The 55,922-nt window shown below is 46.4% G+C and carries 61 protein-coding genes, 2 pseudogenes, 2 riboswitches and 1 other annotated feature (2 of these 66 only partly in view); of the genes and pseudogenes, 14 read left to right on the top strand and 49 right to left on the bottom strand.

Features of this window, described 5'->3' with window-relative positions:
• Positions 1-545, top strand: partial view of a S8 family peptidase gene (locus KY305_RS14095; protein WP_223063070.1) — the 3' portion only. The gene continues 415 nt to the left of window position 1, outside the view; only the last 545 of its 960 coding nucleotides appear in the window; its start codon lies off the left edge, out of view; it ends in the stop codon at positions 543-545.
• Positions 546-684: 139 nt separating this feature from the next.
• A riboswitch (SAM riboswitch) is annotated at positions 685-839 on the top strand.
• A gap of 81 nt (positions 840-920) precedes the next feature.
• Positions 921-3,209: a 5-methyltetrahydropteroyltriglutamate--homocysteine S-methyltransferase gene (gene metE / locus KY305_RS14090; protein ID WP_223063069.1), complete on the top strand. Its 2,289-nt coding sequence runs from the start codon at positions 921-923 to the stop codon at positions 3,207-3,209.
• 40 nt (positions 3,210-3,249) lie between these two features.
• On the opposite strand, the gene KY305_RS14085 is transcribed toward metE, so the two are convergent.
• On the bottom strand, positions 3,250-3,876 hold the full coding sequence (locus KY305_RS14085) for a histidine phosphatase family protein (RefSeq protein ID WP_223063068.1): 627 nt from the start codon (positions 3,874-3,876) through the stop codon (positions 3,250-3,252).
• A 114-nt stretch (positions 3,877-3,990) separates the two neighbouring features.
• Here KY305_RS14085 and KY305_RS20075 point away from each other — a divergent pair.
• Positions 3,991-4,350 (top strand): annotated as a pseudogene (locus KY305_RS20075) (tRNA-specific adenosine deaminase); the annotation flags it as partial.
• A gap of 180 nt (positions 4,351-4,530) precedes the next feature.
• Positions 4,531-5,547: a BclA C-terminal domain-containing protein gene (locus KY305_RS14075; protein ID WP_223063066.1), complete on the top strand. Its 1,017-nt coding sequence runs from the start codon at positions 4,531-4,533 to the stop codon at positions 5,545-5,547.
• Positions 5,548-5,566: 19 nt separating this feature from the next.
• On the opposite strand, the gene KY305_RS14070 is transcribed toward KY305_RS14075, so the two are convergent.
• The 4 genes from KY305_RS14070 to ohrB all read right to left on the bottom strand — a co-directional run bounded on the left by KY305_RS14070 (position 5,567) and on the right by ohrB (position 8,315).
• On the bottom strand, positions 5,567-6,694 hold the full coding sequence (locus tag KY305_RS14070) for a glycosyltransferase family 2 protein (RefSeq protein WP_223063065.1): 1,128 nt from the start codon (positions 6,692-6,694) through the stop codon (positions 5,567-5,569).
• Between the two features lie 4 nt (positions 6,695-6,698).
• A complete protein-coding gene (locus KY305_RS14065; RefSeq protein ID WP_223063064.1) occupies positions 6,699-7,172 on the bottom strand; it encodes a hypothetical protein in 474 nt (157 codons plus the stop codon).
• A gap of 21 nt (positions 7,173-7,193) precedes the next feature.
• Positions 7,194-7,772 carry an alpha-helical endospore appendage domain-containing protein gene (locus tag KY305_RS14060; RefSeq protein WP_223063063.1) on the bottom strand — a complete coding sequence of 193 codons (579 nt, stop codon included), beginning with the start codon at positions 7,770-7,772 and terminating at the stop codon, positions 7,194-7,196.
• A 132-nt stretch (positions 7,773-7,904) separates the two neighbouring features.
• Entirely contained in the window at positions 7,905-8,315 is a 411-nt protein-coding gene (ohrB, locus tag KY305_RS14055) for an organic hydroperoxide resistance protein OhrB (RefSeq protein ID WP_214799793.1), read from the bottom strand.
• A gap of 131 nt (positions 8,316-8,446) precedes the next feature.
• Between ohrB and KY305_RS14050 the strand changes: the two genes are divergently transcribed.
• A complete protein-coding gene (locus tag KY305_RS14050) occupies positions 8,447-8,893 on the top strand; it encodes a MarR family winged helix-turn-helix transcriptional regulator (protein WP_223063062.1) in 447 nt (148 codons plus the stop codon).
• A 30-nt stretch (positions 8,894-8,923) separates the two neighbouring features.
• On the opposite strand, the gene KY305_RS14045 is transcribed toward KY305_RS14050, so the two are convergent.
• The 8 genes from KY305_RS14045 to KY305_RS14010 all read right to left on the bottom strand — a co-directional run bounded on the left by KY305_RS14045 (position 8,924) and on the right by KY305_RS14010 (position 15,173).
• Positions 8,924-9,349, bottom strand: a complete 426-nt coding sequence (locus KY305_RS14045; RefSeq protein WP_214799798.1) for an organic hydroperoxide resistance protein — start codon at positions 9,347-9,349, stop codon at positions 8,924-8,926.
• A 116-nt stretch (positions 9,350-9,465) separates the two neighbouring features.
• A complete protein-coding gene (locus KY305_RS14040; RefSeq protein WP_223063061.1) occupies positions 9,466-10,713 on the bottom strand; it encodes a glutamate-5-semialdehyde dehydrogenase in 1,248 nt (415 codons plus the stop codon).
• Complete coding sequence (gene proB, locus KY305_RS14035; protein WP_214799801.1) at positions 10,710-11,822, bottom strand: glutamate 5-kinase; 1,113 nt, start codon at positions 11,820-11,822, stop codon at positions 10,710-10,712. The genes KY305_RS14040 and proB overlap by 4 nt, the downstream gene beginning before the upstream one ends.
• A gap of 67 nt (positions 11,823-11,889) precedes the next feature.
• Positions 11,890-12,103: a binding site (T-box leader), on the bottom strand.
• 87 nt (positions 12,104-12,190) lie between these two features.
• A complete protein-coding gene (purU, locus tag KY305_RS14030; protein ID WP_223063060.1) occupies positions 12,191-13,093 on the bottom strand; it encodes a formyltetrahydrofolate deformylase in 903 nt (300 codons plus the stop codon).
• 74 nt (positions 13,094-13,167) lie between these two features.
• The gene (locus KY305_RS14025; protein ID WP_223063059.1) at positions 13,168-13,485 is read right to left on the bottom strand and encodes a DMT family transporter; all 318 of its coding nucleotides are present in this window, start codon (positions 13,483-13,485) and stop codon (positions 13,168-13,170) included.
• A complete protein-coding gene (locus tag KY305_RS14020; RefSeq protein WP_214799808.1) occupies positions 13,482-13,820 on the bottom strand; it encodes a DMT family transporter in 339 nt (112 codons plus the stop codon). The genes KY305_RS14025 and KY305_RS14020 overlap by 4 nt, the downstream gene beginning before the upstream one ends.
• 67 nt (positions 13,821-13,887) lie before the next feature.
• Positions 13,888-13,996, bottom strand: a riboswitch (guanidine-I (ykkC/yxkD leader).
• A gap of 31 nt (positions 13,997-14,027) precedes the next feature.
• On the bottom strand, positions 14,028-14,555 hold the full coding sequence (locus KY305_RS14015) for a GNAT family N-acetyltransferase (RefSeq protein ID WP_223063058.1): 528 nt from the start codon (positions 14,553-14,555) through the stop codon (positions 14,028-14,030).
• Between the two features lie 99 nt (positions 14,556-14,654).
• Positions 14,655-15,173 (bottom strand): acyl-CoA thioesterase, encoded by a 519-nt coding sequence (locus KY305_RS14010; RefSeq protein WP_214799811.1) that lies wholly within the window; start codon positions 15,171-15,173, stop codon positions 14,655-14,657.
• A 191-nt stretch (positions 15,174-15,364) separates the two neighbouring features.
• On the opposite strand from KY305_RS14010, the gene KY305_RS14005 reads away from it, so the two are divergent.
• Together KY305_RS14005 and KY305_RS14000 are read left to right on the top strand one after the other, a co-directional pair.
• Positions 15,365-16,225, top strand: a complete 861-nt coding sequence (locus KY305_RS14005; protein WP_223063057.1) for a dimethylarginine dimethylaminohydrolase family protein — start codon at positions 15,365-15,367, stop codon at positions 16,223-16,225.
• A 71-nt stretch (positions 16,226-16,296) separates the two neighbouring features.
• Positions 16,297-17,346: a lactonase family protein gene (locus KY305_RS14000; RefSeq protein ID WP_223063056.1), complete on the top strand. Its 1,050-nt coding sequence runs from the start codon at positions 16,297-16,299 to the stop codon at positions 17,344-17,346.
• Between the two features lie 216 nt (positions 17,347-17,562).
• Here KY305_RS14000 and KY305_RS13995 read toward each other — a convergent pair whose 3' ends face one another.
• The 10 genes from KY305_RS13995 to proG all read right to left on the bottom strand — a co-directional run bounded on the left by KY305_RS13995 (position 17,563) and on the right by proG (position 27,893).
• On the bottom strand, positions 17,563-18,534 hold the full coding sequence (locus tag KY305_RS13995; protein ID WP_223063055.1) for an ABC transporter ATP-binding protein: 972 nt from the start codon (positions 18,532-18,534) through the stop codon (positions 17,563-17,565).
• On the bottom strand, positions 18,531-19,436 hold the full coding sequence (locus KY305_RS13990) for a C40 family peptidase (protein ID WP_223063054.1): 906 nt from the start codon (positions 19,434-19,436) through the stop codon (positions 18,531-18,533). The genes KY305_RS13995 and KY305_RS13990 overlap by 4 nt, the downstream gene beginning before the upstream one ends.
• Positions 19,433-20,530 (bottom strand): mandelate racemase/muconate lactonizing enzyme family protein, encoded by a 1,098-nt coding sequence (locus KY305_RS13985; protein ID WP_223063053.1) that lies wholly within the window; start codon positions 20,528-20,530, stop codon positions 19,433-19,435. The genes KY305_RS13990 and KY305_RS13985 overlap by 4 nt, the downstream gene beginning before the upstream one ends.
• A gap of 14 nt (positions 20,531-20,544) precedes the next feature.
• Entirely contained in the window at positions 20,545-21,471 is a 927-nt protein-coding gene (locus tag KY305_RS13980) for a S66 peptidase family protein (RefSeq protein WP_223063052.1), read from the bottom strand.
• Positions 21,472-21,561: 90 nt separating this feature from the next.
• A complete protein-coding gene (locus KY305_RS13975) occupies positions 21,562-23,187 on the bottom strand; it encodes a peptide ABC transporter substrate-binding protein (RefSeq protein WP_223063051.1) in 1,626 nt (541 codons plus the stop codon).
• Positions 23,184-24,215: an ABC transporter ATP-binding protein gene (locus tag KY305_RS13970; protein ID WP_223063050.1), complete on the bottom strand. Its 1,032-nt coding sequence runs from the start codon at positions 24,213-24,215 to the stop codon at positions 23,184-23,186. The genes KY305_RS13975 and KY305_RS13970 overlap by 4 nt, the downstream gene beginning before the upstream one ends.
• A 4-nt stretch (positions 24,216-24,219) precedes the next feature.
• Positions 24,220-25,167, bottom strand: a complete 948-nt coding sequence (locus KY305_RS13965) for an ABC transporter permease (protein WP_223063049.1) — start codon at positions 25,165-25,167, stop codon at positions 24,220-24,222.
• A gap of 5 nt (positions 25,168-25,172) precedes the next feature.
• Positions 25,173-26,099, bottom strand: coding sequence for an ABC transporter permease (locus KY305_RS13960; RefSeq protein ID WP_223063048.1), 927 nt, complete (start codon positions 26,097-26,099; stop codon positions 25,173-25,175).
• 14 nt (positions 26,100-26,113) lie between these two features.
• Positions 26,114-26,938, bottom strand: a complete 825-nt coding sequence (locus tag KY305_RS13955) for a M55 family metallopeptidase (protein ID WP_223063047.1) — start codon at positions 26,936-26,938, stop codon at positions 26,114-26,116.
• 136 nt (positions 26,939-27,074) lie between these two features.
• Complete coding sequence (gene proG, locus KY305_RS13950; RefSeq protein ID WP_223063046.1) at positions 27,075-27,893, bottom strand: pyrroline-5-carboxylate reductase ProG; 819 nt, start codon at positions 27,891-27,893, stop codon at positions 27,075-27,077.
• 179 nt (positions 27,894-28,072) lie between these two features.
• Between proG and htrA the strand changes: the two genes are divergently transcribed.
• On the top strand, positions 28,073-29,440 hold the full coding sequence (htrA, locus tag KY305_RS13945; RefSeq protein WP_223063115.1) for a serine protease HtrA: 1,368 nt from the start codon (positions 28,073-28,075) through the stop codon (positions 29,438-29,440).
• Between the two features lie 405 nt (positions 29,441-29,845).
• Here htrA and KY305_RS13940 read toward each other — a convergent pair whose 3' ends face one another.
• From KY305_RS13940 to KY305_RS13930, 3 genes are all read right to left on the bottom strand, one after another.
• Positions 29,846-30,817: a glycosyltransferase family 2 protein gene (locus tag KY305_RS13940; RefSeq protein WP_223063045.1), complete on the bottom strand. Its 972-nt coding sequence runs from the start codon at positions 30,815-30,817 to the stop codon at positions 29,846-29,848.
• Positions 30,818-30,828: 11 nt separating this feature from the next.
• On the bottom strand, positions 30,829-33,009 hold the full coding sequence (locus tag KY305_RS13935; RefSeq protein ID WP_223063044.1) for an ArnT family glycosyltransferase: 2,181 nt from the start codon (positions 33,007-33,009) through the stop codon (positions 30,829-30,831).
• Between the two features lie 217 nt (positions 33,010-33,226).
• Entirely contained in the window at positions 33,227-34,177 is a 951-nt protein-coding gene (locus KY305_RS13930) for a ring-cleaving dioxygenase (protein WP_223063043.1), read from the bottom strand.
• Between the two features lie 324 nt (positions 34,178-34,501).
• Between KY305_RS13930 and KY305_RS13925 the strand changes: the two genes are divergently transcribed.
• The 6 genes from KY305_RS13925 (at position 34,502) to KY305_RS20070 (ending at position 38,977) form a co-directional block, all read left to right on the top strand.
• Positions 34,502-35,812 (top strand): APC family permease, encoded by a 1,311-nt coding sequence (locus tag KY305_RS13925; protein ID WP_223063042.1) that lies wholly within the window; start codon positions 34,502-34,504, stop codon positions 35,810-35,812.
• Between the two features lie 292 nt (positions 35,813-36,104).
• Positions 36,105-36,722, top strand: coding sequence for a DUF47 domain-containing protein (locus KY305_RS13920; RefSeq protein ID WP_214799868.1), 618 nt, complete (start codon positions 36,105-36,107; stop codon positions 36,720-36,722).
• Between the two features lie 12 nt (positions 36,723-36,734).
• Positions 36,735-37,733, top strand: coding sequence for an inorganic phosphate transporter (locus KY305_RS13915; protein WP_223063041.1), 999 nt, complete (start codon positions 36,735-36,737; stop codon positions 37,731-37,733).
• 105 nt (positions 37,734-37,838) lie between these two features.
• On the top strand, positions 37,839-38,585 hold the full coding sequence (locus tag KY305_RS13910) for a type II toxin-antitoxin system SpoIISA family toxin (protein WP_223063040.1): 747 nt from the start codon (positions 37,839-37,841) through the stop codon (positions 38,583-38,585).
• Positions 38,585-38,755 carry a type II toxin-antitoxin system SpoIISB family antitoxin gene (locus KY305_RS13905; protein WP_223063039.1) on the top strand — a complete coding sequence of 57 codons (171 nt, stop codon included), beginning with the start codon at positions 38,585-38,587 and terminating at the stop codon, positions 38,753-38,755. Before KY305_RS13910 ends, KY305_RS13905 begins: the two co-directional genes overlap by 1 nt.
• Positions 38,756-38,854: 99 nt before the next feature.
• Positions 38,855-38,977 carry a hypothetical protein gene (locus KY305_RS20070; protein ID WP_316252452.1) on the top strand — a complete coding sequence of 41 codons (123 nt, stop codon included), beginning with the start codon at positions 38,855-38,857 and terminating at the stop codon, positions 38,975-38,977.
• A gap of 30 nt (positions 38,978-39,007) precedes the next feature.
• Here the strand turns inward: KY305_RS20070 and KY305_RS13900 are convergent, their stop codons facing one another.
• The 23 genes and pseudogenes from KY305_RS13900 to KY305_RS13785 all read right to left on the bottom strand — a co-directional run.
• Entirely contained in the window at positions 39,008-39,889 is an 882-nt protein-coding gene (locus tag KY305_RS13900) for an N-acetylmuramoyl-L-alanine amidase (protein WP_223063038.1), read from the bottom strand.
• 12 nt (positions 39,890-39,901) lie between these two features.
• Complete coding sequence (locus tag KY305_RS13895; protein WP_214799878.1) at positions 39,902-40,165, bottom strand: phage holin; 264 nt, start codon at positions 40,163-40,165, stop codon at positions 39,902-39,904.
• 14 nt (positions 40,166-40,179) lie between these two features.
• Positions 40,180-40,443 carry a hemolysin XhlA family protein gene (locus KY305_RS13890; protein WP_223063037.1) on the bottom strand — a complete coding sequence of 88 codons (264 nt, stop codon included), beginning with the start codon at positions 40,441-40,443 and terminating at the stop codon, positions 40,180-40,182.
• A gap of 53 nt (positions 40,444-40,496) precedes the next feature.
• Positions 40,497-41,267, bottom strand: coding sequence for a phage portal protein (locus KY305_RS13885; protein WP_223063036.1), 771 nt, complete (start codon positions 41,265-41,267; stop codon positions 40,497-40,499).
• Positions 41,268-41,337: 70 nt separating this feature from the next.
• Positions 41,338-41,532 (bottom strand): XkdX family protein, encoded by a 195-nt coding sequence (locus KY305_RS13880; RefSeq protein ID WP_223063035.1) that lies wholly within the window; start codon positions 41,530-41,532, stop codon positions 41,338-41,340.
• Positions 41,519-41,980, bottom strand: coding sequence for a hypothetical protein (locus KY305_RS13875; protein ID WP_396021527.1), 462 nt, complete (start codon positions 41,978-41,980; stop codon positions 41,519-41,521). The genes KY305_RS13880 and KY305_RS13875 overlap by 14 nt, the downstream gene beginning before the upstream one ends.
• A gap of 1,367 nt (positions 41,981-43,347) precedes the next feature.
• Positions 43,348-43,611 (bottom strand): annotated as a pseudogene (locus tag KY305_RS20365) (hypothetical protein); the annotation flags it as partial.
• A 2-nt stretch (positions 43,612-43,613) separates the two neighbouring features.
• The gene (locus KY305_RS13865; protein ID WP_223063032.1) at positions 43,614-43,886 is read right to left on the bottom strand and encodes a hypothetical protein; all 273 of its coding nucleotides are present in this window, start codon (positions 43,884-43,886) and stop codon (positions 43,614-43,616) included.
• A complete protein-coding gene (locus KY305_RS13860; RefSeq protein WP_214799893.1) occupies positions 43,883-44,461 on the bottom strand; it encodes a YmfQ family protein in 579 nt (192 codons plus the stop codon). The genes KY305_RS13865 and KY305_RS13860 overlap by 4 nt, the downstream gene beginning before the upstream one ends.
• Positions 44,445-45,491, bottom strand: a complete 1,047-nt coding sequence (locus KY305_RS13855) for a baseplate J/gp47 family protein (RefSeq protein WP_223063031.1) — start codon at positions 45,489-45,491, stop codon at positions 44,445-44,447. The genes KY305_RS13860 and KY305_RS13855 overlap by 17 nt, the downstream gene beginning before the upstream one ends.
• Positions 45,484-45,909, bottom strand: coding sequence for a DUF2634 domain-containing protein (locus KY305_RS13850; RefSeq protein ID WP_223063030.1), 426 nt, complete (start codon positions 45,907-45,909; stop codon positions 45,484-45,486). Before KY305_RS13850 ends, KY305_RS13855 begins: the two co-directional genes overlap by 8 nt.
• Positions 45,910-46,387: 478 nt before the next feature.
• Positions 46,388-46,654 carry a DUF2577 family protein gene (locus KY305_RS13840; RefSeq protein ID WP_223063029.1) on the bottom strand — a complete coding sequence of 89 codons (267 nt, stop codon included), beginning with the start codon at positions 46,652-46,654 and terminating at the stop codon, positions 46,388-46,390.
• Positions 46,654-47,631, bottom strand: a complete 978-nt coding sequence (locus KY305_RS13835) for an XkdQ/YqbQ family protein (RefSeq protein ID WP_223063114.1) — start codon at positions 47,629-47,631, stop codon at positions 46,654-46,656. Before KY305_RS13835 ends, KY305_RS13840 begins: the two co-directional genes overlap by 1 nt.
• A 14-nt stretch (positions 47,632-47,645) precedes the next feature.
• The gene (locus KY305_RS13830; RefSeq protein WP_223063028.1) at positions 47,646-48,305 is read right to left on the bottom strand and encodes a LysM peptidoglycan-binding domain-containing protein; all 660 of its coding nucleotides are present in this window, start codon (positions 48,303-48,305) and stop codon (positions 47,646-47,648) included.
• Positions 48,298-52,113: a transglycosylase SLT domain-containing protein gene (locus KY305_RS13825; RefSeq protein WP_223063027.1), complete on the bottom strand. Its 3,816-nt coding sequence runs from the start codon at positions 52,111-52,113 to the stop codon at positions 48,298-48,300. The genes KY305_RS13830 and KY305_RS13825 overlap by 8 nt, the downstream gene beginning before the upstream one ends.
• Before the next feature lies 1 nt (position 52,114).
• A complete protein-coding gene (locus tag KY305_RS13820) occupies positions 52,115-52,252 on the bottom strand; it encodes a hypothetical protein (protein WP_223063113.1) in 138 nt (45 codons plus the stop codon).
• A 41-nt stretch (positions 52,253-52,293) separates the two neighbouring features.
• Positions 52,294-52,740, bottom strand: a complete 447-nt coding sequence (locus tag KY305_RS13815) for a phage tail assembly chaperone (protein WP_223063026.1) — start codon at positions 52,738-52,740, stop codon at positions 52,294-52,296.
• A gap of 66 nt (positions 52,741-52,806) precedes the next feature.
• Positions 52,807-53,250: a phage tail tube protein gene (locus tag KY305_RS13810; RefSeq protein ID WP_061523160.1), complete on the bottom strand. Its 444-nt coding sequence runs from the start codon at positions 53,248-53,250 to the stop codon at positions 52,807-52,809.
• A gap of 1 nt (position 53,251) precedes the next feature.
• Positions 53,252-54,649: a phage tail sheath family protein gene (locus KY305_RS13805; protein ID WP_223063025.1), complete on the bottom strand. Its 1,398-nt coding sequence runs from the start codon at positions 54,647-54,649 to the stop codon at positions 53,252-53,254.
• The gene (locus KY305_RS13800; protein WP_223063024.1) at positions 54,649-54,858 is read right to left on the bottom strand and encodes a YqzN/YkzM domain-containing protein; all 210 of its coding nucleotides are present in this window, start codon (positions 54,856-54,858) and stop codon (positions 54,649-54,651) included. Before KY305_RS13800 ends, KY305_RS13805 begins: the two co-directional genes overlap by 1 nt.
• Positions 54,855-55,301 carry a phage portal protein gene (locus KY305_RS13795; RefSeq protein ID WP_223063023.1) on the bottom strand — a complete coding sequence of 149 codons (447 nt, stop codon included), beginning with the start codon at positions 55,299-55,301 and terminating at the stop codon, positions 54,855-54,857. Before KY305_RS13795 ends, KY305_RS13800 begins: the two co-directional genes overlap by 4 nt.
• A complete protein-coding gene (locus KY305_RS13790; protein ID WP_223063022.1) occupies positions 55,298-55,801 on the bottom strand; it encodes an HK97 gp10 family phage protein in 504 nt (167 codons plus the stop codon). The genes KY305_RS13795 and KY305_RS13790 overlap by 4 nt, the downstream gene beginning before the upstream one ends.
• Positions 55,798-55,922, bottom strand: partial view of a DUF3599 family protein gene (locus tag KY305_RS13785; protein WP_223063021.1) — the end only. The gene runs 232 nt beyond the window's last position; only the last 125 of its 357 coding nucleotides appear in the window; its start codon lies beyond the right edge, outside the window — the gene reads right to left on this strand; its stop codon occupies positions 55,798-55,800. Before KY305_RS13785 ends, KY305_RS13790 begins: the two co-directional genes overlap by 4 nt.

Below are 55,922 nucleotides of genomic sequence, written 5' to 3'. Positions count from 1 at the left end.
TTGAACAAAAGGCTGATATTATTTCCATGTCACTCGGCGGACCGAGCGATGTGCCGGAGCTGAAAGAAGCCGTCACAAATGCCGTGAAAAACGGCGTACTGGTCGTCTGCGCAGCAGGAAATGAAGGTGACGGAGACGAGCGGACAGAAGAGCTTTCTTATCCCGCTGCTTACAACGAAGTCATTGCAGTCGGATCGGTTTCCGTAGCTCGAGAATCGTCTGAATTTTCAAACGCAAATAAAGAAATTGACCTTGTCGCTCCAGGAGAAAATATTCTCTCCACCCTCCCTAATCATAAATACGGAAAGCTGACGGGCACTTCAATGGCAGCCCCGCATGTGAGCGGAGCGCTCGCCTTGATTAAAGGGCTTGAACAAGATGCTTTTCAGCGAACGCTGTCTGAGGCTGAAGTTTATGCCCAGCTTGTACGCCGGACGCTTCCGCTTAATATTGCCAAAACATTAGCGGGGAACGGATTTATTTATTTAGACGCGCCTGACGTGCTGATGGAAAAAGCCGAACAGTCACAGCTGCTGTCTCTATAATATTTTTTTCATATAATGTTATCTTCATTTGTCAGATATTCAGTTTTTAAAATATGAGATTTTCTATTGACAGCGATCTTCATAAGCTGTTAAGATAACCAACAAATGATGTAACTTTTCAAAAAAATTAAAATAATTTCTCTTATCGAGAGTTGGGCGAGGGATTGGCCTTTTGACCCCAACAGCAACCGACCGTAATACCATTGTGAAATGGGGCGCGTGATTTTTGCGCCGAGACGATTGTCTCTTAAGGCACGGTGCTAATTCCATCAGACGTGATCTGAGAGATAAGAGAGGCTGACTTTTGATGTTAAAGCCTCTTTCTCTCATGAGAAAGAGGCTTTTTTGTTACATCTCACTAAAGGAGGAGACATAATGACAACAATTAAAACTTCGAATCTGGGCTTTCCGAGAATCGGCTTGAACAGAGAATGGAAAAAAGCGCTTGAGGCGTATTGGAAAGGAAATACCGACAAAGAAACATTCCTTAAGGAACTTGACGGATTATTTTTATCCGCGGTCAAAACACAGCTTGATCAGCATATCGATATTGTGCCGGTGTCTGATTTCACCCATTATGACCACGTACTTGATACAGCCGTCAGCTTTAACTGGATTCCGAAAAGGTTCCGCAGCATTACCGATCCCGTTGATACATATTTCGCCATTGCCCGCGGCGCAAAAGATGCCGTTTCTAGTGAAATGACAAAATGGTTTAATACCAACTACCATTACATCGTTCCTGAATATGACGAAAGCCTGGAATTCCGCTTAACAAGAAACAAGCAGCTTGACGATTACCGCCGGATCAAAGAAGAATTCGGAGCGGAAACAAAACCTGTTATCGTCGGCCCGTTCACATTTGTCACGCTTGCCAAAGGCTATGAACAATCAGAAGCGAAAGCCATTCAAAAACGCCTCGTCCCTCTTTACGTCCAGCTTTTGAAAGAGCTTGAAGCAGAAGGCGTCAAATGGGTTCAAATTGATGAGCCTGCGCTCGTGACAGCTTCTTCTGAGGATGTCCGCGCCGCAAAAGAACTCTATGAAGAAATCACAAAAGAGCTGTCAGGCTTGAATGTTCTTTTACAAACGTATTTTGATTCCGTTGATGCTTACGAAGAACTGATTTCTTATCCGGTACAAGGCATCGGGCTTGATTTCGTGCATGATAAAGGCAGAAACCTTGAACAGCTGAAATCGCACGGCTTCCCGAAAGATAAAGTGCTGGCAGCAGGTGTGATCGACGGACGCAACATTTGGAAGATCGATGCTGAGGAACGCCTTGATGCGGTTTTAGACATTCTCGAGCACGCAGATATTGAAGAGTTGTGGATTCAGCCTTCCAGCAGTCTGCTGCACGTCCCGGTAGCGAAACATCCTGACGAGCACCTGGAAAAGGATTTGCTGAACGGACTGTCATACGCAAAAGAAAAATTAGCTGAACTTGATGTCTTGAAGAAAGGGCTTCTGTCCGGAAAAGCCGCGATCAGCGAACAGATTGAGCAATCCAAAGCCGCTCTGGATGCTTTGAAAACTTTCGCTACAGGAGCAAACTCCGATCAAAAAGATGAGCTTAATCAATTGACAGAACGAGATTTTTCCCGTCCTGTGCCGTTTGAAGAGCGTCTCGCACTTCAGAATGAATCGCTCGGCCTTCCCCTTCTGCCGACGACGACGATCGGGAGCTTCCCGCAGTCTGCTGAAGTGCGCAGCGCACGTCAAAAATGGCGGAAAAAAGAGTGGACTGATGAACAGTACCAAGCATTTATTAATGCAGAAACAAAACGCTGGATTGACATCCAGGAAGAAATCGGCCTCGACGTACTCGTTCACGGAGAATTCGAACGGACGGACATGGTTGAATATTTCGGTGAAAAACTCGCCGGTTTCGCCTTTACAAAATATGCTTGGGTGCAATCTTACGGTTCACGCTGCGTCCGTCCGCCGGTCATTTTCGGAGATGTCGAATTTATCGAACCGATGACTGTAAAGGATACGGTTTACGCCCAATCGCTGACAGAAAAACATCTGAAAGGCATGCTGACGGGCCCTGTTACCATTTTAAACTGGTCATTCCCGCGTGTGGATATTTCCAGAAAAGAAATCGCCTTCCAAATCGGCCTCGCCCTCAGAAAAGAAGTAAAAGCGCTTGAGGATGCCGGCATTCAGATTATCCAAGTGGATGAACCTGCGCTTCGGGAAGGGCTTCCGTTAAAAACGCAGGATTGGGATGAATATTTAACATGGGCTGCAGAAGCATTCAGATTAACGACGTCTTCTGTGAAAAATGAAACGCAAATCCATACACATATGTGTTACAGCAACTTTGAAGATATCGTTGATACGATTAATGACCTTGACGCAGATGTAATTACGATCGAACACAGCAGAAGCCATGGAGGATTTTTAGAATACTTAAAAGAACACCCTTACGTAAAAGGCCTCGGGCTCGGCGTATATGATATTCACAGCCCGCGTGTTCCGGCTACTGAAGAAATCTATCAAATTATCGATGACGCGCTTGCAGTGTGTCCGACTGACCGTTTCTGGGTGAACCCGGACTGCGGGCTTAAAACAAGACAGCAGGAAGAAACCGTTGCAGCTTTAAAAAATATGGTGGATGCGGCGAAGCAGGCCAGAAAGAAGCAAGCTCAGCTTGTATGACGAAAAAAACCATCCGTTTTCAGGCGGATGGTTTTTTCTATTATAATGAATCGATCATATCACGGTGTGAGCCGTCCCCTTCTTTTTCAATGGTGATGTTCCCGTTTTCGTCAACTGCCAGTACAGTCAGAGATGTATCATGAATATAGGAAGAGTTCCAAAGTTCGGAAAGCTCCCGCTGTTTCACGATGTTCAAAACCATTAAGATAAAGACAGAATGAGAGACGACAAGGATATGCCCGGATGCATGGCGCCGCGTTAACATGTGAAGCGCCTCCTTGGCTCTCGTTTCAAGTTCGGCAAAGCTTTCCCCCGCCGAAGGCTCATATGCGGCAGGCTGATGAAAATAAGCACGCAGCCGCTCGGGGTCTGCTTTTTCAACCTCTTCTTGTTTTTTTCCTTCCCATTCACCAAGCGCCATTTCGCAAAATAGAGCGTCTTTCACAAGCGGAATATCACGGGTCCCCGCTATCGCCTTAGCCGTGTCCTCCGTCCGTTTGCTCGTGCTTGTATATATCCTTTGAAAATCAATATCTTTTACTCTTTCTCCAAGCGCCCTAGCATGACGGAGACCTTTTTCGGTCACCTCTGAGTCCTGCAAGCCCTGCATTCTTTTTTCCGTATTCCATACAGTTTGTCCGTGTCTGACGAAATATAAATAAAGCATGCTTCTCCCCCTTCTCTGTTTTCTATTTTAATAGATGTTCTAAATTCCCGCTGATTTTTTATTTTCATATTCAGCTAAACCTTAAAGCATTCGATCAACTGGTGGGAAGCTTAGATGAATCATCATTCTCAATTTGTAAAACGGGCTGTCACTCTTGCTGCCGGGGGAGTCAATCGCGGCGCAGGGGGCCGTTTGGCGCAGTTATCGTTAAGTACGGCACTAACGCCGAAGACCAAAATAATGTGACGACAAGCAACGATCCGGCCGCCCGTGCTGAAGTCACGGCGATCCGAAATGCATGCAGGGCGCTATTTACTCGGCAAGGCCGAAAGCGGGTTATTATGCCTCCAGTCACGCGGATGCCGCTGAAGCGGGCTTTGATGACTCTTTTATATACGACAGACATCAGAAAGAAAGATCCCTTTTTATCAAGTGAGCCTTTCTGAACATTCGGCTCCTTTTGACGCTTGGAAAACACCTGCTGAAACGGCAGGTGTTTTCGCAAGCTCAAATTGGCCAATTCAGGAAATCATTTCAGAAACTTGGACAGAACAAATGAATATATTTATACAGTACTGATTTTTTTCTTGAAGGGATCCTCTTTAACCGCACGAAACTTGAGTGATCCTATATTAATTTATAAGGGAGGACATTGTGTCACAGCCTAATTTACCTAATATCACCCCTGTCGTTACACTTTCCAGAGACGATACCATTAACCTTCTGCTTTCATCTATTGCTATGGAAGAGCTGGGAATGGCCCATATTCTGAATGCGGAAGGGGAAAAAATACATTACGCGCTCGGAACTCTTCCCGGGTTAACGGGACCGCCATCCAGCCTTGCTGATATTCTGAACTTGAATGAGAGCGTCCGCGATACGCTTGACAGCTTAATGAAACAAGAGCTGCTTCTCGGATCGAAATTGGACAGTATCTCAAATATTCCTACATTGGCTGGACCAACGGACGCAACAGGACCGACCGGACCGACGGGTGTCACCGGAGCGGGACTGCAAGGCATTGTTCCGTTTGATCCCCTCGCCGCACCTGGTTATACGGCAGGGCAAACCGTCACTTTTAACGGAAGCTCCTATGTCGTCAATGTAAACAGTCCTGCAGGAACTCCGGGAGCTTCGCCTGATTATATGCTTTTAGCCGCCGCAGGTGCTGATGGAATTACCGGGCCGACCGGCGTTTCGGGCGCGGCTGGCGTAACGGGTGCGACGGGTGGCACCGGACCGACCGGCATCACAGGAACCAGTCTAACCTCAACTTCTGCCTTTGCAAGTAATACGGGAGGCGGTATTGTCGCAGTTGTTGTCGGCGGCACAACCCTTTCCTTGCCGAATGATCAGAACCTTTCTGCTGATATTACGGTTAATGCGGCAAACACTGTGTTTACTGTCGAACCGGCAGGGAGATATTATATCTCTTACCAGATCAATTTAACGGCCGGATTACTGGTACGCTCACGTGTTTTAATTAATGGTACAGCATTTACAAGTTCGATTATTGCTCCGGTCGCATCTTTGGCAAATTTTAATAACTCCTTTATTGTTTCTCTGGCTGCCGGAAGTGCAATTCAGCTGCAGCTGTTCGGATTATTGGGTGAAGCTGCGCTGCTTGGGGGCAGTGCGGGAGCGGCTTTAAACATTATCCGTTTGTCCTGAGTGCAGATAAAAAAAAGGATCAGGCGTTTGTCCGCTGATCCTTTTTTAATTGAGACAGAAGCGCTTGCACCGGTTTGAATTGCGGATTGGCTTTTACGGATTTTTTGGCGTAAGCGATGGCCGTCATCTCATGATTTAATTCGGCATGGCACATTGCCATGTAATAAAAAGCCCTGAAGTCAGCGGCTCCTTTTAAAATAAGGTGTTCCGCGTTTTCTTCTTGAATCTGCGTTCCGCTTTCAAATGCTTTTATCGCTGCCCGGTACTTTTTAAGATGGTATAAAACAAGGCCTTTATAATAGTGCAGATTGCTGTAATCAGGGTACAGCCTGAGCACTTTATCAATTCCCTGCTCCGCTTCATCATACCTTTTTAACTCAAGTAAAATCGTATATTTTAAATAATATAAGAGAGACGGCGGCATCCGTTTTTCACTTAAAAACTGAAAAATCGAACCGTTGACAAGGTGCAGCGCTTTTTCATAATCTTTTATTCTATAGCATTCACTTGCCAAATGATAGACAAGCCAAGGATCGGGATTTTCCTGAGAAAGCTCTTCATTTAAAATGCTGATGTTCCGTTTATGTTTTTGCTTTACTTTTTCTTCTTGCTCCAAGTAGCCATAGTGATGAATCACACAAGGCAGGGTAAAAAAAGCTTTGTTATCTTCCTCATTGGCGGATGTGATCGTTTCGTGTATTCTGCCTTGATAATAGAGGCCTTGCCTGTTTCTGAACAGCCTTGGCTGCATGCTTTCAAACGCTTCGTTTTCGTCTAAGAGCTTCCCCGTATAATTTACGATTTTTAAGAGGCCGCGGCTCGGCAATTCATCATGCAGCAGCGAGGTTAAAAAACTGCCCGTCTCCTGATCAATCTCCTCGTCAGCGTCTAATATTAAAATCCAATCTCCCTCAGCATGCTGCAGGCCGTAATTTCTCGCCTTTGAAAAGTCATTTTCCCATTGAAAGTCAAACACTTTGGCATTAAAGCTTCTGCAAATGGCTTTTGTATTATCCTGTGATCCCGTGTCTACGATAACGATATCATCCGTGATGTCTTGTACACTTGATAAACAACGGGAAATGTGGCGTTCTTCGTTTTTTACAATCATACAAAGAGTCAGCTTACGCTCCGGATTTCCGTTCATTTTCTCACCTTTCTCGTTTTTGGAGTTGTTGATTGAACCAAGGCCGTCCTGGCTTTCCGTTCATCGTTACGACAGTTGGACGGACCCATCTGATGGCGGATTCAGCAGGTGTTTCTATTTCATGTTCCTGCCATTGCTGAAGCAGCCTTATCGCCTGTTTCGTAATGGGATGTGCCTGAAATTCCCTGGGGCATTCAGAAATGAATTTTTTCGTACGGGCCGCAACAGCCTTCATTTCATGAAAGTGCCTCTCATACATATGCTTCTGCTCCCTTTCCAAACTGATCATTAAAAACAGCCGCCCGCCCGTTTCCATCTGCCAGCGGCACAATGCGGAAAATAACCTGATCTCTTCTTTATAGTTTGAATTTCCCCTCTTATCGACTGTGATGGTTAATATATTTAACAAAGCGATTGTGAGACAATGCATGGCTTCGAACGATGCCTTGCGGGCCTTTTTTATTTCTTGATACGGCATCTGTTTCACCCGTCTCTCATTTTATGAACGTTCCTCTCTGTCTTCTTTACTGCCGCTCTCCTTACATTCCACACCTTCACAATCCTCACACTCACAGCAATCAATGGGGCCGTAAAACAGCCCGTCACATGGATCAGCATCAGGCGGCGGATTCGGAAAGTACGGGTCATCAGGGTCTTCAGGATCATTGGGGTCTTCAGGGTCCCGCGGATCGTCCGGGTCGTCTGGATCACAGGAGTCGTCAGGGTCCCATGGATCGTCTGGATCATCGGGTTCGTCCGGATCATCAGGATCATTGGGGTCCATACAGAGCTGAGAGTCCTGTAAATAGATAATATCCTCCAGCTTTGTCTGCAAAAGGAGCTGTGATTTCATGACAGTGCGCAAGAGCCGTTCTGTGCTTCTATTTAACCCTAACAATTCCCGGAATGGAGGATCATCGAAAGCGTCGAGATACGTTTGGATTTTTTCCGCCTCCGCCTGCAAAATATGGGATAGCCCGATTTCTTCCATTGCCACTGATGAAAGTAGGAGATTCAGGGTTTCACATCTGGTGAGTGTAACGTCGGGGGTGATGTTCGGTATGTTTGGAAGAGACATCGATTTCTCCCTCGTTTCTCATGGTGTATGATGCGCTATATATTATTCTTATTCCGAGAGAGAAGAGATCATTACTGATGTTTTCAGCATTAAAAAACATCCCGTACGCCTGATACGGGATGTTTGCCAGTTTTATTTCAGCTCAAGTTTGACATCAACATTTCCTCTTGTTGCCTTTGAGTATGGGCAGAACTCGTGGGCTTCCTGAACAAGTTTCTGTGCTGTTTCTTTATCCAGCCCTTTTGTATCAATGACAAGCGTTACGCCGATTTTAAATCCGCCGTCGCTTTCATCCTTCATAAGGCTGACTTGCCCTTCGATTTCGGATTTTATGTCGATTTTATGTTTTTTGGCTGCGAGCTCGAGCGCTCCCCCGAAACAAGCTGCATATCCCGCTGCGAAAAGCTGTTCAGGATTTGTTCCGGTTTCTCCGTCTTTTTTTTCATTCGGCATGACGACATTAAAATCCAGCACGCCGTCGTCTGATTTGATATGCCCTGCCCGTCCGCCGACTGCGGTCGCTTTTGAAGTAAATAGTGCCATTTGTTATCAGCCTCCTCATTGTACTTATTGTTTATATTACCCATGCACATATTTTTAAACATGATAGGAATAGGAAATAGGTCATTTTTCGGATACAATAGGAGTAACGTTAACAAAGAGTTGGTGAAATCATGGCAGAAAAAGAATTTGAACATATGAAACTGGAGAATCAGCTTTGTTTTTTGCTGTATGCAAGCTCAAGGGAAATGACAAAAAGATATAAACCCCTTCTTGATAAGCTGAATGTGACCTATCCGCAATATTTGGCCCTGCTTTTATTATGGGAACATGAGGAGCTGAATGTAAAACGGATGGGTGAGCTCCTGTATCTGGATTCCGGAACCCTCACTCCGATGCTCAAGCGGATGGAGCAGCACGGAATCATTATGAGAAAAAGATCGGCAGAAGATGAACGGTCCGTCACCATCCGGCTGACGGATGAAGGACGGGCTTTACAGGAAACGGCGGCGGATATTCCCATTGTCATGCTCGAGCAGACGGGGCGTTCTGAAGAAGAATTAAAGCAGTTAAAGCGCTCCCTTTATGAGCTGTTGAAAACATTGCACTGCATAAAATGAGGATGCCCTTCATCAGGCATCCTCATTTTTTTATTCTGCTGCTTGAAGCTTCACTTCAATATTCCCGGCTGTTGCTTTTGAATAAGGGCAGACACCGTGGGCTTTTTGGATGAGTGCTTCCAGATCCGCTTTATCGATACCGGACGCTTTGACTTGCAGGGAAACGCCGAGTTTATAGCCTTGATCCGCTTCATCTTTTAATAAACTTACGTGTGCTGTGACTTCTGTTTCAATCTTGAGGCGCTCTTTTCTCGCTACAAGCTGAAGGGCGCTGTCAAAGCAGGCGGAATATCCGGCAGCAAACAGCTGTTCAGGATTTGTTGCATGTTCCAGCTGTTTCGCACGCGGCGTTCCCGGCATTGCGACATCAAGGTTCAGCACCCCGTCAGATGATGTTACTTTTCCTTCTCTTCCGCCGGCGGCTGATACTGTTGCAGTAAATAATGGTTTTGTCATGATATTCACCTCTAATATATTTTATACAATTATATTGTACACAATTTAAATAGAGACGTCAATCTTTCCGCAACATAAAAAAAGCTTACCCCTGAAAAGGGATAAGCTTTAAACGGTCATACGCGAATTTGTCCGTTTCCTTTGATAATGATCTTTGTTGAAGTTAACGCAGGCAGCCCCATCGGTCCTCTCGCATGGAGTTTTTGCGTGCTGATGCCGATTTCGGCTCCGTATCCGAATTCAAAGCCGTCTGTAAATCGGGTAGATGCATTGTGATATACAGCGGCAGCATCGACGGCCGTCTGGAAATATGCCGCGTTTTCGTTATTTTCAGTCAGAATGGCTTCAGAATGGTTTGTGCCGTATCGCTGGATATGGCGGACTGCCTCCCGGACGTCCGGCACTGTTTTCACACTGAGAATCGGCGCCAGATACTCCGCTCCCCAATCGGCCTCTTCTGCTTGTTTTGCTTCCGGCTTCATCTTGCATATGACGTGATCCCCGCGAAGCTCCACTCCTGCTTTTACAAGCTGGTTCAATAGCTCTAAACCGTGCTCATTCGCCCAGTTTTCATGAATCAAAAGAGATTCAATCGCATTACAAACGGAAGGCCGCTGTGTTTTGGCGTTGATCACGACCTCACTTGCCATTTTTGGATCTGCTGATTCATCTATGTATACATGGCAGTTCCCCGCTCCGGTTTCTAACACGGGCACGGTCGATTCCCTGACCACCAGATCAATCAGATTTTTGCCGCCGCGCGGGATTAATACATCCAATCCGTCATTTAATGTAAAAAGCTGCTTCGCGGTTTCTTTGCTTGTATCTTCGATAAGCTGAATCGCATCGACCGGAAGCTTTGAAAGCCCAAGCGCCCGTTTCATCACGCTGACAAGCGCTTTGTTGCTGTGGATCGCTGACGAACTCCCCCGCAGCACAACCGCGTTTCCTGTTTTTAAGCAAAGTGTGGCCGCGTCGACGGTTACGTTAGGTCTGGCTTCATAAATCATACCTACGACTCCGAGCGGCACACGGATTTTTTCGATAGATAAGCCGTTCTCTTTTTGAATGGTTTCCAATGTTTCACCGACGGGGTCTTTAAGCCCGATCAATAATTCCACCGCGTCCGCTATGTCAAGAAGGCGTTTTTCGTCAAGGGTCAGCCTGTCGATAATGTCAGGTGTCAGCCCTCTTTTTTTTCCCGCTTCAATATCTTTTTGATTTTCTGTTAAAATCAATTGGCGTTCGTTTCTGAGTCCGCCTGCAATGAATTGCAGCGCTTCGTTTTTTTCCGCCGTCGTTTTCATGACCATTTCGGCAGCCGCTTCTTTTGCCAAAGCCGCTTTTTGCAATACTTCACTCATGTGTTTTCCCCCTCGTCAAATAAATTCACCCAATCGTCTCTATGAATCACTTCAACTTGTTTCATGCCTGCGAGTTGATCGCTCCGCTTTCCTCTGACTTTCATAATCTGATCGGATGAGTAATGCGTCTGCCCTTTGCCGATGATGCCGCCGGGCCCTCTGACTTCCACCACGGCCCCTTTCGGGAAATGGCCGCGGACATCGGCAACGCCGGCCGGAAGGAGGCTGCTGCCATTATGAATCATCGCCTGCTCCGCTCCTCCATCAATAATGATTTCCCCGGATATCGGAGAATGAAACATGATCCATTGCCGCGTATTATTCACTGAGGATAACTCTTTGTCGCCGATATATGTGCCGTCTCCATTTCCGTTTAAAATGGCGCTGAGCTTTTCTCTTCCGCTTCCGGTTCCGATAAATACCTTAACCCCGAGGGACAAAGCGGTCTGGGCAGCGAGAAGTTTTGACTTCATGCCCCCGGTGCCGACCTTTGATCCGGCCGAGCCTGCGTAACCGAGCAATTCAGGCGTAATGTCATCCAAGTAATCAAACCGTTTCGCGTCGGGCTGTTCATTCGGATTGGCATCGTAAAGCCCGTTAATATCGGTGAGAATCATCAATTGGTCCGCATGTATCAACCCGCTCACAAGCGCGGACAGCATGTCATTATCGCCGAAGGTCAGCTCTTCGACTGAAGTGGAATCATTCTCGTTAATAATCGGCACAACTCCCCGTTCCAATAATTCCATGATCGTTGCATACGCATTTCGATACCGTTCTCTTTTTGAGAAATCTATTCTCGTCAATAGGATTTGCGCCGGAGTGAGGCCGTGCCTTTTTAATTGGCTCATATATTGCTGCATTAAAAGCGTCTGACCGACCGCAGCCGCGGCTTGCTTCCCTTTGATCGTAACAGGGCGCGACGGGTAGCCGAGGGCAGAAAAGCCCGCAGCTACGGCGCCTGACGTGATGAGGATCATTTCATGGCCTTCCTGCTTTAACAAAGAAATGGCTTCAACATGCTCCTTCATTTTTGCTTCATCAATACTTCCGTTACTGTTGGTGAGCGAACTGCTCCCGATTTTCACAACGATTCTTTGCTTTTTCATTGTTTTCTCCTCCGTGGCAATCAATCCAAACCGACTTTCCATAAAAAAAAGCCCATTTCATCCTGAATATAAGGACGAAATGGGCTTTCCGTGGTACCACCTTGATTGAACGCGTTTTTCACGCGTTCCGCTTTCCTGTAACGCCAGGCTATCGCGCTTGAGTTTTCCCCTCAAGGCTCCAAGGCAGGTTCGGCAGGTTTCATGCGGCAAAATGTTTCAGCGGGCCATTTTGCTCTCTGTCACAGAAAGTCCTGCGTACTAATCCTCTTCAACGCTCAATGATTTTTTTATATTATGCAAAGAAAAAAGTATCTTGTCAAGATATTTTTTCCACTAAAAACAGCCCGCCTCCTCAGGCGGACCGTCAATTAATTAAATACGATTGTTTTGTTTCCGTGAACGATCACACGGTCTTCCAAGTGCCATTTTACGGCTCTTGCCAATACGCTGCGTTCAATGGTTCTGCCGATATTTTTCAGGTCGTCGGCATGATCTCTGTGGTCAACGCGTTCGATATCCTGCTCGATAATCGGGCCTTCATCAAGATCGTTCGTAACATAGTGAGATGTCGCGCCGATTAATTTCACTCCCCGCTCGTATGCCCGTTTATACGGATTCGCGCCGATAAAAGCCGGCAGGAATGAATGGTGAATGTTGATAATCCGATTCGGATGAGCCGATACAAAGTCAGGCGTTAAAATCTGCATATATCGGGCCAGTACAATGACGTCAATGTCATATTGCTTCAGCAATTCAAGCTGATGACGCTCCACTTCCGCTCTGATGTCTTTGTTTGCTTTCATATAATGGAACGGAATATTCAGCGGTTCAACCAATTCTTTTGCATTCTCATGGTTGCTGATGACGACCGCTATTTCAGCCATCATATTGCCGCTTTGCCATTCCCAAATCAGCTCGTGAAGACAGTGCAGTTCCTTCGAGACAAAAATCGCCACCCGCTTCAGCTCGCTTGCCAATGTCAGGCTCCACGTCATGCTGAATGTGTCAGCGATTGAGGCGAATGCCTGTTTTAATTCCTCTTTTTTCTCACGAATGCCTAGGCAGTCGAATTCGATTCTAAGGAAAAACCTTCCGCCTTCAGGGTCTGTTGTATATTGGTTTGACTCAATAATATTTGCGCCGTGTTCAAACAAAAAAGCTGACACAGCCGATACAATTCCCGGCTGGTCGGGGCAGCTGACGAGCAGGCGCCCTTTTTCCTCATTACCTTCGCGGTATTCCTTCAGCCGCTGTGTCATATATGAATTCATATTTTTAATCCCTCGTATCTTTGTAATTCGTAAACTAATTATAAATTATACTTAAGATTTGATAAAAATCAATTTCACGAAAGAATTTTCAGTCCGACAGCGGCGCATAAAATTAACGCAATAAAAAAGATACGCTTTGCATCCTTCTGCTCGCCGTAGAAAAGAATACCGGCCAAAGCGCCGCCGGCCGTGCCGATACCGGTCCAGACTGCATAGGCCGTTCCCATCGCAATCGTTTCCATCGCATAAGATAGAAGGGAAAAAGAAGCCGCAAAGCCAACGATAATAAAAAGAATCCACTTGAACGTTTTCTCTTTTTGATATTGATTTATCAGAATGACACCGAGCATTTCAAAAAGGCCCGCGGCAATTAAGCTGATCCAATGCATCATTCACCCTCCTCCTTCGTTTCAGGGTTATCCTGCGTTACCAGTTTTAAACCAATGACGCCGATCAGCAAAACACCGATCAGCACGATTTTTACGGGAGCCACCTGTTCCTTAAACAGAATGATTTCACAAAGCACCGTTCCGGCCGTGCCGAGCCCGGTAAATACTGCATATACCGTGCCTACGGGCAGGCTGCTTGCCGCCTTTATTAATAAATAAAAGCTGATGACGATTCCGACGGCCGTGCCGCTCCACGCCAGCGCTGAATCTGCATGTTTCAGCCCGATGACCCATACGACTTCAAATACGGCCGCAAAAATGACTAAACTCCATTTCATCTTGTTCACCCTTTCTGTTTTCCGGACAATACAAAAAAGCCAGGGCAGTCGTCTCTCATGAGATTGACTCTCCCGGGCTTTTTTCCCTCCGTGTGCATATGCGGGGATATGTCCGCATATGTGTTTTCTCTCGGACCAGACCACGTGATGCATGCGGAACCCTAGAAAACATGTCTGGTTGTATCATACTACACCTTGATAAAACGTTCAATTGTCAGATTTTATTTCGTAAACCGCAAGCTGTCTGCCCCATTTTTCTACGGTTTGGCCGGTGGTCATGCCGATCTTTTCTGCCACACGGACGGATGCGCGGTTATTCGGATCAATCAGCGCCGCCATACGCCCGTAATGAAGTTTGCCGAAGCCGTATTCCAGACAGGCTTTTGCGGCTTCTGTCGCGAAGCCGCGCCCCCAATGGCAGCGGGCAAACATATAACCGATTTCCATCACCGTGCTCCCGTTAACCGTCTGCGGCACGATCCCGCATTGGCCCAAAAATCCGTTCGTCTCCTTTTCTTCCGCTATCCAGAGACTGACCCCGTACCCTTTTGCCAATCGTTTGTTCCAAGCAATCCATTCCTTCGTTTCCTGTTTACTTTTAAGAGAGGGATAATATTTCATGACCTCCGCGTCTGTAAACAGCTTATACAAATTCTGTTCATCACTATCCTGCATTGCCCGCAGGCGGATCCGCCCGGTTGTCAGGATGGTATCAGAAAGCTTGTTTTTCCCCATACGCGCCACGGCTCCTTTCCCTGTATAAAATTATCTATACGGAAGGAAAAGTCCTTTTTCAGCCTGAAAAAAACCGCTGTTAAAAGGCGATTCTGACGCCTACCAAGGTTTATCCGTACCAAGCGCGTCTGCCAGGGCCTTGCTGTGCTTTAGGCGGTTTTTTCGTTCGGCGGCCCGCTGGACGGCAGTATTATGAAGCATAATTTCTTCCTCTGTTTCCGGCACGATTCTCGGGACGGGTACGGATTTGCCGTTTGCATCAAGGGCAACAAACGTCAGAAATGATGTGGCCGCAAGCTCCCGTTCTCCCGTCATTAAATGCTCCTTAATCACTTTGACAAACACTTCCATTGACGAAGTGCCTACCCAGGTGACATAAGATTCAAGGCAGACGGAATTATCTTGACCGATCGGCCGCAAAAAGTCCACAGAATCCATTGACGCTGTGACTGTTTCACATCGGCAGTGCCGGGCTGCTGAAATAGAGGCGATATCGTCAATGTAACTCATCAGCTTCCCGCCAAACAGCGTGTTGTGATTATTCGTGTCAAGCGGAAATACCCGGCTTGTTTTTACCACCCTTGTTTCTTTGCAAAATCTCGATTCAGGTAACTTCATATCATTCAAACTCCCCTTTGGTGTCTGCTCGTATTGAGTCATTCTTTTGTACCACCTATTAAACAATACTTTCGCCGCTTTGTCTAAAATTTTAAATGTTAAGTTGGTAAGATGTTCTGCCAGAAATGTTTCATTATTCTTCACTAAAGGGAATAATATACGCACATTGACCACGGACAGGAGGATTTTACATGGACGTATCCATTTCGAAATTCAAGCAGAAACCGGCATGCCGCAGTGAATATGATGCTTTACAAACGGTCATTTTATGCCGGCCTGAACATATGGCAATTAAAGATATTATTAATGAAACGCAAAAGTTTTTTGAACATGAGAATATCGACATCACTATCGCCAAAAAACAGCACAGCGATTTCGTCAGCATATTAAAAGCACATCATATTGAAGTCATCATGCTGCCTGAGAATCGCCAATTGCCGGAACAAGTATTCACTCGGGATATCGGATTTGTTTTAGGCGGAACCGCCTTTATTTCCAATATGGCCGCATCTGTCCGGCAGGGAGAAGAAAAGGCATTTCAAAAGCTGCTTGAAGACGAGAACATACCTTTTATCCGCATGGAAGAAGCGAATATTGAAGGCGGCGACGTCATGATCGCAGGTGATACCGTTTACGTCGGTCTGAGCAATCGGACAGAACAAGCGGCTGTTGCGGAGCTCGAAAACGCGCTGCCGGAATACACCGTTGTGCCGATCCCATTGCAAGAGGATTTTTTGCATTTGGACTGTGTGTTTAATATTATATCGGACACTGAAGCGCTATACTGCCGTAAAGGCTTGCGGCAGAAAGAAATTGACCTTCTTGCCAAACGTTTTGAACTGATTGAAATACCTGAAAAAGAACATTTTACGCTCGGCCCGAATGTGCTTTCGATCGGTCATAAAACGATCATCAGCCTGCCGCAGCATCGCCATACGAATAGCGAGCTGAAGAAAAGAGGCTATCGCGTCATTGAAACCGATCTTTCCGAAATTATTAAATCCGGGGGTTCTTTCCGTTGCTGCACCTTGCCGATTGTCAGGAGATCATAAACATTTTAAAAGGCGGATTCCCCTAAGATGCGGTAATATAGAGAAGACATTACTTTAGAGGGGGAAACCGAATGGCTAAGTACATAGGATACGCAGGAACATATACAAAAGGCGGAAGTGAAGGCATTTATTGTTTTGAACTCGATACAGAAGCAAAACGGCTCAGCCGGCCGAAGCTGGCCGCAAAGCTCGGCAACCCGACTTATGTTACACCGAATTCAGATAACAGCATGCTTTATTCCATTGAAAAAACAGACGGAAAAGGCGGCGTCGCTGCCTATCAGATCAATGGCACAAGCGGGGAATTAACATTTGTGAACCATCAGCTGATTGACGGGCCTTCTCCGTGCCATGTCAGCGTCGATGATAAACATGAATTTGTCTTAACCGCTAATTATCACAGCGGAAAAGTTCACGCCTTTCCGGTCGGTCAAGACGGCAGTCTTCAGGCAGCTGCTGCTGAAGCCGCTCATACGGGGGCAGGCCCTCATGACAGACAGGAAAAACCGCATACGCATTTCGCAGGCTTTACGCCTGAGCACAATTACATCGCGGCCGTTGATTTAGGAACGGATAAACTGTACACGTACCAATTGAAAGAAGGCGTCCTGCAAGAAGTGAAAAGCCATTCATTTGCGCCTGGTTCAGGACCGCGCCACATTGTTTTCCATCCGGCTGAAAAATACGCCTATGTGATGACTGAAATCAGCAATGAAGTCATCGCTCTTGAATATAACCCGACATTGGGCGAATTCAGAGAGCTTCAAGTCATTTCCGCTTTACCGGAGGGCTTTACTGACAAATCCCAAGGAAGTGCGATTCGAATCTCAAAAGACGGCCGATTTCTTTATGCCGCTAACCGCGGACACGACAGCATTGCCATCTTTAAGATCAACCAATATTCCGGTGAATTATCACTTGTTGAATGGGTGTCAACAGAAGGAAACTGGCCGCGGGATTTCGCGCTTGATCCATCTGAAGCATTCGTCGTTGCCTCAAATGAGGAGACGGGAAACCTCGTCCTGTTTGAACGTGATCAAGAAACAGGCAGACTGACATTGCTGCAATCTGACGTATCTGTTCCGTATCCGGTCTGCGTTTCATTTTTGCATCAATCCTAATCAAAAAGAAAGCTGGCTTATCAGTCAGCTTCAGATTAAAGAGAAAGTGGGGGTTTTAAAGACGTATGTCAAAGAAACCCTCCTATTTTTAATTTCTTTCGTTCTGAGACACAAAATATGGTGTTTCTGCATGTGGAATCAAACCAGTATATTGTATGATTAAAATTTCAAAAAGGCTGTCGAGGTTTTCTCGACAGCCTGAAGCTGGCTTATCAGTCAGCTTTCTTTTTTGTATAAGTGACAGGCTACAAACCGCCCTGCCTTTACTTCTTCAAGTTCAGGCGCGGCTTTGGCGCACACATCCATCGCTTCAGGGCATCTCGTCCTGAAGACGCAGCCGCCGGGCGGATTGACCGGGCTTGGCAGCTCCCCCTTTAAAATAATCCGTTCACGCTTGTCCTCCAGCTCAGGGTCAGGAATCGGTATCGAAGATAAAAGCGCCTTTGTATAAGGATGAAGCGGTTCGCGATAAAGCGCGCCGCTTTCCGTAATTTCCATCATGCGCCCTAAATACATGACACCGATGCGATCGCTGATATGCTTGACCATCGATAAATCGTGGGCGATAAACAAAAAAGTCAGTCCTTTTTCCTTCTGCAGCTTCTTGAGCAGATTGACGACCTGGGCCTGCACAGACACATCAAGGGCTGAAATCGGTTCATCCGCTACAATAAACTCAGGGTGCAAAGAGAGCGCTCTGGCAATGCCGATCCTCTGCCTCTGGCCTCCGCTGAATTCATGCGGATAGCGGCTGCCGAAGTCGGGATGAAGACCTACCGCTTCAAGCAGCTCATCCGCTACCATCAGGCGGGCTTTTCGCGTATTGTACAGCTTGTGGATGTCCATCGGCTCCATAATGATTTCTCGCACCGTCAGACGCGGATTCAAGGAAGCGTAGGGATCCTGGAAAATCATCTGGAGCTTACGAAAGAAACCGGCCCGCTTTTCAGCGCTTATATTGTGAATGTCCGTTCCTTCATATGATACTGATCCGGCCGTCGGCTGATACAGGCGGAGGATGACTCTGCCGAGCGTCGATTTCCCGCAGCCAGACTCTCCGACAAGGCCGAACGTCTCCCCTTTTTGAATGTGAAAGCTCACACCGTCTACCGCTTTAACCGTTTGCTTTCTGCCCGCGTCAAAATGCATTTTAAGCCCGCTGACTTCAAGGAGCGGAGAAGCCGTCATTTCCTTTCCCCCTTCCCGCTGAAACAGCGGCGTATTATACATAATTCTTGTTCATAGATCGTTCCTTCTAGCGTGAGCACTTCAATTGTTTGACCCGTTTTCGGCGAGTGCAGCATCCGCCCGCCGCCTATCGCCAAACCCACGTGGTGAACGGCGCCTTTTCCTTTTTCATAAGCAAAAAACAAAAGGTCGCCCGGCTGCATTTCGCTTACCGGCACGCCGATCCCGGCCTGTGCCTGGTCTGCGGCATCACGGGGCAGCGCATAGCCGTTTGCTTTAAAAATCGAAAACATAAATCCCGAGCAATCATAACCGAATCCGCTCAGACCGCCCCATAAATAAGGAAGACCGAGAAACGCCATTCCCGTTTCGATGATGTCATGCGCACTTCCCTGCGTGTGCCGCAGCACCCCGGCATCTGTTTCTTTCAGAAATCGTTCCCCGAACGGAGTCAGCACCCTGATCCATCCATCCTGCTGACCTGCGGCAGGCAGACGCGTTAAGAAACTCATTTCCGATTCCCGCTCGCCGTTTTTGTTATATAAAAAAGCTGTCGGCTTAGTGATCCATACGGTATGAGGAGATGTACCAAAGCTGCTTTTAGAAAGCTGGCATGTTTTCACCCACCCCGGATAGCCGCGCGCATCTTTTTTCGAAGGCTGGCCCGGAATGACGACAAAAGCCCAATCTCCCTCCTCCTTGAGCACGATGACTTCTTCACCGAAGAGCACCTGTGTTTGGACAAGATTGTCCGTGCATAATTGAAGCCGCTCCTCATATCCCATGTGCGCCAGCCATTTTCTGATGTTCACCGGATTTCTAAGCATCGGCGCTTCAGCCGGTCGCGGAGAAGACGGCGACGTCCATATATTGGCTACAGTAACTGTAACGACCGCTTTCATCTCTCCGCCTCCTCTGCCGACAAGACACCGGTAATGCCGAGCCCCGGGTCGTCAGGAATGGTAATCTGACTGCCGCTGTATGATATGCCGCCTTGGATGATATCTGTTTTCAGCATTAGCGGCGCATCAAAATCAAATCTTGTCACGTTTCGTTTGCTTGCCGCAAAGTGGGCTGCCGCGGTAATGCCGAGTTTCGTCTCAATCATGCTGCCGACCATACATTCCACCCCGCACGTTTCCGCCATCGCATTGATAGTCTCTGCCCGCTTGATTCCTCCTGCTTTCATCAGCTTAATATTGATCATGTCGGCGCTTCTGGTTTGCAGCACGCGGAATGCCTGCTGCGGGGAAAAGACGCTTTCATCAGCCATGATCGGTGTCTCGGTCGCATCGGTGACCTGCTTCAGGCCGGCGAGATCATCTTTATGGACGGGCTGCTCGACTAGCTCGATCTCAAGTCCGGCATCCTCCATTTTGCCAATGGCGGTCACTGCCTTTTTCGGCGTCCAGCCCTGATTGGCATCCAGCCTCAGCTTCACGTTTGCGCCGACGCGCGCTCTGATCGCCCGAATCCGTTCAATATCATCGGCTATCTCATCTTTGCCCACTTTTATTTTCAACGTATGAAATCCCTCTTTCAGATAACCGGCCGCGTCTTCGGCCATCTCCTCAGGAGAATTGACGCTGACGGTAAAGTCTGTTTCGAAGGTGTTGCGATAACCGCCGAGCAGCTGGTAAAGCGGGACTCCGTTCATTTGCGCCCAGCCGTCATAAACAGCCATATCAATCGCCGCCTTTGCGCTCTCATTTCTCTCTAAAAGACGGCTGATGTCATAAAAAATCGTTTCCGGGCTATGAAGGCTTCGCCCCAGCAAAACGGGCTTCAGAACGTCATGAATGGCGCTTTCGATGCCAGCCATGCTGTCGCCTGTAATGACAACAGTCGGGGGCGCCTCCCCCCAGCCGGCCAGGCCGTTGTCATATGTGATCTTCACAATGACCGATTCAGCTTTGTATACCGTCCGTAAAGCGGTTTTAAACGGTTTTTTCAGAGGCACGGAGATTCGGCTTGTATGAATACCAGTTATTCTCACTTTTGGTCACTCCTTTAAGAAACTCCCGGTTCAATCGTTACCGTTTTTGCAGCTGTATCCATAACTGCGCGCGCACCGATCGGAACGGCAAAGCTCGGTGAACAGTGGCCGATTTTAAAGCCCTTGAGCGCGGGTTTTCCTGATTTGACAATATAATCTTCCAACACCTGCTCTAAAGTGAGCGACTTTTCTTTTTTCTCGGGCTCACATTGATGAAAATCACAGACGAGTATTCCCGCGGCATCTGACAGCTTGCCGGCCATTTTTAATTGATTCAGCATTCTGTCGATTTGATACGGCTCCTCATCAATATCTTCTATAAACAGCAATTTGCCTTTCGTGTCAATTTCAAAGGGCGTGCCGAGTGTTGAAGTGATGAGTGACAGATTGCCTCCCGCAAGCTCTCCTTCGGCTCTTCCGTCTGACAGCGCCGAAAGCGGGGATATGTCTTCTGTATAGGTGAATTCCGTTTCTGAGAAGAGCTGCTGATACGATGCTTTCGTAAGGGGGTGCACATCGTCAAGACCGATATCTGAGCTCAGCATCGGGCCGTGAAAAGTGACGAGCCCCGTATTTTGATGAATGGCTGTATGTAAAAACGTGATATCGCTGTATCCCCAAAAAATCTTCGGATTGCTGCGGATTAAGCCGTAATCGATATCAGCGGCGATGCGGCCTGTGCCAAACCCTCCGCACGCGCATAAAACCGCTTTAACATCCTTATCAGCGAACATATCATGCAAATCATCCAGCCGCACGCGGTCCTCTCCCGCCAAATAGCCATGCCGGTTCTTCAGCGCCCGGCCGAGTTTCACTTGAAGGCCAAGCTCCGTTTCTAAAAAAAGCAGCGCCGTTTTTAACGCTTCACTGTCAGGCGGGCTTGCGGGTGCAATCACACCGACCGTATCACCTTTTTGCAGAGCCTTCGGTTTATGTTTCATGGCTTCCCCATTCTCCTTTCCTTCCCTTTCGAGAAAGTGAAAAATACCGCTCCTTTGCCGGCAAAAGAGCAGTATGGTTTCACTTTAACATCAGGACTTTTCCGCCCATTTTAAATCAATGTAGCCGACGGGATGGCGGACAATACCCTTCACGTTTTCGTTCTGCAAATGAATCTGGTTGTAAAAATAAATCGGAATAATAGGCGCTTCATTGATCAGCAGCTTTTCTGCCTTATGCATAAGCGCAAATCGTTTTTTCGCATCGGCTTCATGCTGTGCCTGTTTAATATAGCTGTCGTAAGCAGTGCTTCCCCAGCCTGTGCGGTTCATTGAATTTCCTGTCTGGAATGCTTCGAGAAAGCTGATCGGATCTGCGTAATCAGGTAAAAATGAGCTTTGTGAAAATTGAAATTTCAGCCCTTTCTGCTCCTCTAAAAAGACATTCCATTCCATATTGGCAAGCTTGACGTCAACGCCGAGCACGCCTTTCAGCTTTTGCTGAATCGCTTCCGCTATTTTCTTATGCTCCGGTTTTGTGCTGTATGTCAGTGAAACGGCCGGCAGCTTGTCATAATGCTCTTCTGCCATGCCCTTTTCCAAAAGTTTCTTTGCCTCTGCTTCATTTGCGGTTAATAAGCTGCCGCCCGCTTCGCGGAAATCTTTGCCGTCAGGCTGTGTAAATCCCGGAGATACAAAGGCATGGGCCGGCTTTTCGCCGTTTTTGGTCACATAGTCTGTGATTTCTTTTTGATCGATGGCCATCGCAAACGCTTTTCTGATCTTTTCATTTTGAAACGGTTCCATTTTCACATTAAAACGGTAAAAATACAGGCCGGCCTGATCCCACGTATGAACATTTTTCTGGCCCATCAGCTGCTCGCTCAGCTCGGCCGGAACATATGACGTATCTAAATCTCCTGACTGGAACATCTGATAGTCTGTATTGCGGTCACTGACCATCGCCCACGTGATTTTATCAAGCTTGACAGTCTTTTTATCCCAGTACGAATCGTTTTTTTCCATTGTGATACTGTCGTCATGCTTCCATTCGGTCAATTTAAACGGCCCGTTCCCGACAAAGCTCTTCGCTTCAGTGAACCATTTCGGATCAGCCTTGGCGACCTTTTCATTAATCGGAAAATACGCCGGATTTGAAACCACGCTCAGAAAATAGTCTTGCGGGGCTGCGAGCGTCACGACAAGCGTTTTCTGATCTTTTGCGGTGACTTTCACATCTTCTTTTTTGCCTTTTCCGCTGTTAAATTCTTCTCCGCCTTTTATCATGTAGCCGAGAAAAGCGGAGGATGCACCCGTTTTCGGATCCAGCATCCGTTTCCAGGCATACACGAAATCGCCGGCTGTGACCGGATCGCCGTTCGTCCATTTGGCGTCATCCCGTATCGTAAAGGTATACGTCAGCTTATCATCGGACACCTTCCAGCTTTTTGCCATGGCAGGTTCGGGTTTATTATCTTTTCCGAGCCTTGTCAATCCCTCCATGATGTTGTTCAGCGGCTGCCACGACACATTATTAAATCCGATCGGAGGATCGAATGAGGTCGGCTCATTTTCATTATTCAGCCTGAGCACGGTCTCACTCCCCTGCTCTTTCGCTTTCCCTCCGCCAGCTTCCGTTCCCGCCTGCTCATTGGCCGTACAGCCCATCAAGGCAAACGAAAGCGCAGCCGCAACTCCTATCGCCCATCTCTTTTTCATCTGAATCCTCCTTTTTCCTCTGCTGCTGTCAGTTGTTTTTGCACGCGCTGCTCTGCGCGTTCGTCCTGGAGCCAGCAATTTACCATGTGGCTTTTTGATTTAACGGTTGTTTCGGGATATACTTTCTCACAGACGATCATCCTGTCCGGACAGCGGGCCGCAAACGGACATCCCGCCGGCGGATCGAATAAATCAGGCGGCGTGCCGTCAATCGGCATAAGCTCAGCCCCCTCCATATCCAGCCGCGGCACAGAATGGAGCAGCCCTTTTGTGTACGGATGGTTCGGATGATAAAAGATATCATGCCTCGTGCCGATTTCCGCAATTTTCCCTCCATACATGACTGCTACCCTGTCAGCAACCTGGGCGACAACACCAAGATCATGTGTGATCAGAATAATAGATACGCCTGTTTTTCTTTGAATCTCCTTAAACAATTCCAGTATTTGTGCTTGAATCGTCACATCAAGGGCCGTTGTCGGTTCATCGGCAATCATAATCTCCGGCTCGCATATAAGAGCCATCGCGATGACAATCCGCTGCCGCATACCGCCGCTTAACTGGTGGGGGTATTGCTTGAGCCGCGCCTTCGAATCAGGAATGCCGACCAGTCCCAGCATGGAGAGCACCTCGGCTTCGGCTTGTTTTTTTGTCATGGCCCGATGTTCCAGAAGTGCTTCTGAAAGCTGATCTCCTACGGTTAAGGTGGGGTTCAGCGCCGTCATCGGATCTTGAAAGATCATCGAGATATCCCGCCCCCGTATCCCCCGCATTTCCCGTTCCGGCAATTTGCAAAGGTCTTTCTGTTTAAACTGTATGCTTCCGGATTCAATCCTTGCTGAATGTTTTGGAAGAAGGCCCATCACTGTTTGTGATGTCACACTTTTTCCGCAGCCTGATTCGCCGACGATCGCAAACGTTTCGCCTTTATACAAATCAAAGCTGACGCCTCTTACAGCCTTAACAGTGCCTCCGTACGTTGAAAAAGTAACATGCAGGTCTTGAACTGAAAGGACTTTATGTGCCATACTGCTACCTCCTCAGCTTGGGATCTAACGCGTCCTGCAGGCCGTCGCCAAGCACATTAAAAGCGTACATTGTCAAAGAGATGAAAAAGGCCGGAAAAAACAGCCGCCACCAATGGCCTGATAAAATTGTCAGCAAGCCGTCATTTGCCATCACACCCCAGCTGGCGAACGGCGCCTGAATGCCAAGTCCGAGAAAACTTAAAAATGATTCCGCAAAAATCGCCGCCGGAACAGTGAGCGTCATCTGCACGATAATGGCCCCCATCGTATTCGGCAAAAGATTTTTCTTAATAATCCGAAATGTTTTTGCGCCGAAGGTTTTTGAGGCGAGGACATGCTCATCATGCTTCATCTTAAGCACCTGCCCCCTGACGATCCGCGCCATGCCGACCCATCCTGTGACGGTTAAAGCCACGATGATCGAACTAAGGCCGGGGCCCATCAGCACCATCAGCAGAATCACAACGAGCAGATACGGCAGGCCGTAGAGGACCTCAATAATTCGCATCATGACGCTGTCTGTGCTGCCACCCTTGTAGCCGGCGATGCCTCCGTAAATGACGCCTATCAAAAAATCAATCAGCGCCGCCATCACACCTACAAATAAAGAAATCCGCGCCCCGTACCATGTTCTTGTAAACACGTCCCGGCCAAGCTCGTCAGTTCCGAACCAGTGAGACGAAGACGGCGGGAGATTTTGCTCAGCGAGCGTTTGGCGGGTTACGCTGTGCGGTGAAATCAGCGGGCCGAAAATCGCCATTATAAACAGAAACAGCAGAATAAAAAGCCCGGCCATCGCCAATTTATTTTTTTTGAGCCGCCGCCACGCATCCTGAGTGTATGACAGACTCGGACGTTTGACGGACTCAGCCTCGCCATTTTTTTCACCGGCCGGCTGAAACCATTCATCAGGCACTTCTGCGCGCTTCCCTGCTTCTGCGGAGAGATTCATAGCGTTCACCCTTTCTTATGAAGTTTTATGCGCGGATCTAACAGACCGTATGCCAAATCTACTAGAAACAGCATGACAATCAGAATTAAACTGTAAAAAACGGTCGTTCCCATAATGACGGGATAGTCCCGCTGATTAATGCTTTCCACGAAGTATTTTCCCATTCCGGGGATGGCAAAGATTTTTTCTATGACGAAACTCCCCGTTAATATACTGGCAACCAGCGTGCCGAGCACGGTGATCACGGGCATGAGCGCGTTTTTCAATGCATGTTTTAAAATAATTTTCATAGGAGAAAGCCCTTTTGCCTTGGCGGTGCGGATATAATCCTGGGTAAGCACCTCTGCCATGCTTGACCTTGTCAGCCTCGCGATAATCGCCGTCGGGCCGACCGCAAGCGCCGCGGTCGGCAGCACCATATGAATCGGACTCGTCCAGGTAGCCGCGGGAAACCATTTCAGATTGACGGCAAATTGCTGGATTAACAGCGTTGCCATAATAAAGTTGGGAATGGAAATCCCGAGAACCGCCAGGCTCATCGCCGCATAGTCGAGAAAGCCGTTTCGCCGGAGGGCGGCGGTAATGCCGAGCGCGAGCCCCGAAATAACGGCAATGACAATCGCTGTCATGCCGAGCTCAAAGGAAACGGGAAATCCGCGTTCGAGCATATCGTTTACACTGTCTGACGGTTTTTTGATAGATGGACCGAAATCAAATGTGAGAATGGATTTTAGATAGATGGTGTATTGGATAATGAGAGGTTCGTTCAGATGGTAGTAGGATTCGAGATTTCGCTGAACCGCTTCGTTTGTGCCGCGCTCTTCGTTAAAAGGCGAGCCGGGTATCACCTTCATCATGACAAATGTCAAGGTGGTGATGACCAAAACGGTCATGGCCATTGCTATAAAACGTTTAATGATATACCGTACCAAAGCCGTTCACCCCTTTAACAGAATGATGTTCTCATAGCGAGTTCTGTCATGACCAGCATGGCCTGATAGGCTTCCGGCATATCTTTTGCCTGAAATTGAACGGTTGTGGTGCCCGGAACGATTTCAGCCCCCGGCATCAAATTCGCCCATTCTGCCTGTCCATAGTTGGCAAACTCAATGCCTAAAACGGGTCTGTCCGGCGGCGTAAGCGGTTTGATCTTATCTTTATTTTTCAGCGCAAAGGCTGTTTTCTCCGCCAGAAGCTGGCCGGCTTTTACAGGTGACAGGCATTTTACCGCTGTTCTTGAGATCGATTGTTTCACGGCGGCCGTCGTTACATTCGGGATCAAATCCTCCGCTTCTTTTGCAGCGCGGTCATCGCCGGCAACCATAATCACCGGCACATCGAAAAATCCGGCGAGATAGGCATTCAGTCCCAGTTCACCGACCGCCGTATCGTTTATGTAAAAGTGACGCACGCCGAAAATCATACTGTGGGACATGACCCCCGGGGTCGAGGCTCTTGCATGATAGCCGATAAATACCGCACCCGTATATGATTCATCAAGCCCCTGCATCATCGAAAACGGCTTCACGTCCCCTGTAATTAATTCAGCTTCGGGGTGAAGCTTTTCGGCGAGCAAATTATTCATTTTTGAATGGCTGTCGTTAACGAGCACTTCCGTACAGCCGTTATTGAACGCTGCTGTGATGCAATAGTTTGCTTCCTCCGTCATGATGGCACGGCCGCGCTCATAGTTGTGCATCCGGGAATTGACAAACGTTTCGTCCGGCAGGCCGGAAATCCCTTCCATGTCTACAGATACATACAGTTTCATATAATGCCTCCTTTTTTATCTAAAATTCCGTTATTAAATTATGAATATTCTTACAAATTATATTAAAAAAGAACGAAACATGCAATATCAGCAGTAGATTATCGTTCACAATTGACAAAAAGAATCCCGCATAGGGTCACATGCGGGATTTGACATTTTCTGAAAGCTTCCGGTATTTATCCAGTGTTCTCTCAAAAACCTCATCAAACATGGCAGGGGCGGCGGATCGGATGACATCGGCTCCTTCTCCTGTTATGCCTCCTTTTGTCGCCACGCGCGTTAACGTTTCCTGAAATGTGATTTTCTTTTCCAGCAAAAGCTTTCCGGTGCCGTACAGCGAGTGAACGAGAAATTCAAAAGCTTCCTCTTTTGATAAATGGCTGTTTTTAACGGCTGACAGCGCGAATTCCTCAAATAAGGCGGCGATCAACCCCGGTGCTGAACTTGTTAAATTACTGGCGGCATCCAGATTGTCCTCTTCAATTTCTCTTACCGTTCCAAAGGCTGACAATCGCTCATTCAAACGGTTTTTTTGGGTCGAAGATACCGTTCCGCCATGAACGATCAGCGACACGCCGGCTTTTACTTCTGACGTCAATGCGGGAATATACCGGCTGACGGCTGTGTCTGATCCTGCCTCAAGCGCCTGCAGGGGCACGCCGGCCGCAATGGAGACAACATGCGTGTCGCTATGTATGAATGAATCCAAGCGCTGCTTCGTTTCCAGCACATACAGCGGAGGCACGCATATGAAAATCAGACTGCACGTTTCAGCCCATACCTCAAGGGAGTCAACCTGTACCGAAGGATATTCAGAAAGCAGCGCCTGCAGACGCTCCCCTCTTGTTCTCGTATCAATAAAAAGATCATGCTCCGTAATCTGTTGATCTCTCAGCAAGCGGAGAGCGATCATTTCCGCCATACTGCCGTACCCTATCAAACCGATGCGGTCCATCTCATCATTCCTTTCTGTTCATAGCTTCCTTAAGCAGTGTACCCTTTTTAGTAAATCTCCGTACTTTTTCACAATTTCCCATAATCTTTTCATTATTATCCCACACTTTTTGTTTAAGATGGAGTCAGTCATAATCGGCAAATCATGCTATGATGAAATAGAGAAACGGAGTGAACATGATGGATAACTATCGTGATGAAAATCGGACAGACCAAAAAGAACAGGAAGTCCTTTTAGTGAAAGAAAATCCTGATCAGCACCCGCACCCCGCCAGATACACCTTACAGGATGAGGAGAAGAAAAAGCGCAGCTTCGGCTGGTTCAGACCGCTCCTCGGCGGGGTCATCGGCGGAGGGCTCGCCCTTGGAATTTATACATTTACACCGCTTGGCGATCATCAATCTCAAGATACAGCAAGTACGGCGCCGGCACAGGAAACATCTTCGGTAACCGCAAAGCAGACGTCTTCTGATTCCGGCAAAAACACATCGGCGTCAGACAGCTCGTCAAAAGATTCAGCAAAAATTTCGAATATGGTAGAAGACATCTCACCGGCAATCGTCGGCATTACAAATCTGCAAAAGCAGCAAAGCAGCTCTGATTCGCTGTTCGGCTTCGGATCAAGCTCTGACTCAAGCTCCGGCTCATCGGGTAATGATACAGAAACAGGGTCAGGCTCGGGCGTCATTTTCAAAAAAGCAAACGGAAAAGCGTATATCATTACGAACAACCATGTGGTTGAAGGCGCCTCTTCTCTTAAAGTGTCATTGTACGATGGCACAGGTGTAACAGCCAAGCTTGTCGGCAGAGACTCTTTAACGGACTTAGCCGTATTAGAAATCAGTGATAAACACGTGACAAAAGTCGCGAGCTTCGGAAACTCATCCGCTCTCAGAACGGGTGAATCGGTTATTGCCATCGGTGATCCGCTCGGAAAAGACCTTTCGCGCACCGTAACACAAGGAATTGTGAGCGGCTTAAACAGAACCGTTTCCATTTCTACGTCCGCCGGAGAGTCCAGCATTAATGTCATCCAAACCGACGCGGCCATCAATCCCGGCAACAGCGGCGGGCCGCTGTTGAATACAGACGGCAAAATCATCGGCATCAACAGCATGAAAATCAGTGAAGACGACGTAGAAGGCATCGGCTTTGCAATCCCAAGCAACGACGTAAAACCGATCGCCGAAGAGCTTCTCTCTAAAGGACAGGTGGAACGTCCCTATATCGGCGTCAGCATGATAGACTTGGAGCAAGTGCCGCAAAACTATCAGGAAGGCACGCTCGGCCTCTTCGGCAAACAACTGGATAAAGGCGTTTATATCCGTGAAGTGGCACAAGGCTCACCTGCCGCAAAAGCCGGTTTGAAGGCAGAAGACATCATCATCAGCTTAAAAGGCAAAGAAACTGACACAGGCAGCGAGCTTCGCAACATTCTTTACAAGGATACAAAGGTCGGCAGCACCGTTGAAGTGAAAATTCTCAGAAACGGCAAAGAAATGACGAAAAAAATCAAACTGAATCAAAAAGAAGAAACCTCTTCTTAACACAGACCCAAGGCCAGCAGCCTTGGGTTTTTTTATTCCAACTGAAATTTTCAGACTGTCTTTCCCGTATAACATCCTGAACGATGAAGGAGGGTATGTACTGAAGAAAAGTAAGGGTCTTGCGCTGGTATCTGCCGGCATCCTATTATTGCAGATCAGCCTTTACCTCCCCGGCAGGATATCGCTTGGGGAATGACAATGGGCGTCAGTATTTTATTTAACGTGACAGGGACTGTCCTGCTGATGCGTCACCTCAAAACACCGGCAAGCCGCAATTAAATGAACCGGGCATATGATGATCATTGGATGGTACGTCAAATCCATTTCTTCTATGTATTTCGATGAGACAGCTCACCTTTCTTTCAGCAAAAAATACCCCATCCGTAAACGGACAGGGCATTTGGATCACGACATATGCTGGTCGCGGTAGATGTTTTGTTTTTTAATGCCGTACGCTTTTTGAACGATATAAAGCGGGCGGTCTTTTGCTTCGTCATAAATTCTTCCGATATATTCACCGATCATTCCTAAAATCAGAAGGACAATGCCGCTGAATAACAGCTGTATCACAATCAGGGATGACCAACCTGTAATCGTGCTGTCTGTAAACAGTTTCATATATAAAACGATAAACATATAGAGAAAACCTGCGCCTGACATGAGCACTCCCGCATAGCTTGCAGCCTTGAGCGGTTTATGGGAAAACGTTGTAATGCCGTCCATTGAGAGCTTCAGCATCTTTTTAAGCGGGTATTTCGTTTCTCCCGCCAGCCTTTCGTCACGCTCGTATTCGACAGAGGTCTGCTTAAAGCCGACCCAGCTGACGAGGCCCCTGACAAAAGGGTTTTTCTCTTTTAATTTTTTCATTTCATCACAGACTTTTCTGTCCATCAGGCGAAAATCGCCGGTGTCGATCGGGATATCGATATCAGTCACGCTCCGCAGCAGCCGGTAAAACATAGCAGCTGTCTGTTTCTTGAAAAAGGTCTCGCCTTTTCGTTTTGTCCGAACGGCGTATACGACATCATAGCCATCCTTCCACTGTTCAATCATCTCCAGAATTAATTCGGGAGGATCCTGCAAATCGGCGTCAATGACGACGATTGCATTCCCCTCTGCGTAATCCATGCCTGCTGTAATTGCGATTTGGTGTCCGAAGTTTCTGGAAAAATCGATAATTTTTACTCTCGGATCAATGAGGCTTTGCTCTCTTAAAATCTCAATACTGCGGTCTTTGCTTCCATCGTTAACAAAGATTAATTCATATTGCTCTTTCGTTTGATCCATGACTTCTTTCAAACGCTGATAGGTTGTGCGAATGACGAGTTCTTCGTTATAAACCGGGACGACAATGGAATATTGAGTATGTCTGTTCATGTTTTTTCCTCCTATTCATCAGCATTTAGTTCGTATAATGCAGCTGACTGATTCATGCCGCCAGGTCCGCCGCCCATTCGGCCGTTTTTGCCTGAAGCCTTGCTGTTGCTTGATGTATCAGTTGAATCAGTATTTTTTGTCTTCTGATCAGAGCTTGATTGCCATTTATCTGAAGACACTTTCTTCCCGTTTTTCTGAACCCATTCAACAATATCGTTGTTTCCGCCTTTTCCCATTCCAGAAGCTAAGAAGTATTTCACTTTTCCTTCTTTTACAAGCTTTTTGAATTGAGTCAGCGTGATAGCCGGGTCAGAACCGCTGTATCCGCCAATAGCCATGACAGCTTTTTTCGTTTTAATAATATATGGCGCCGCTGAATTCGAGTCGGTTGTGGCGAATAGGTATTCCGCTCCGGAATTGTTCTTCTCTAAATATTTGATCAGTTTTTCATTTACAGTTGCATCAGACATTCCCATGCCTTTTCCGCTCATTGATGCGAGCTGAGGCCCTGTTTCAGGCAGTGAACTGTTGCCTCCGTACAGAAGCGGTGTACTTGCCCAATAAATCGGCATCACCAGCAATGCGAGAAGAGCTGCAAGTGATACATAATAACTGACCGGTTTTTGACGCTGTTTGAACAGCAGCAGAGCAATTGCAGACAACGCGCCGATAACACCTGCGCCAATGCTCCAGCCTGCACCGATTTGATCGTTGTAGTTTCTGAGAATAAACAATTCAAATCCAGTTGTCGCAATAATCGCTGCCGGGAGAAGCCATGATTTCCAGCCTGTCTGATTGCGGTACAGATGAACAAGGGCAACCCATCCCGCACCGACAAGAGCCGCAATCGGAGGTGCCAGCATAATGAGATAATAATGGTGGAAAAATTCTGCCACACTGAAGAATCCTGCAATTGGCACAAGCCACGCTACCCAGAAAACCGTTTCCTTCTGCTCTGCAGATAATCTTCTTCTTTCTCTCGCGCCTGCGATCAGTAAGCCTGCGATTCCAAATATCGCAAACGGCAGAAGCCAGCTGATTTGATCAGATAGTTCTGTTTGGAAGAGCCGCAGCGGACCAGGTGTTCCCGTTCCGAACATTCCTGAACCTGATTGCATTTTTGAGCCGGTTCCTGTACCGCCTTTGCCGCCGCCAGGTCCGCCTTGACCGCCATCTCCGCCGCTCGGAGGTCCGCCTTTGCCGCTATTTGGCGTTTCACCGCCGTTTGGCATTTCACCGTTGGATGGAGGTGCCGTCATATTGCCATTTGATGATTTGTCATTATGAGATGAACTGCTGCTTGATGACTGATTAGGCGGTGCTTGAGTTTGTAATGAACCTTTATCGGGAGAAGACATTTCTTTTGAAGCGTCTCCGTTCGGCCCGCCCTGGCCGCCGCCGGAATTTTGGCCTGTCAGCCGCTGAATTCCGTTATAGCCGAAAGCCAATTCCAAAACAGAGTTGGTTTGGCTGCTTCCGATATAAGGCCGCTTGCTTGCAGGGATATTGTCAACAATGAGCGGCCATGATAACGAAACAGCTGCTAATACGGCTAACGCACTTACCAACGAAATGATTTTTTTCTTCATTGCGGCGTTTGCCGCAATCATATAGAACAACAAGAAGGCCGGTAAGATCATATAAGCCTGAAGCATTTTTGTATTAAAACCTACGCCAACTACAAAAAATGCCGCCAACAGCCAGATCAGCTTTCCTTTTCTTATGGCTTTAAAGAGAAGCCACGTTGCCAGCAAGAGGAAAAATACGAGTAATGCATCGACATTGTTTGTCCGTGCTACAGCTACAGCAATCGGTGTACATGCCATAACAAATGAGGCAATGCGTGCCGCCGTTTTGCCGAACGTCGGCTTCATTAATAAGTACATAAGAAGTACTGATCCTACACCAGCCAATGCCTGAGGCAGGATGACGCTCCACCCGTGCATACCGAATATCAGTGCGCTAATCGTTTGGATTTGGTATGTAACGGGCGGTTTATCCACCGTGATAAATCCGGCTGCGTCAAATGAAGCGTAAAAGAAATTATGAAAGCTTTGAAGCATACTCGTTACTGCTGCGGTGTAATAAGGATTCACCGTATCGTCATTCCAGATGTTGTACAAATTCAAGAATGCAGAAGCGAGTAAAATGAGGATTAAGACTCCATCCATCTCGCGTTTTTTCATTTTCACCTTTGTTTTCACTCCTTTTGTCTAACTTTGATACAGTGTAACAACCAAATGTGAAAAAATTATTAATAAACAAAGACAATTATTTTGCCATTTACAAATAGGTAAAAAGAATGACAAAACAGGAAATACCAAATAAAGAGACCGTCCCGTTATTTTCTAAAAAGCACAAAAAAGATGCCTCCGTAAAAGCCGGACGGCATCTTTTTACATCTGTTATTTACTGAATCGGCTTGAGGCGCGCTTCTATTTCAGAACGGCGATGCTCAAGATACGGAGGCAGCGCAATCGTTTTACCGAGCTCCTCTGGCGCTTCATCCACCATAAACCCCGGGCCGTCTGTCGATAATTCAAAAAGGATTCCGTTCGGCTCCCTGAAGTACAGCGCTTTGAAATAATAACGCTCCACAATGCCGGAGTTGCTGAATCCCTCTTTGCTGATGAGGCGGTGCCAGGCGGCAAGCTCCTCATCATCTTTAACGCGGAATGCGACATGATGAACGCTCCCTTTTCCTTGGCGCTCACGCGGAAGATCGCTTCTTTCGATCAGATGGATTTCTGTCGCCGCCCCGCCGTCTCCGGATTCTAACACCGTGACGGTTCCCCGGCCTTCATGTGTTTCTTTTCCGATTTCCGTGAATCCCAATATATCAGTTAACACACGCAGGGTCGGTTCAGCGTATGGAACGGTCAATTCAACCGGACCGAGGCCGCGGAAAGAATATTCTTCAGGAATGCCGCTTTGTTTCACAGCTTCACCGATGTTTCTGCCTTTTTCATCAGCCGTCAATATCAGCCGCTGTCCCTCATGGTCTTGAAAAGCAAGAGTGTCTCTTCCGGCTGTTTTTATGATGTCACCGTGAGCGACCTGATGCTCCTCGAATCGTTTTTTCCAATATTGAAGAGCTTGTGTGTCCGGCACGCGCAGACCGATAGAAGAAATGCTGTTTGTCCCTGCATGAAACGGCGCGATCCGGGGAATTTCAAAAAACGTCAGCTCAGAACCCGGATTGGCAGCTTCGTCTCCGTAAAACAAATGATACATTGTCGGCTCATCCTGATTGACGGACTTCTTCACAAGTTTCAATCCCATGACCTTACTATAGAAATCTAAGTTTTTTTGTGCGTCAGCCGTTAAAGCCGACACATGGTGAATTCCCTTAACCTTCATTTTGTTATCCTCCATTTAATTATCTCGATTTCGAGATATTCTATATATACAACCTATTTTATTCGGAGCATAAAGTCAATACATCTGCTCCGCAAATCAGGTCTCCCTCCTGTCCCACGAAAAAACCACGAACTATTTCTCCACCGTAATAAATAATATTCGTTATTTCAGACAAAACATTTCCGTTTCCAAGAATAAAAACCTGTATTTATAAGGAAATAATCAAAATCAGAAAATTTATTTAATTCGTGTTTCAGCAAATAGGGTTTACAATATGTAAAATAGTTTTTTCAACAAGAAGCTTTTACATTGGAGGGACAGGATATGCAGACTGAAGAAAATGGATTAAAAAAAGAGATCGGAATTACAATTGCCCTCTCTCTTGTCATCGGCACCATTATCGGTTCCGGCGTATTTATGAAGCCCGGCACCGTGCTTGCCTACTCCGGTGATTCGAAAACTGCGCTTTTAGCATGGCTGTTAGGAGGAATATTAACGCTTGCCGGGGGTTTGACCGTTGCGGAAATCGGCACGCAGATTCCGAAAACAGGCGGGCTGTATACATACCTTGAGGAAGTGTACGGCGAGTTTTGGGGCTTTTTGTGCGGCTGGGTTCAAATTATCATTTACGGCCCGGCCATTATCGGAGCGATCGGGTTATATTTCGGTTCCTTAATGGCGCATCTTTTCAGCTGGAATTCAGGCTGGTCAAAGGTGATCGGAATTTTAGCCGTTTTATTTTTAAGCATCATTAATATCATCGGAACGAAATACGGCGGAATCGTTCAGGGAATTACGACCGTCGGAAAACTAATACCGATCATCTGTATGATTGTCTTCGGTCTTTGGAAAGGCGATCAGCACATATTCAGCGCCGTCACCAGCAGCATTTCCGACATGAATTTCGGCGCGGCGATTTTGGCAACACTGTTTGCCTATGACGGCTGGATTTTACTTTCCGCTCTCGGAGGAGAAATGAAAAATCCTGAAAAACTGCTGCCGAAAGCGATGACGGGCGGGCTGTTAGTCGTGACCGCCGTCTATCTTTTCATTAACTTCGCCCTTTTACATATTCTTTCTGCAACCGACATCGTCAAGCTCGGTGAAAACGCGACAAGCACGGCGGCTGAAATGCTGTTTGGCGCCATCGGCGGAAAATTGATCAGCGTCGGAATCATCGTCAGTATTTTCGGCTGTTTAAACGGAAAAATTCTCGCTTTTCCGCGTATCTCATTTGCGATGGCGGAACGAAAACAGCTTCCGTTTGCCAAACAGCTTTCACGCGTACACCCGACGTTCCGCACTCCGTGGATCGCGGTGTCATTCCAGATTGCGCTCGCCGTTATTTTTATGATCGTCAGCAATCCGGATAAGCTGTCTGAGGTCTCCATTTTTATGATTTATATTTTTTACGTCATGGCCTTTTTCGCGGTATTTATCCTGCGAAAAAAGAACGCTGGCAAAAAACGCGCCTACAGCGTTCCTTTATACCCGATAGTCCCTGTTTTGGCCATCGCGGGTTCACTGTTTGTTTTAGTCAGCACGGTCATCACAGACACCTTAAGCTGCGGGCTGTCCATTTTGATCGGTCTTGCCGGATTGCCGCTGTATTTTTGGATGAAAAAAGCAAATTAAATTTTAAAAAAACGGTTCCTTTTACGGGAGCCGTTTTTTTTCATTCAAAATCACGCGCAAAAGTTGACAGGAAATTCACATCTTTTGTTATACTTTTTAAGCAAGATGTCTGAATTCGAAGTATGTTACGTTTTTTTGGCGAAGTGGGATAACATAAGAAGAACGGGATGAGACACGTTTTTACGAAAAAATCAAGAGGCGTTTTTTTCGACTTTACCTGTTTTTTTTCGACAAAAGGCTATATAATAATTTGATGTGTGCATTGTCTCATTCAAACAATGGAGGGTTTTTAATGATAAGAAGAAAAAAAGATAAGTTCTCACTCCTTTTAACAGAAATCGCAAAAAATATAGACGAAACCGCAGAATATTTTGTGAATTTTAAAGTCACGAACCAAACGACTTTGAAGGAATTTGCCGATACGTTAAAAGAGTTTGAAACGAAAGGAGATAATCATGTTCATGTCATGATTAAAGAGCTGAACAAAGCTTTTATCACTCCCATTGAACGTGAAGACATCCTTGAGCTGACGAACAGCCTCGATGACGTGCTTGACGGAATCGAACATTTTTCAGCCATGATGGAGATTTTCTCAATCACCTCTTCTGACGAACATATCGATAAGTTCAGCGGATACATCAGAGAGTGTGCGAAGGAAATTTTAATCACAATTGAATTGCTTGCAGAAAACCGATTAAAGGACATTCACCCTCACGCCATTAAAATTAAAGAATACGAGCACAGCTGTGATAACCTGCACCGTAAATCTTTAAAAAATCTGTTCGGAACAGAAACCGATCCGATTAAAGTCATTCAATACCGCGAGATTTACGAAACGCTTGAGGAAATTGCCGACTCTTGCCAAAGCGTGGCCAATAACCTTGAAACCATCATTATGAAAAACGCGTAACGAGGGGTTATCATGAGTACATTATTAATTTTAACGATCTTAATTGTCATTTGCGCTTTGATATTTGATTTCATAAATGGATTTCACGATACCGCCAACGCAATCGCCACCTCAGTTTCGACAAAAGCGCTGAAGCCGCGGCACGCGATTATCATGGCCGCTATCATGAATTTTCTCGGTGCTATGACGTTTACTGGCGTAGCAAAAACCATCACGAAAGATATTGTGAATCCTTATACATTAGAAAACGGTTCGATTGTGATCCTCGCGGCTTTGATCGCAGCGATCGCCTGGAACTTAATCACTTGGTATTTCGGCATCCCGAGCAGTTCTTCACATGCGATTATCGGGGCGATTGCCGGTGCGGCCATTGCGGCGTCAGGTTTTGCTTCGCTGAATTATAAAGGGTTTATTAAAATTATCGAAGCACTTATTTTATCACCGATTATCGCCTTTGTCCTCGGCTTTATCGTTTATTCGATCGTAAAGCTGATATTTAAAGACAGCAACTTGGCGAAAACAAACAAACGCTTTCGCAGAGTGCAGATTTTAACGGCTGCGATTCAGTCTTATACACACGGAACAAACGACGCGCAAAAAGCGATGGGTATCATTACGATGGCACTGATGACTGCAAACTTACATACTAGTGATGCGATCCCTTTTTGGGTGCAGCTTTCATGTGCGGTTGCGATGGGTCTCGGCACGTCAATCGGCGGCTGGAAAATCATTAAAACCGTCGGCGGCAAAATTATGAAAATCCGTCCGGTAAACGGCGTATCTGCCGACTTAACCGGCGCGGCCATTATTTTCGGCGCGACATTTATCCATCTGCCTGTCAGTACGACACACGTCATCTCGTCTTCCATCCTGGGCGTGGGCGCTTCTCACCGCGTAAAGGGCGTAAACTGGGGAACGGCCAAACGGATGCTCATCACATGGGTTATCACGCTGCCGATTTCAGGAACACTCGGCGCCATTGCTTTTTTTATCTTAGATCTCTTTTTCTGATACAGCACCCGCTTCTTAACAGAAGCGGTTTTTTTGTGACAGGAAAATGATGCCATGGCATAGAATGAACATAAGCAGACCATTTTTCGAATGTGAGGGGTGCTCATGCTTTTATTTTTTCAAATTATGGTGTGGTGCATGGCAGCCGCGCTTGTTTTATACGTTTATGCATCCTGGCGGTTTGAGGCAAAAGTAAAAGAAAAAATGTTTGCCATACGTAAAACGTGGTATTTACTATTTGTAGTAGGCGCCATGGTCTACTGGACATATGACCCTGAGTCCCTTTTTACCCAGTGGAATGAGTATTTAATTGCTGCCGTCAGCTTTGCCCTTATAGATGCGTTCATCTTTTTGAGCGCTTATATTAAAAAGCTCGCCGGCAATGAATTAGAGACGGATACGCGAGAAATTTTAGAAGAAAATAACCAAATGCTGCACGCCTATCTTGAAAAACTGAAAACCTATCAATATCTGTTGAAAAATGAACCGATTCATGTTTATTATGGAAGTATAGAAGCTTATGCAGAAGGGATCAGCAGGCTGTTAACCACCTATGCTGAAAAAATGAACATCACGGCTTCGCTGTGCGATTATTCCGCACAGACGGATAAGGACCGCTTAACAGAGCATATGCCTGATGCGGCGGATGTTCAGTCCCGCCTTAACCGAAAAGACGTCTACTATGATCAAAAAGGAAGGCTTGTGCTTATTCCGTTTACAGTTCAGACACGCCATTATGTGATCAAACTGACATCAGAAAACCTGTTGACGGAATTCGATTATTTGCTTTTCACATCATTAACGAGCATTTATGATTTAATGCTGCCAATAGAAGAGGAAGGTGACGGATAATGGAGCAGGCTTTTCATAACAGACAGCCGGAACAGGCGGTAAAACCGTTTAAAATTCTCAAAAAACGCTCAATGACAAGTATCGGGAGTTATCAAGTCAGCCCTCATACCGCAAGAATTTTCAAAGAAAACGAGCGGCTGATTGATAAGTATAAACGAAAAAAAGCTTGATTACACTAAAGGACAGGAGATGCGGCTCTTGTCCTTATTCCTTTTCTCCTTATTTTACATATAATAAAACCAACTACATCAGATGCGACAGGTGATCATGTGAAAAAAATTGTTCGGCGTGTGAAGTTTGTGGATTACGGACGGTTCGGGCTTTCCGCTTATTCGTTGAAGATGAAGGCGAAGAATCTCGGACTGCTGAATCGATTAAAGAAGAAAAGCTGAATCCCGGAATCATCCGGGACTCGGCTTTTTTTATGAGAGCTGCATCATGATCTTCGCTTTTACAGCCGGGCCGTAGATGCCGTCAGACGTTAAGCCGTTCACAGATTGAAAGCGGGCTACGGCGTTCGCTGTTTTCGGACCGTAGACGCCGTCAATGCCATTATTGACAGCTCCTTTTTCAGGGTAAAAATAAAGCGCGGCAAGCGCGTTTTGAACCTGGTATACCTTTTCGCCGGATGTATACGGCGTTGTCAGCTGAATCACCTCGTCCGAAAGAGGATATGTTGCCTGTATGGGCGCGCTGACATACAGCACTTGTCCGATTTGAATCAGATTCGGGTCAGCAATGTTGTTCCATTTCTGCAAGTCCGCTACGCTGACGCCGAATTTTCGCGCGATTGCTGACAGCGTGTCCCCTTTTTGTACAGTATAAGTCTGTCTGCTATCAGAACCGATCCCCGCTTTAAATTCGTCCCATGTATCCAAAAGCCTTCTCGGGCAAAGCTTGCCTGACCAATGCTTATGCTCCACGACATTTGCAAGCGGTATACTGTGCGATGCCATCAATGTGCGAATGAGCCATTGGGCGTTTGCGACAGCTTTTGGAAAATCGCCGTCTGCATTTTCACAGATTTCAATGCCGATTGATTTACGGTTGCCGTCTCCGTTCCCGTCCCCCGCATGCCAGCCGTTTTCATTTAACGGAAGATGCTGATAAATTTCTGTATCATCGACTGTGAAATGCCAGCTTGTGGGCGTATCGGGATTTTTCACATAACGCGCGTGCATTTTCGCATTAGCGCCGACAGATGTATTGGCCGTATTGTGAACTGTAATATAGATAGGCGTCATCGCATAGCCGGGGCGGTTATCGGCACCGACCGGAATAAAATCTTGAATAATGTTTACCATTTTTATCTCTCCTTACTTGGTTAAATTGTTTATTTTTAATAAAGCCTGCTGTTTTTTCCCTTTTGACGTTACATAATTGTTTTTAAACCAGGCAGCCACTGTCGTCCCGATCGTAAAAATAGCGGATCCGGCGGCATATAGCGTGTCCGCAAGCTGATTGACCTGGTCCTCCTGAATGTCTAGCGGCGACTTGCCGAACATCAGCAAGGTTTGGTTCAATAAAGCAAGCAAAAGAAGCACCGTCCTGATGACCGTGCCTTTGTCCGCGTATTTCATATCTGTGTCCCTCCTCATTTTTGCAGCAGATTGTACATGATGGCGATGGCGCCGCCGATAATGCCCGTGCATATTGCTGTCACGATGGCTCCTGTAATGGTCCGCTTAATCCATGTCGTATTTTCCTCAATTTTGTTCAGCTTCTCATTCAGTGTCATGATTTGCTGGTCCTGGCGGTCTGACACCCGCTCTAATGATGCGACACGCTGTTCTAACACCTTATGTTCGCCTTTGATTCCCGCGAATTCTTTCTGCAGCGTATGTTCATCAAGCAGCAATAATAAAACCCCCTTTTACATTGTTCTCACCCCCCTTCGGAAGCCTGTTTTCCTTAGGACACAGCCGTCCCTTTCACAGAAAGACTCCCGCCTGAGATTTTCGTGATTTCCATGACAATTTCTTTAAAGCCGGCAATATCAAATGACCATGCTTCATGTGTTCCAGACGTACCGCAAGAAGAAGTCCCGTCATCTGATTTAACCCCTCTGATCGGCAGGTTTTCACCGGAGAAAGCTCTGCCCCAGAACGCGACATCGCTTGATTCGGCTGTGCCGGTGATTTCGACGAGGAGTTTTTTTCGTGTTCCTGCTGAGAAAATATTTCCTTCTCCCGTTTCAACCGCATCTTCATGAAAAATAACATCTTCAAATGAAGCTTGCCCTTCAGTCTCGCGGTCACCCGCTCCGACAGACTGGTATAAAACAAATTCGGACTGTTTTTGGCTGCCATTTTCATAGCGGAAACGGTAATATCTTTTAGATAGACATAACCAATCGGCAGCGGTCAGCACTCCCGCCTTTACTGCTATAGATTTTGTTGCCGTCCAGAAATTGTTATCCTCACTCTCTTCGATAAAAAGAGTTCCGTCGCTATCTGAGTAAGCCCATCCCTGTACTTTTACAATTAATACGGCCCCCAAGCGGTCTTGTCCGAACTGGCTATAGACTTCAATAGCTTTAAGCGGTGTATTGGTCAGAAGCTCTGCCATCCCGGAAATATTCGCAACCGGTGTCACATAATCGTTTTTTCCGCCTCGATAAGCCTTTACCGCGCCAGGCCGGCCAATTTGATCAGCAGGAAATTCAAATGAGTACTTTTTCATTGCGCAGCCTCCTTTTCTTTGTTTGTTAACCATGTAAGACCAAATAAAAAAAGCCGCTTGGCTTATAAGGTTACATCTTTGTTTTTGCACTTTCGTATGCTTCACCCGTTATTTCTTTGAATTCCTCAGGTGTGACATACTGCGCAGCCACACCTTCAGCCAGCTCCTCAACAGAGCAATCACTATAGCCCGCGGCCTGTTTTACCATTTGTACTGAGGCCCATTTATAAAACAAAGCGTAAACCCAAAAGTTAAGATTTTTCATTTTTCATTTCTCCTTTTAAGTTCATAACATCTAATTTTAAAGCTGCTAATTGCTCGCCAAGAGACTGATTCACATGCTTAGCCTCTTGTTTCGCCAACACCTCTGCAGCTAACTGCATGCCAAGTGATTGCTGGGCTTGTTCGGCTGCTTTTCTTGCTAATTTTTCATTTGCCAGCTGTTGACCGAGATTATTAAGCTGATCAGCGAGAGGGTTAGAGTCTGACTGATCTTTTGCAAGGCTGTCTTTGTACTCTTGATCAGCTGTCTCAATCCAAACTCTATTCAACTTGTCGAATTTTGGTCTCCACATACCTGCCCCTTCTTTTAAAGGCGGTATATCAGTGGCATATTCCGGTATTTTATACTCGCCGGTTACTGAGTCTGGATATAATTCCTCCACCTCGTCAAGATATAAGCCTTCTTCATCGAACAGAAATATTGGAATCATCTTCATGCCTCCGATACAGCAAATGTAATATTATCAAGAAAATATCCTGATATGTTTGCTTCTTTATTTACAATTAAGCCTGTCAAATTTAAGGTTCCGTCAGTTTCAAAATAAAGTTTACTGATACCAGTTGTACTTTGAGTACCAACCATTGTAGAAGTTCTTTGTTTCGGTGCATGAACTTTAGGGATAACGCCAAATGTTTGTTCTCTATCCGTATTAACAAGACCCCTTAATAATAAGAGAGGACCGTAACGCGCGTATTGTGCATTTCTGCTTCCATGGGTCGCTCCATTTTTTAAAGTAATATCATTCCATGCCAAAGGAGCATCTGTCTGAACAGTTCGCCATCCCTGCCAGCCTTTATTTTTATCCAGATAATTGGTGAACATATTATTGTAATAATCAATCGCAACCACATACCCATAAGTACCGGTTCCGTCACTGTCAAGACTAGTGAAATGATAATAACCTCTTGTAGAAACAGAGGATGCAGAATTAGCTGCGGTTCCGGTAGAATAAAACGTGCCGAACCTTCTTCCGGATTGAACAATTTTGCTAAAAAAATCATCTGTATCGCCTATGGTAATAAGTTCGCCGCCATTATCCCCTGTTATTTTCCATAATTGTGCCTCATTCCATTTTGCTTTGTCAGCAGATGAAACATGTATATCTGCTTTCATTTCATGAGCATCAGTATAGGATTTTGCGGAAACAAGTGCTCTATCAGCTTTTGCCTCTGCGCCGGCGGCCGTCTCCGCAGCTGACCAATCACTGAAATCAGTTCCGTTCATTGCCGTTCTTGTATATAAAGTTTTATTTGATAAACTGAACCAATCCTGACGGGTTGCCCATTTATTTGCTGACGGATAAACCACGAGCAGGCCGGTTTTATTATCATTTTGAGGAAATTGTTTTTGCAATGCCGGATTTGCGTTCATGTAATTTGTATCAAGACGATAGGTGCCGGGCGGAAGGGTTAAATCATTTGCATCAGAAATTGAATTAACACCTCTTGTGACGAAAGCATTGCTGTTTGTATAATTTTTCGAGTCATTAAAAGCAATGTCAGCTTTCTTCTTAGCCCCTTCTGCAGTCTCAATTTGAATCCAATCCGTCCAGCCGGAAACATGCAGTGTTTTTCTCCACGTATTTCCCTGCTCATCCATTGCAAGTGCTTCACCTTGAGAAGCTTCCCCAATATATACTCCCCTCGCCGGCAGTGACGGCGTATTCACGCCATTGGGATTTGTATAGAAAAAGAAAGATTGATTCAAATCACCGGAAACTTGGTGAAAGTCAAGTCCATCTTGAATACTGATGAGGTATTTCCCCGAATCATCAGTTATCTTCGTTAATTGGCCGTTATTCCACTTCTGGCGCTCCTCCTTAGTCACATGCCGATCTTGGTCTTGAAGATGCTGATCCACATCTTTTTTTGCTGCCTGCTGTACATTGTCCACATTTCCGAGTCCGACTTGCGCCTTTGTCGTTTTATGCGGGTTGTTCATGTCGTTTTTATGGGCTGCCAGATCTGTATGGGCGTCTTTTATACCTTTTTCCCAGCGATTGACGTCATCTTCGTTAATGGGGTCGTCCGGGAGCCAGTCTGTTTTTTCTTCATATGCCATCGTTACACCACCTCAAACGTAAATCTCAAGTCGAGCGTTCTGTTGTTGCTTACGTCTACATTTGTTTTTCTTTCTGTGATGACGCTGCCTGTTTCATCGATCATCTGCACGGTTTCAATGTGCTTGATGTCTTCTTCCCGGCGTGTCAGGACGGTGACGGCGGCGTCATTTATGGTTATTTCTGCGATAGGTGTTTCTTTGCCGTTTACCAGCACTTTTGTGATTCTGCTTTTCAGGTCTGCTGCTGCGCGCTGTCTGTATGCGGTTGATATCATGGTAAGACCACCTCGTTATTGTTGAGTGTGACGGAATATCCGACTTTCAGCTCACTGGCCGTCCGGTATCTGCGATGGTTGAGAATGACACGGTCTTTCAGTTCCAGCGTTTCGTTTAATCCGGCCCTGAGTGTATAAGCCAAATGGGAGGGCTTAATGTTTTCCAGCGTCTCGATCAGCTCGCTTATGTGCTGCAGATCGTCAAGCACGATATCGACATTAAAACGGTATTCTCCCGGAAGCAGGCGGACGTGAGCAGAAGGATGTTTCAAAAAGCGGTTTAACGCCTGTTCAATGGCTTGATATGTCATCGGCGGAATATTCGACATCTTTGAAATGAGCCGCAATCGTCTCATTTCAGCCGTGTCGCCTGATTCCCTCGGTATTTTTAATATTTTTTCCCAGCGGTCAAGCCCCCACGTCGCCGTCGTGATAAACAGCTGGTCGGTCAGATCAAAAATGCCGTTATTCTGCTGATCAAATTCCGGGGCTTCCGCTTGCAGAATTTCCGCCATTTCTTTTAACCGGGTTAAAAACAGCGGGAGGCAGGCCGTCATATCATCGAGTCTGCTCAAGTATAGTCACCTGCCTGAGTGCCGGAATTTCAACGTCGCTCAGCACGAGGTTTTCCGCTGCTCCGTTGATCTTGATATCGGCGTAGTCACTGACGGACGCCGAGTTATATACGATATTGTTAATTTGTGATAAGCGAATGGTATTTTCTTCGAATGCCATTTTCTTAAATAAATTCAGGACACCCGTTTCGATTTCGGCTTTCACTTCATCAATTGAGCTGTTTAGCTCAGGAAGAACTGTGGCGGAGATCTCAATATCCTTCCATACAGCGCTTTCTACCGTTACAGATGCTCCGATCGGGGCCTGTCCTTCTCCCTGTCCTTCTTCCGGGTCAATATAATCCTTTACTTTCTGAATCAAAATGGCTGATGCCGGCTCGAGGTTCGCATTCGTGATGACGACCTTTACCGTTCCTTCTCCGTTCCAAAGCGGAAAGATTTTCGCTTTTCCGACACCGTCCACTTCTTCAGCCCATTGCTTATAGTGCTGCTTATTTGCACTGACTGCCTCGCGGCGGACACGGGTAAAGTAGCGCTCCCGCAAGCTGTCGTCGTCTTCTTCCTCACGGCCCGGGATTAAAATATCACGAATAACCGCCTTCTCAAGCCCCGGTATCGTATCTAGCGGCAGCAAGTTTCGCCCCGAAATGTTGGCATTTCCCGCTTCACCGGCCGTTTCACATTGGAGCGTTCCGTCAGCCGTATATTGAAAATACAGGTTATCGACAAAAAAACGGGACCCGGCGGGAATGGTGACGCCTGATGTAAATTCTCCGGCTCTTACTGCTTTTGTTGCAGCGGTTCTTTCAATTCCGGCTTCCGCGGCCCGCCTGTCCAGAAATTCTCCCTGCGCGGTATCGGAAAAGACAAGCTCCAGAACGGTATCAAGCCAAATATAAGATTTTGCAAGTTCAGCCGCCGCAGGTGCGAGCGCATTGTAGATTACGCTGCCCTCCCTCGTATCAATGTCAGCCGTTATGCGTGACAGCATTCTGTCCATAATGTCTTCAAATGTCTGTGCTTCAAACATCCCTGCCCATCACCTCCTCAATCTCAAGCATTCCGTCATCGGTTTCCACTGTGAAAGAGACATGGAATGCATCATCTTGTTTCTCAATCTCAAAATCTGTCACAGCGGAAATGCGGTCATCATACAGTAAAGCTTCTTCAATGAGCCTTGGAATCTCCATTTTTTTATAAGCATCGGTCGTTTCATTATCAGAAAGAACCTCCTGCAGCTCATTCCCGATATCATGGCTGAAAACGGAATACGAATAACGTTCTGTATGAAGGGCGATATAGACAAATTGCCTGATTGCTTCAAGCCCGCTTATCAGTTCATTTGTAATCCGGTTCTTTTCAAAATCAATTCGGTAGGTTTGTGAAGTTTCAATGGCTTCACTTGCATCCTCCAAATCATCAAATACGATTTCCGGTGTCAGGGCCATTGCACCCGCTCCTTTATCATTTGTTCAATAAAAAAAGCCCCCTTCATCAGATGTAGCGGTCTTTTCCTGCGCCTTTCAATAGGCTGAAATTCCGATTAATTTTCCGTCCGGATCTCTGATATAGACGGATAAAATGTCCCCTATCGCTCCCGTGCGTTTCACCGGGCCTTCCTTTTTAGTCAATCCGCACTCCGTCACATGGCGGATAACGTCCGGAATAGCAGTTTCCGTAATGAAACAGAGATCGGCTGCACCGGGTGTCGGAGTCTGTGCTTTGGGTTCAAACTCTTTATTAGATTTATTTTCTGATCACCAAAATGAAGCGCGGTTCTGCCTGCCCCGAAAGTAATGGCCTTCATGCCAGCATCCGGCTGTAAAATTGCACGGTCCGCTCGATACTGGCGACAGTGAGCACCAAATGATCCGGTCTCTCGACTTGTATGCACATCCCCTTTTTTTCAATTATGAAGGAATGCGGCTAAATTTTGTCCAGTATAAAAAACGATTGACCGCCGGTTAAGGCCGCGGTCATTACCCGTTCTCCGGGCTGGAGCTGATCGTCTCCTCCGGCTCTCATCCGTTTCGGTACAATGACGGTATCTGCCGGAATGATGAGCTTATCGTGATCCTTCAATTTCAATTCGAGCGGCGAAACGGCTGTGACTTCGGCCGGAATTAATTCTACTGGCGCCCCGGCATCAACCGCGCCGACTGCTAAATGTTTAATGGCATCACTCAGTTTCATCAGGAAGTCCCCTCCGGCATGACGTTTTTCTCTGTGACATCAATGGTCATCGTGTGTTTCGTTCCTTGGAATTCATGGCGGTCCGTATCAACGTAATACGTTTTTTTCAACCCGATTTCCGGGATTGAAATATACACCGGCAGGCCGCTTTCCAGACCCGGAATGCCGATGGCCTGAATGTTTTTCAGCTCTTTTTTCACGCCCTTTTTCTCTGCCTGCTTGACCTTTGCCCGCTGCTTCAGCTGGGCTTCGTTAATGTCGTCAGAAACCGTTTCTGTATACTGCAAGACGCCGAATGTTCTTATGCCGGAGTCGTCTTTGGCGGTTGCTTTCACCGTTTTGTTGTCTTTTTGAAGACGCATGACGACACGGGTTGCGGTATCGTCGATTGAGGTGCTGTATTGATACCCCGTGATATTGACGCCTGTTTCCAGCACCCAAACCTCCGACGGCTCCGGCCACTCTCGCAATCCCAGCCTGCCCTTTTCTGAATAAAGCTGATAATTGCGTCCCGTCTGGCTTTTTGTCTGCTTTAACGCCTTTAGAATGATATCGTAGAGACTCATATCATTTTTAAAAACGAGAGACTTGATTGTGTGGCCCGTATTGGCAATCGATGTGACGGGAATTTGAAAATCGCTGGCGATTCTCTTAATGATTTGATCGGCGCGCTGATTGGAAAACACATAGACATCTTGGTTTTTCACAAGATACTGGAGCATATCATAAGCGGTAAAGGTGACGGTATGCTCGTCCGGGGTTCTCGCAAAGACAATGCCGCGGAACAGCTCCTTACCGTTCCATTTAAATAAAACCGTATCACCCTCTGACACGCTGTAATACGTCTGGCTGCCCTGCTTGACCACAATCGTTGCTTCAATCGAACGCGGCGCCTGGTATCTGCGGCCTTCAAGTGATACGCTTTCTGTCACCAGCTCAAGCCACTCCGTTTCTTTAATGACAAATAGTTCTATCATTTCATTCACCCGTTTCATTGCGGTATCTTCAGCTTCTGCCCCGGGAAAATCCAATGCCCCGGCTGCCTGATGTTCCGTTTGCTTCGCTTAATCATAGCGGCTTTATTCGCGTTCCAAATTTTCCGCCACTCAGTGTGGTTTCCGTAAAACTTCCCGGCAATGTCCCACAGCGTGTCTCCTTTTTTTACCGTGTACGTTTTGGGAGAAGCTTTGGACGGGCGCTTCGCTTTCGTTTTTTTCTTTTGTTTGATTTTTCTTGGCGATGCAGTTTTATATTCTTTCAGCACGATGTCATAATTCCTGTCACCGATTTCATTGTCGCCTTCACTGTAATTGAGGCTTTCAATGCTGCATGCAACATTGATTTTTGTGCCCGTAATCAAAAACTGAACGGGCTTTTTCGCCTTCATCCATTTTTCAATTTTGGCGATTGCATTTTCAGGTGAAGGGATGTTTTTATATTCAGCAATCGGACTGTATCTTTTCGGAAAAAAAGAAGAGAACGAAATTTCTTTCGCTCCCGGTTCTTCAATAAATGTCACATCTCCCAGTCCGGTAACCTTCACTGAATCATTCTGCACACTGTTTGCGATATCAATTGCTTCAGGAAGAACGGGAAGCCGGAGCTTATCCTTTCCCTGTGATATCCAAAATTCATAAACGGATTTAGTCAAAAGCAACGGCTCCCTTCGCTCCGGTATAGATGTCTTTTTGTAATTCATCGATCAGCGCCTGTTTGATTTTGGCTGCCAGGCTGTCGGCATCTTGTCCATTATGGAAATGCTGTTCGCCGCTGAATTCAATTTTAATTTCATTTGTTCCTGCTTTTTGTACGGTTTCCCGGCTTCCTGTGACTGCGGCAGAAACTGTGCCGGCAGAAAGCGACGCCGGGTCAGCCTGAGACGGATCAGATACTTCCATTCCCAGCGCTTGAGCCGCTTGTTGAAGAAGATAACGGCCGCGGATGCCCCGTTCTTCAGGGATAATCCACTCCCGTTTATTGCCTTCGCCGACTCGGGCGATTTGTTCCTTCGTAATCAAACCGCCGTTCGCGTAGCCGATGTACGGTCCGCCGTGATTCATGCTTTTAATGCCCGGCACGTTGTTGATCGAGCCGTAGCGGCTTTTAATATAGCCGATGGCGGCTGCCGCGTTGTGAATCGGGTTTCGGATATCATTCATGCCCGGTGCTTTATGATCGTCAAACGTGCTCGGGATTGTCTGCATGAGTCCTTGTGACGGATGCCCCGCTTTTGCGTTGCTGTCCCATAAGTTAATGGCGTTCGGATTGCCCCCGGATTCATTTTGAGCGATGGTCATTAATCCCGGAAGCCAGCTTAATGGCGTATTTGTAGCGCTCATTGCGGCCAAAAGCCACTCCTTGACGTTTCCTCCGGCAGCGCCCATGCCTGAAAAAGCGGCAGCAAGCGAGCCTGCTTGTTTTTCAGCGAATTTTTTCACATCAACTGAGCCGAGCCCCTTGACGACACCGACTGAAGCAAAGCGGCCGAGACTCATCATGACGCGGGAAGGAGAATGGATATCAAGCTCCTCCCGAAAAGCCTCCTCAACCTTTTTGGCCATATCTTTGGCCGCCTGTTTCACTTCACTTCCTTTGGAGATCATACCTGATACAAAGTTGCCGACCAAGCCTGACCCCCACCCGTTTGAGGCGTCCTTCGATTGCAGGAACGGTTTATCTACATGTGTGCTCACATATTGCGCCGTTCCCGTATCCTTTGCATTTTGCCCGGCCGAGAACCCTTTGACCGTTCCGATCCCCCAAGAGGATGATTGATTGACCGCGGATTGATAAGGCGTTTTAACTTTCGATTGTAAAAACGCATCGGTTCCCGTCTGCGTCGCATTTTGCCCTTTTGCATAGCTTGTGACGACTTGCTTTCCGTAGTTAGGCGATGCGGAAATTAAATTATTAAACGGCGTGCTGATATTCTTCTGTTTCCAGGCTTCCATATCCACTGCATTGCTGCTGATGCCGCTGTCAAATCCTTCCGTAAATTGTTTGCCGAGTGTTGAAGCTTGGCCATTAAGACCGGATGCATCAACAGACGGTGAAACGGATGCGGACACGGAAGACGATGAAACGCCTCCTAAAGCCGGCGTACCGGCCGGGGATGCTGCCGCGCCTATATTATCGACAACTCGCATGCCGAGCTTTGAGGCAGCTTGAGACAGAAGCATTTTGCCGCGGCCGCGGTTGTTGTCGACAGGAATAACAAACTCCTTGCCGGCTTCGCCGATCCATGAGATGGTCGGTTTTGTGATGTATCCGCCTGTGGCGTTTTTATCTGGCTCATAATTAAAGTCTTGATGAGCTTTATTTCTTCCTTTTTGAAAACTTGCAGACACTCCGGAAAACCAGTTTTTAACGCCATTTCCAATATTCATAGATGCATCTACTACTTTACCGCCTATACTTTTGGCGGTGCCAGCTACCTTTCCGCCGGCACTTTTTACGGCATCCCATGTATCGCCTAGTATACTCTCGCCCCATCGTTTAACGGAATTCCATTTTTCAGACCACCACTCTTGATTAAAAAGAGTATCTTTAATCTTTGATTTGAATGTTCCCCAAACTTCCTGGCTGTGTTCCCATTTATCTTTGGCCCAGCCCTGTACGTCTTTCCACTTGCCGTTCCACCACTCTTGATTAAAGACTGTTTCCTTTACATTCGACTTAACGTCATTCCAAATGGAGGAAGCCTCCTCCCACTTTTGAGATGTCCAGCCTTTTACACCTTCCCATTTTCCTTTCCACCAATCACCGTTAAAAAGTGTAGCTTCCATTGCTCCATATGCATAACCGGCTTTCTCAGCCCACCATTCTGAATTATTAAAAAAAGAGGTAGATGCAGTATTCTTAATATTGCCCCAAGCCTCATCAAGACCGCCTAACGTATTGCCGGCAGATGTTTTTACACCTTCCCACTTTTCGTTCCACCAGTTGCCGTTAAACAGCGTTTTTGATATATCTTCTTTCAACTTAGAAACATCAAACAATTTACCGATTGATTTCCCTGCTTCTTCACCGCCGAAGGCACCTAATGCTCCTCCTGCTAACCCCCCTGCTGCCCCGCCTATAACAGTGCCTGCAGGACCAGCGAAACTTCCGATAGCTGCACCGGCTTCGGCACCGGCAATACCCCCTGCTTCCATGCCGGCAATGCGCCCTCCGACTGTACCTACTTTTTCTCCGACATTATCTTTATTTGTTCCTTGAAGATCTAACAAAGATAATGCATTCCCGATATAAGGAATTGCTTTTCCTAATTTTCCAAAGCCTTTTAATGCTTTTCCTAATTTTGAAGATTCTTCACCGGCAGATGTTAAGTCTCCCAGCCATTTTTTCATTTTGGAACCAACTGTTTTTTTTCCGGATGATTTTTCCTGCCGGTTCTTCACAACTTCAGATGGTACTTTGATTGTTCTCGCAGGAGACTTCTTCGTTGCCGGACCTTTTCGTTTTTTACGGGGGTTTTTATTCCTCTTTCTTCCCGGACCATTGCGTTCTCCAGACCTACAGCAGCAGCATCCGCCTGTGTTGCGGTTTTTGACTTTGTTTTCTGTCTCCTCTTTCCCTTCTGAATCTTTCTTTTTTTGAGGGCCTAGGATTTTATCAATGATTTTATCAAAAACGTCATCCTTTAGTTTTTCCATCAGCCTTTCCTTAAATCGATCCATAAACGCTTTGCCTATTTCATTGAGTGTATCCTTGATCCAAGGCCATGCCGATTTGGTCCACCAATCTTTTAGCCAGCCTTTTATTTTACCCACCCAGCCGGGCTTTTGATCCGATTCTTTTTCAGAGTCTTTGTCAGATTTTTTGTCAGTGCCTTTTTTCGACTCATCTTTCTTGTATTCAATAGGGCTTTTTTGCTTGTTGACCTTTTCAGAAACCTTATCCTTTGCTTCCAGTTTGATATAATAGGTTTTAGCGAATTTCCTTAGAAGTAAAGTTAATCGGTTGACCGTTTTTGTGATTTCGTCAATAACTTTTAACTTTACGGTGTAGCCTCTTTCCAAATTCCGCTTGATAAAACCTATTATTTTTTTGACAGTCAATGTAATTTGATCGTCTGCAACAAGAAGAAATGAAAAAACATGATTTGTTAGCATTTTTTTCATTTTTTTATAAGCAGGTGTGACATGCTCGCTCAAGGATATAGAAATATTCATTTTTTTGGGGAGAAGCTTCATCTTTTTTTCTAATGCTTCCAGTTTGACAGTAGCCTGATCATCAATAGCCACTTTAATCTGAAGAGATTTTGCGAATTTCAGAATAATATAATCATTGATTTTTCTTAGCCTGTAAAAAGCTTGATCTTCAGCCCTGATGCTGATTTTAATCTGCCGATTGATCGTTTTCGCTTTCTTTTCAACCTCTTTAAAACCTTTATGTATCCGTTTTAGCTTTTTGGATACTTTGTCTTCTAAGTCAAAGCGTGCAGTTAGTTTTGCCATATCATGCACCCCCTTTCTTTGATTCTTTTTCAAGTAAATCTAATTTGTAGCCAATTAATCCGTATAAAAGAGCTTTATATGATTTCTGGGCTTCATATAACTCAAGAAGCTGGGATGGCGAATAATGAAGCTCGTGCATCGCGTAATAAAGATACACGGCTTCCTTATGGCCATCCTTGATTAGTTTTTTGCTTCTTCTTCTAGATCTTCAAGATCATCTTCAAATCCGTTAATTTCAACCGCTTTATTCAGCCAATTTGCATACTCGCCGCCGACAGAAAGAACACGTTTAGCCACTTCTACCGGATCTGCTGTTTTATAAGCTTCCCGTAATTCCTTGGAACGGAAATCAGGATAAATCGTTGATTCGATGGCAATTCTCGCATAAAATCGCTGAGAGTCTAAATCTTTAACACGGCCTCTGCCCTTCACATTTTTAAATGTCGTATTTTCTTTCTCCAGCTCATCAATTCGTTCGGTTGTTATCGGTTTTAAAACAAATGGAATGACATTCCCTTTTTTATCTACAAAACGTTTTGAGATTGCAACTTTTATTTCTTCCGCTTCGATTGTTTGTCCAGGCATAAAAAATGAAAGATCATATACATTTTCTTGTTTTCCGCTCATACAGCATGCTCCTTTTCATTAAGAAAAACCACCGCTCTTGCGATGGTTTCAATACTTTTTAATTGATTAAAACGTTTCAGAAAGCTTCTCCGGCACATCAAAATCTTCAAATGTAAACGGCACTTCTTCTTCGAGCGCCTCTGAGTCCACATCCAATCCGGCGATTTTGGCTGAATCGAAGTTGACGTCGTATAGTGTGACGCGTTCTGTACCGCGGCCTGACGATTGGTCGTCAAGAACGGCCTGCAGCGTAAAATACGGATCGCTGCCTTTTTTGACGTAATCCATCATGAGAACGGCGAATTTTGATGTGACTTTATAAAATGTCGCCGTGCCCGTTCCGTTGGCGCCTGTCGTTTTGTGGCCCGTCATGCGGCGGCCCATGATGTTCACTTCTGATTTGTTTTTTTCCACGTTTGCTTCAAATGTTTTGATGTGCGCCATTTCTTCCCCATCGAGAAATAAACGGCCTTCTTTTCCTGAAATGGTATTTTGCGCTTTTAATGCCATCTTAGTTTACCTCCACATTAAAGTAGAATTTTTCCGCTGCGTCCACAGGCTGTACGGCGAGATCAATTAAAAATCCGTCGCGGTCTTCACTCATGCCGATTTTGATATCGTTATCTGAGTCAAAATCAGTAATGCCTCCCGCATCCTGAAGCGTTGTCATGTACTGAATAATCATCGTTTTGACAAATTGAAGGCCGTCATTTGTAGCCGGAATATCGCTTCCGCTGCCTTTTTTCGATTTAATTAATGCTTTCAGCTCACGTGTCAAATCGTTGTTCACCGCGTCCAGCACACGGACGATTTTGTTTTTCGCAAACTTTTTGTTTTTCTCAGCGGTAAATGTGACTAAAGAGTTGATGTCCTTTTCAACGCTGACCGACTTATCGCGGGCATCATATGAGAAAAGGAATTCTCCCTTTGCGAGACGTTCGACAACTTCATCGTGATCCAGACGGTGCAGCACATCGACGGCTCCTTCGTATTCAACAAATGTTAATGATTGATTAAAAGTTGCACCTGCGCTTGCGCCCGCTACCCAGGCCGTCGCCTCTTCGGCTTTGACCTCGGTTCCGTCTTCAAGCAGCACACCTTCCGTTACATTGATGATGCCTTCATAGTCTCCGTTATAATGGGCAGTCACACCTTGCACTTTTTGTCCCTGTGCGTCACGGAGGCGTTTAATAAATGCGGCGAATGTTGCTTTCAGCTGTTCGTTATCAGCAACCGGAAGAGCGATGACATCAAAGTTCTCCGTTTCGGCTGCCGCTAAGAAATCTGTATAATCCGAGTTGACCGGCGCCTTATCTGTTCCGCCTGCCAAACGGATGCCTGCCGCCGGATGTAACGTTTCACCGGACTCATCCTCAGACCCAGTCAGAGGAATGGATGAAGACAGTTCGCCCGTTCCGGTGAAAGTGACATAACCGTTTGCCGTTAATTGCTCGGCTTTTTTCACCGTTTGTTTGTCGACTTCCGCTTCATCCATATAAGTCGTCACATCGAAAACGGTTTGGTCAAGGACATTTTCACTGATTCGGATCATGATGTCATTTCCTTTTGATCCGCCGTATAATGCAGTTGCTTTTACACCCGGCGAGATATCGGCGCTGGCTCTGATTCCCTCCGTCAGACGGTACATCAGAACAGTCCGGGCTTTTTTCTTGGCCTCGCGTAAAAGCAGCAAGGACGGATCTTCAATGCTCAGTCCCACTTTTTTGTTCAAGTCCTCAATGCTTGAAATGGAAACGAATGTTTTCGCTTCACCCCAATTCGATGCGACAGGCAGAGCGACGATCCCCCGTTCACCGAGTGCCACCCGCTCTTCGGCCGTTGTTTTAAAGTTGAAATAGATGCCTGCACGTTCTTTTTCTTTTCCCTGCGTAAATGTTCCGCCGTTCATTATTGCATGACCTCCTTGGTTAGAAATGTTTGAATGTAAGTTTGGGCTTGTGCTTTTGTCATTTGTTTTTGATTCACGCCGAATAAAGCCCCCTGGAGAATTTCAGGTTTAACGCCGAAAAGCTCCTTCGCGTGCTTCGTTAAGTCCGCCGTGTCAAAAAGGACGGAGCCTTCTTTTTTCACGGTATTTTGCTTTTTATTTTCGTTCACTTTTGTTTCACCCCGCTGTTTATGTCAATGTCCCGCAACCCGGGATTTGAGTGTTTCTGATAATAGTAGCGGCTCGTCCAGCGGATCATGATCACTGCCTCGCCTTTATCTCCGACTCTTGTTTCCATACGTGTAATGCGGATGAAATCACCAGTATGTTCGCCTGATTCCGTCAATAGCGGAATCTGCTGTCTTGATTCTCTGACAGCATCAGCCGCCCGGTCGGCAGTATAAAGCGCCTGCACGGAGTCAAGATGGAACAGCTTTACATTGAGGCTGTAGGTTTTCTTAAAAGTAGAGACCGTATCATTCTCGTCAAAAACGGAAGGCGGCGGGATGTAAAGTGAAGGCACCTGAAATTGTTCAGGGAGCTCACTTTCATAAACCGGCACGCCACACTGTTTATATAAAAACGCCGCAATTGACCCGGTTTCACTGTTCATCCGATTTTCCCTCCCAATGTGTTGAGCCACTTATCCAAGCGCTTATTCAGCGAGTTTGCAAAGAGCCGCTCATACAAAAGAAGGGCGTCATCCCAAAACTGATTGCCGCTGACCCATTTTTTCTTCAGCGCCATTCCCGTTGATGCCGAAGGATCGTATATAAACCGGGACCCTTGAAAATATCCGGGCACCCATCTTACGTTTTCATCCGAGACGGTCCAATGCCCGTCATTTATGAAAGAGGCGTATTCCAAATTGGTGCCGATTTCAAGGGACAGCCCGCCCTTTTCTGCGATCCACACATTATCCTGCGCTCCTTTTCGAAAGGAGGATAACAGCTTCTCTGTATCAATGCCCCGCGAATGAATGAGTTCATCACGAACCAAATCGAGAAACTGCATGCCGGACTGTTCCAGCCATTCGGCCGCTTGACGGGAAAAGTCTCCGGAAGCGGCTTTCGCTAATGATTGATTCCATCGTTCAAGGCCCTTTATCTTCATAACCTGCCATCCCTCACAGCTATGGCCTCCCAATGATGATTTCTTACTTTTTTCGGCACTTCCAGAATATAAACGTGATTTTCCCAGATGATTTTGTCGTTCACACGCAAAACGGCAGTTA

Source organism: Bacillus sp. YC2 (genome assembly GCF_019891195.1).
GTDB lineage: Bacteria > Bacillota > Bacilli > Bacillales > Bacillaceae > Bacillus.
The sequence above is the reverse complement of the archived record's forward strand: the minus strand, read 5'-3'. Positions and strand labels throughout refer to the sequence as shown.

Bases quoted from the DNA above. Each gene is read 5' to 3' on its own strand.
- metE (WP_223063069.1), top strand. From the start codon at position 921: ATGACAACAATTAAAACTTCGAATCTGGGCTTTCCGAGAATCGGCTTG.
- KY305_RS14085 (WP_223063068.1), bottom strand. From the start codon at position 3,876: ATGCTTTATTTATATTTCGTCAGACACGGACAAACTGTATGGAATACG.
- KY305_RS14070 (WP_223063065.1), bottom strand. From the start codon at position 6,694: ATGAACGGAAATCCGGAGCGTAAGCTGACTCTTTGTATGATTGTAAAA.
- KY305_RS14065 (WP_223063064.1), bottom strand. From the start codon at position 7,172: ATGCCGTATCAAGAAATAAAAAAGGCCCGCAAGGCATCGTTCGAAGCC.
- KY305_RS14060 (WP_223063063.1), bottom strand. From the start codon at position 7,772: ATGTCTCTTCCAAACATACCGAACATCACCCCCGACGTTACACTCACC.
- ohrB (WP_214799793.1), bottom strand. From the start codon at position 8,315: ATGGCACTATTTACTTCAAAAGCGACCGCAGTCGGCGGACGGGCAGGG.
- KY305_RS14050 (WP_223063062.1), top strand. From the start codon at position 8,447: ATGGCAGAAAAAGAATTTGAACATATGAAACTGGAGAATCAGCTTTGT.
- KY305_RS14045 (WP_214799798.1), bottom strand. From the start codon at position 9,349: ATGACAAAACCATTATTTACTGCAACAGTATCAGCCGCCGGCGGAAGA.
- KY305_RS14040 (WP_223063061.1), bottom strand. From the start codon at position 10,713: ATGAGTGAAGTATTGCAAAAAGCGGCTTTGGCAAAAGAAGCGGCTGCC.
- proB (WP_214799801.1), bottom strand. From the start codon at position 11,822: ATGAAAAAGCAAAGAATCGTTGTGAAAATCGGGAGCAGTTCGCTCACC.
- purU (WP_223063060.1), bottom strand. From the start codon at position 13,093: ATGAATTCATATATGACACAGCGGCTGAAGGAATACCGCGAAGGTAAT.
- KY305_RS14025 (WP_223063059.1), bottom strand. From the start codon at position 13,485: ATGATGCATTGGATCAGCTTAATTGCCGCGGGCCTTTTTGAAATGCTC.
- KY305_RS14020 (WP_214799808.1), bottom strand. From the start codon at position 13,820: ATGAAATGGAGTTTAGTCATTTTTGCGGCCGTATTTGAAGTCGTATGG.
- KY305_RS14015 (WP_223063058.1), bottom strand. From the start codon at position 14,555: ATGGGGAAAAACAAGCTTTCTGATACCATCCTGACAACCGGGCGGATC.
- KY305_RS14010 (WP_214799811.1), bottom strand. From the start codon at position 15,173: ATGAAGTTACCTGAATCGAGATTTTGCAAAGAAACAAGGGTGGTAAAA.
- KY305_RS14005 (WP_223063057.1), top strand. From the start codon at position 15,365: ATGGACGTATCCATTTCGAAATTCAAGCAGAAACCGGCATGCCGCAGT.
- KY305_RS14000 (WP_223063056.1), top strand. From the start codon at position 16,297: ATGGCTAAGTACATAGGATACGCAGGAACATATACAAAAGGCGGAAGT.
- KY305_RS13995 (WP_223063055.1), bottom strand. From the start codon at position 18,534: ATGACGGCTTCTCCGCTCCTTGAAGTCAGCGGGCTTAAAATGCATTTT.
- KY305_RS13990 (WP_223063054.1), bottom strand. From the start codon at position 19,436: ATGAAAGCGGTCGTTACAGTTACTGTAGCCAATATATGGACGTCGCCG.
- KY305_RS13980 (WP_223063052.1), bottom strand. From the start codon at position 21,471: ATGAAACATAAACCGAAGGCTCTGCAAAAAGGTGATACGGTCGGTGTG.
- KY305_RS13975 (WP_223063051.1), bottom strand. From the start codon at position 23,187: ATGAAAAAGAGATGGGCGATAGGAGTTGCGGCTGCGCTTTCGTTTGCC.
- KY305_RS13970 (WP_223063050.1), bottom strand. From the start codon at position 24,215: ATGGCACATAAAGTCCTTTCAGTTCAAGACCTGCATGTTACTTTTTCA.
- KY305_RS13965 (WP_223063049.1), bottom strand. From the start codon at position 25,167: ATGAATCTCTCCGCAGAAGCAGGGAAGCGCGCAGAAGTGCCTGATGAA.
- KY305_RS13955 (WP_223063047.1), bottom strand. From the start codon at position 26,938: ATGAAACTGTATGTATCTGTAGACATGGAAGGGATTTCCGGCCTGCCG.
- proG (WP_223063046.1), bottom strand. From the start codon at position 27,893: ATGGACCGCATCGGTTTGATAGGGTACGGCAGTATGGCGGAAATGATC.
- htrA (WP_223063115.1), top strand. From the start codon at position 28,073: ATGGATAACTATCGTGATGAAAATCGGACAGACCAAAAAGAACAGGAA.
- KY305_RS13940 (WP_223063045.1), bottom strand. From the start codon at position 30,817: ATGAACAGACATACTCAATATTCCATTGTCGTCCCGGTTTATAACGAA.
- KY305_RS13930 (WP_223063043.1), bottom strand. From the start codon at position 34,177: ATGAAGGTTAAGGGAATTCACCATGTGTCGGCTTTAACGGCTGACGCA.
- KY305_RS13925 (WP_223063042.1), top strand. From the start codon at position 34,502: ATGCAGACTGAAGAAAATGGATTAAAAAAAGAGATCGGAATTACAATT.
- KY305_RS13920 (WP_214799868.1), top strand. From the start codon at position 36,105: ATGATAAGAAGAAAAAAAGATAAGTTCTCACTCCTTTTAACAGAAATC.
- KY305_RS13915 (WP_223063041.1), top strand. From the start codon at position 36,735: ATGAGTACATTATTAATTTTAACGATCTTAATTGTCATTTGCGCTTTG.
- KY305_RS13910 (WP_223063040.1), top strand. From the start codon at position 37,839: ATGCTTTTATTTTTTCAAATTATGGTGTGGTGCATGGCAGCCGCGCTT.
- KY305_RS13905 (WP_223063039.1), top strand. From the start codon at position 38,585: ATGGAGCAGGCTTTTCATAACAGACAGCCGGAACAGGCGGTAAAACCG.
- KY305_RS13900 (WP_223063038.1), bottom strand. From the start codon at position 39,889: ATGGTAAACATTATTCAAGATTTTATTCCGGTCGGTGCCGATAACCGC.
- KY305_RS13895 (WP_214799878.1), bottom strand. From the start codon at position 40,165: ATGAAATACGCGGACAAAGGCACGGTCATCAGGACGGTGCTTCTTTTG.
- KY305_RS13885 (WP_223063036.1), bottom strand. From the start codon at position 41,267: ATGAAAAAGTACTCATTTGAATTTCCTGCTGATCAAATTGGCCGGCCT.
- KY305_RS13880 (WP_223063035.1), bottom strand. From the start codon at position 41,532: ATGAAAAATCTTAACTTTTGGGTTTACGCTTTGTTTTATAAATGGGCC.
- KY305_RS13875 (WP_396021527.1), bottom strand. From the start codon at position 41,980: ATGATTCCAATATTTCTGTTCGATGAAGAAGGCTTATATCTTGACGAG.
- KY305_RS13865 (WP_223063032.1), bottom strand. From the start codon at position 43,886: ATGATATCAACCGCATACAGACAGCGCGCAGCAGCAGACCTGAAAAGC.
- KY305_RS13855 (WP_223063031.1), bottom strand. From the start codon at position 45,491: ATGTTTGAAGCACAGACATTTGAAGACATTATGGACAGAATGCTGTCA.
- KY305_RS13850 (WP_223063030.1), bottom strand. From the start codon at position 45,909: ATGGCCCTGACACCGGAAATCGTATTTGATGATTTGGAGGATGCAAGT.
- KY305_RS13840 (WP_223063029.1), bottom strand. From the start codon at position 46,654: ATGAAACTGAGTGATGCCATTAAACATTTAGCAGTCGGCGCGGTTGAT.
- KY305_RS13835 (WP_223063114.1), bottom strand. From the start codon at position 47,631: ATGATAGAACTATTTGTCATTAAAGAAACGGAGTGGCTTGAGCTGGTG.
- KY305_RS13825 (WP_223063027.1), bottom strand. From the start codon at position 52,113: ATGGCAAAACTAACTGCACGCTTTGACTTAGAAGACAAAGTATCCAAA.
- KY305_RS13820 (WP_223063113.1), bottom strand. From the start codon at position 52,252: ATGCACGAGCTTCATTATTCGCCATCCCAGCTTCTTGAGTTATATGAA.
- KY305_RS13815 (WP_223063026.1), bottom strand. From the start codon at position 52,740: ATGAGCGGAAAACAAGAAAATGTATATGATCTTTCATTTTTTATGCCT.
- KY305_RS13810 (WP_061523160.1), bottom strand. From the start codon at position 53,250: ATGGCATTAAAAGCGCAAAATACCATTTCAGGAAAAGAAGGCCGTTTA.
- KY305_RS13805 (WP_223063025.1), bottom strand. From the start codon at position 54,649: ATGAACGGCGGAACATTTACGCAGGGAAAAGAAAAAGAACGTGCAGGC.
- KY305_RS13795 (WP_223063023.1), bottom strand. From the start codon at position 55,301: ATGAACAGTGAAACCGGGTCAATTGCGGCGTTTTTATATAAACAGTGT.
- KY305_RS13790 (WP_223063022.1), bottom strand. From the start codon at position 55,801: ATGAAGATAAAGGGCCTTGAACGATGGAATCAATCATTAGCGAAAGCC.